A 53989-nucleotide genomic window follows, 5' to 3' on the forward strand; every position below is an offset into this window, starting at 1 on the left:
GGACGCGGGTCAACTTCCGGAACAGGCGCGCTCAGACCTTCACGTACCGCCAGGGTGCCCCTGGAATAGCCGGTGCGGTCCATGGATTGCGCGAAGATGGTATAGGCCTGCTCGCCTTCGGGTTCGACTATCACGTCGTAAGTCTCGGCCACGGCGATACGGAACTCATCGATGCTGACCGGTTTGACGTACTGCCCATCGGCCGCCACCACCGTCATCTTCAGGCCCGGGATGCGCACGTCGAAGTAGGTCATGGCCGATGCATTGATGAAGCGCAGACGAATCTTCTCGCCTGGCTTGAAGATGCCAGTCCAGTTGCCATCCGGCGCCTGGCCGTTCATCAGGTAGGTATAGGTATAGCCACTGACGTCGGCGAGGTCGGTGGGACTCATCTTCATTTCGGCCCACATCTTGCGATCGGCCACCGCGGCGGACCAGCCCATCTCGCTCACGTCATCGATGAAATCGCCGACGGTGCGCTTGTGACGGTTGTAGTAGTCCGACTGTTTCTTCAGCTTGGCCAAAACCCGAGCTGGGTCTTCGTCGGTCCAGTCGCTCAGCAGTACAACGTAGTCGCGGTCGTAGCTGAAGGACTCAGGCTCCTTCGCATCAATCACAAGGGCACCGTAGACCCCGACTTGCTCCTGCAACCCCGAGTGACTGTGGTACCAGTAGGTACCGTTCTGGTGAACCCGGAATTTGTATTCATACATGCCATCGGGAGCGATGCCATGAAAGCTCAGGCCGGGCACGCCATCCATGTTGGCGGGCAGGATAATCCCGTGCCAATGGATGGAAGTATCCTCCTTCAGCCGGTTGCGTACACGCAGGGTGACGGTATCACCCTCCCGCCAGCGCAGGATGGGGCCAGGGATGGACCCATTAATGGCCATGGCCATTCGCGATGAGCCGGTTATGTTCACCGGCAACTCCGCGATGGAGAGATCGAAATTGGTACCGCTCAGCACATTTGGCTGGCCTGGGCTTGTCACTGCCCAGACCGGCGTACGCCACATGCCCAGTCCACCCAAGATGCCGGTAGCGGCCAGGCCTTTGACGAAGGTTCGCCTCGTGGTTTTGCTTTGCATGCCGTTGTGTCCAGTCAGTCTGATGAGCCGGGGAATATCAAAACCGGCATCGAGTTTGTCGGCGACTTCAGTTTCAGTGGAATTCCCCTGAATACTTGCTCACTGTCGCTAGTGTGCAAATCACTGCGACAGCGAGCAGTATGAAACTGCCATATCTCAACCATCCGGGTGATTACATTTCTGTCAGGTTGAGTCAGCAGTTGGCGTGTTTGGCCTGCTTGCTCTGCTCGACCGGGGTCTCGGCTTTCTCTTGCTGAGCCACCTGGTAGGCTTCCATCGACACTTGGCGGGCCTGCTCCATACGAGCAAAAGTGCGATCAGCGCCGCCTTCGGCCATGGCCAGGCTGGAGACACTGAGAGCGGTCACTACGAAAAGCAATTTGATCGATTTCATCTTGGGTTCCTCGTTGGTTTGGGTAAGCCTCTTGAAAACCGAGGCTGAGCATTTGGCTCAATGTCACCTTAGCCAAGGCGCCCTGTCAGAAACCTGAGCCGAACATTACAGTTCTGTCAGGTAGCTATTTCTTGCTTGTCGGCCCTCCCGCCAGCTAGGTAGTGTCATCTCCGTGACTTTTCCGATGCCTTGCGAGTTTCGTGGAGAGGCATGCTCGGCAGCGATGCCTAAGCTTCCATGGCCGTGCACACGCACGGCCTGAACCGATACCACCTAGAGAGAGAGCCACTATGTCGACAAAATCCAACGCCGCTACCGGCGCCGCCCTGGCCCTGGTTGCGGCCAGCCTCTTTACCACCCTGCCGGCACAAGCGGCGCAAGATGCCAAAACCGCGGAAGTGAAGTGTTTCGGCGTCAACGGTTGCAAGGGTCAAAACGACTGCATGACCGCCAAGAACGCCTGCAAAGGCCAGGGTGAGTGCAAAGGCCAGGGCTTCAAGCTGATGACTCAGGCCAAGTGCGATGAAGCCGGCGGTAAGACCAGCGAATGATGCTACCCGGGGAGTGCCTGCCACTCCCCTGCTGGAGTCCTGAATGAGAATGCGCAATACGCTGGGTTTCGGTGTTGGCCTGCGTAGCGAGTACTACCAGCAGATCCTGGAGCAGCAACCCGCAGTCGACTGGTTCGAGATCATTTCCGAGAACTACATGGTGGAAGGCGGCAAGGCTCTCTACTTTCTCGACGCGATCAAAGAGCAGTATCCCCTGGTGATGCATGGAGTGTCCCTGTCGATCGGCGGCTCTCACGCCCTGGACATCGACTACCTGCGGCAGCTCAAAAAGCTGGCCGATCGGGTCCAGCCACATTGGGTTTCCGATCACCTATGCTGGAGCCGCGGCAGCGCCCATCAACTACATGATCTGCTGCCCATGCCTTTTACCCAAGAGAGCCTGCAGCATGTCGCCGCACGGGTGCGACAGGTGCAGGATGTCCTGGAGCGTCCCTTGGTGCTGGAAAATGTCTCCGCGTACGTGCAATGGAAAACCTCCTGCATGAGCGAGTCACAGTTCCTTGCGGAGCTGAGCCAGTCGACAGGCTGCGAGTTGCTGCTCGATATAAACAACGTCTACGTCAGCTCGCGAAACCAGGCGTTCGATCCATGGCAGTTCATCATGGAGTTGCCGCACGACCGGATTCGCCAAATTCACCTGGCGGGACACAGCGACTATGGACAGTACCTCATCGATACCCATGATCAGCCCATCGCCGATCCGGTCTGGTCGCTCTACAGCAAAGCCTTGTCCTACCTCGGGCCGATCTCCACGCTGATCGAGCGTGACGACCATTTCCCTCCCCTCGCGGAAATCCTGGGCGAGCTAGAGCATGCACGTACGCTCGCAGGTGGCGTCCTAAAAGGGGCCACGTCATGCGGCTGAGTACCCTGCAGGATGCACTGGAAGCCTACCTGGCAGATGAGCACGCCCTCCCCTCTGCCGAGCTACTGGAGCAGGTCCTAGGCAGTCCGGCACTCAACGCAGCTGACGGCCTGCGGGTTTACCACAACGCCTACCGTGCGCGCCTGCTTGCGGTCCTGCGTGAGGACTTCCCGGCTCTGCAGCAGTGGCTAGGCCCAGAGTCGTTCGAGCAACTTGCACTGGCCTATATCGCCGCCTGGCCGCCGCGACATTTCAGCATTCGCTGGCTGGGCGAGAATCTGCCTGAGTTCATTGGCAGTTATGTCGCAGAACCTCAACTATCACCGATGCGCGAACTCGCGAAGCTGGAGTGGGCCTTCACCCTAGCGTTCGATGCATGCGATGCCGACGTGCTGTCAGCGGACTGCATGAGTAGCCTCACGGCCGAAGAGTGGGTCTCGCTCAGGGCGGCCTTGGTACCATCGGTCAACTGGCTGCATCTGCAGTACAACACGCTGGAGATATGGAAGGCCGCCAAAGCCGAAAGCCCTCTTCCCCCAAGTACTCGCATGCCAGTGGATCAGAGTTGCCTCGTATGGCGCCATGATTTGGTATGTCGGTATCGAAGCCTGGAGCCAGATGAGGCGAAGGCGCTGGGGCTGTTTGCTGGTGGCGAGTCATTCGCCGAGCTCTGCGAGTCGCTACTTACATCGCATGGCGAGCAAGCGCCCCTCCAAGCGGCGATATGGTTGAAGCAGTGGGTCAGTGACGGACTGCTGGTTCGACACTAGGTAGGCATGTGAAGACCGTTGCCCGGCAACGGTCTTCGAAGAACGAGACATCGATTCAGGCGGCCCATTCGCCAATCTCTGCCCCAAAACCCAGTTTACGTACCGTTTCACATACTGTTGCTGCGCTTTCTTGGGTGTTCACAGCAACTGTGCCGGCGGCTCGATCAACTACCACGCGCGCCTCCGAATCTAGGAGCTGAATAGACCTAGTGATCTTGCTGACGCAGCTGCCGCAGCCCATTCCCGTTACCTTCAGAACGACCATAAATCACCCCTTCTCTAGATCGGCACGATTGCCGTGCTTAAGAATCAACCTTGACACCCTGGCAAGGTCAATGCCCCCGCCAAATGACTCTGGGCAAAATTTTTGGCAAGTAAGCGAAGCGCGAGCTATGAACTAAGGGCACGCAGTAAATGCTCAGCATCAGCTCGGATTGGGAGAAATCCAGGGAGGGCAAAGGATGTCACTGCTTCAAGAAATTCATGCTTGGTCGCAGTCACTAGCTCCCTGGCAAAGTGACGCGCTCGCCCGGTTGCTCGCGAGACCAGAGCTGGAGGCGGCGGATCAGGCCGACCTACTGGCCTTACTGAAATCGACGCATGGGATTGAAGACGCACACAAGCGCGAGCCCAGCCCCCTTCAGGCCGGACAAATACCCGAGCCGGTGAAGGCGGACACTCTTGTCCTGCTTCACGCAATTAGGGATTTCAGGCATGTGAATGCCATTGCTGAAGGGCAGGTGCTGCCTATCGGTGGTTCGGGGTTGACGGTTATCTATGGCGATAACGGATCGGGAAAATCGGGCTACTCTCGGGTCCTCAAACGGGCCTGCCGTGCGAGGGATCAGATTGAGCCCATCCACCCCAATGCGAATCTACCTGCTGACAAGGCTGCGGTGGCTGAAGCATGGTTTGATATCTCTGTTGATGGAGCCGCACAGGGTGTTCAGTGGGTGCAGGGGCAGACCGCTCCTGCCGTGCTGTCATCACTCGCCATCTTCGATACACGCTGCGCACGTGCATATCTGGATACGGAAGACGACTTTTCATACGTCCCGTACGGCCTCGATGTGTTCGAGGGGCTCGCAAAACTCTACCGGCAGCTGAAAGCAATCATTGACGCAGAAATAGCCCAGGCGGCAGTCGATTTGACGCTGTTTGCGCCGCTTCAAGGCGCAACGCCGGTGGGGCAGTTGATTGCCACCTTGTCTGCGAAGACCAAGGTGGAGCAAATCGATGCACTTGCAACGCTCACGCTAGAGGAGCTAGCTCAACACGAAGCCTGGGGCAAAAGCCTCCTTGAGGCGAATCCGAAGGAAAAGGCCACTCAGCACCGTCAGTTGGCAAAACGGGTGGAGGCAATCGCAACTAGCGTTGCGGACAAAACCAAACTGGTAGATGGCGTCGTTGCGGCTGGCCTGCGGGAGAAAACTGAGGTCTATCACAAAGCTAAATCCGCTGCTGAAATCGCCGCCAAACAGTTTGTAGAACAAGAAACCCTTCTGCCAGGAACTGGCGGCGAGGTGTGGCAGGAGCTTTTCGAAGCAGCCCGCCGGTACGCAGTGGAGTCCCATCCTGGGCAAGTGTTTCCCCATCTCAGCGCAGAGGCCCCCTGCCCGCTCTGCCAGCAGCCCCTTGGAGAGGGGGCTGAGAGGTTGCATCGCTTCGAGCAGTTCGTACTGGCCGAAGCAAAAACTCACGCCCAACAGCGGCGCCGCGACTTGTACGCCGACTTCAGAGCTTTGGAACAGCACGATCTGGGACTAGGGGCAGATGAAGTCACCCTAGGTGAGATAGAGGTTCAGGTGCCTGGCTTGGCTGCCGAGGTGACGGCCTTCGAAACTGTCTTGAAATCCAGGCAAGCAGCTTTGAAGCAGGCTGTTATCGATAATGCATGGAGTGAGATCGGCGAGATCCCACCCAGCCCCGCAGAGCGTCTTCGCACTCTGGTTCAGGCGCTGAATCGAAGCGCAGACTCATTGGAGCAAGCATCCGATGAGAAGGCCCGCGCACTACTACAGATGCAATTTACAGATTTGGATGCCCGAGTGCGCCTGCAGGCAGTTAGAGATGCCGTCGTGGCGGCAGTCAACCAGCTGGTCCTGCAATCTAAGTTGAAGGCTTGCCTAGGAGATCTTAAGACCACAGGAATCTCCACCAAGGCCGGGGAACTCGCGGAAAAAGTTGTCTCTCAAGAGCTGGAAAATACCCTTAACCGCGAGTTCAAAGCTCTGGGGGTGGGTACGCTACGACTTGCCCTCAAAAGTCGGGCCGACAAAGGCAAAGCGCTACACAGGCTGAAGCTCGAAACGACTCATAGCCGAAGCCCGGGTGACATTCTTAGCGAAGGTGAGCAGCGGGCAATTGCCATCGCAGCTTTTCTATCTGAGGTGGAGCTTTCCGGTAGTCGAGGCGCTGTTATCTTTGATGACCCGGTGTCCTCCCTCGATCACCGGCGGCGAGAGCGTGTTGTTCAACGACTTGTCGCCGAGGCGGCCAAACGCCAGGTCATCATTCTTACCCACGACATCTACTTCCTGTACCTGCTTGTCGACGAGGCCGAGAAGCGGGACATCCCCATGCTGGCTCAAAGCCTGAACCGGCGCCCTGAAGGCTTTGGCGTTGCCGAAGCTGATTTACCGTTTGAGGGCAAAAATACAAGCCGGCGTATCGGCGCCCTCCGCGCCCATCAGCAACAAATTGCCAAGCTATATCGAGCAGGTGATGAGCCCGAACATCGTAAACAAACTGTGGAGGCGTATTTTCATCTGCGCATGGCTTGGGAGCGGGCCGTAGAGGAGGTCTTGCTGCGCAAGGTGATCCTGCGATTCCGCAAAGGTGTCGAGACTCAGCGATTGGACGAGGTGGTCGTCGAGGATGACGACTATCGAGAGGTTTTTGCTGGGATGAGCCAGTGTTCAAACTATGCGCATGATAAGGCCCTGGCTGCTGGTGTGGCGGTACCTGATCCTGAAGAGTTGCTCGCGGATATTGAACGCTTGGAATCATGGAGATCTCGGGTAGAGACCCGAGCTGTTGCGATCAAAAAGGCGCGTAAAGCTTAGAGGGGCCGTGATACAGCCCCATCTAGTACGATCGAGACTAATCGATCCGTGTTTGCCGTAGTCGCAGCGCATTGAAGACTACCGACGCCGAACTCACGCTCATCGCCAGGGCGGCTATCAGTGGCGACAGCAGATGACCTGTCAGCGGGTACAGCAGCCCAGCCGCCAGCGGGATGCCCATCGCGTTGTAGAGGAATGCGAAGGCCAGGTTCTGCCGCATGTTCTTCACCGTAGCCACCGACAGCGAGCGTGCGCGCAGGATGCCCATCAGATCGCCCTTGACCAAGGTCACCTGGGCGCTATTCATTGCCACGTCTGTGCCTGTACCCATGGCGATACCCACATCAGACCTGGCCAGAGCCGGCGCATCGTTGATCCCGTCACCTGCCATGGCGACACGCCGACCGTAGCTCTGCAGATCGGCGACCAGCTTCTCCTTGTCTTGCGGCTTGACCTCCCCATGGACTTCCTCGATCCCCAACTGCTTGGCAACGGCCTTTGCTGTCGTCAGACCGTCGCCGGTCGCCATGATGACCTTCACGTCCTCGCTTTGCAGTTTGGAGACGGCCTGCTGGGAGGTCGGCTTGATCGGATCGGATACGGCTAGCAGCCCCGCCAGGCGGCCATCCACTGCCAGATAGATGATGCTGGTACCCTCTAGGCGCAGCTGCTCGGCACGATTGCGTAGCGGGGTAATGTCGACGCCAGCCTCATCCATCAGGGCTGTGTTTCCCAGCTGCAATTGATGACCATCGACCAGCCCTCTCACACCGATGCCTGAGCCTGACTCGAATGTGTCTGGCTTGGCCAAGGTGAGTCCTGTGCTACGGGCATGATCGACGATGGCGTGAGCGAGCGGATGCTCGCTGCCCTGGTCAAGGCTAGCGGCCAAGCGCAACACCTCGTCCGAGTCGAACGATCCGGTTCCCTCAGCACTATGGAAGACCGGTCGACCCTCAGTCAGCGTTCCGGTTTTGTCGACGATGAGCGTGTCGATCTTGCAAAGGTTCTCTATAGCGCTGGCATCGCGAAACAGCACACCGCTGCTGGCAGCCTTTCCAGTCGAGACCATGACCGACATCGGCGTCGCCAGCCCCAATGCGCAGGGGCAGGCGATGATCAGCACGGCCACGGCATTGATCAGGCCGAACACCCAACCTGATTCCGGCCCGAATAGCCCCCAGCCGAAGAAGGTCAGGATCGCAATCAGGATCACCCCGACCACGAAATACCCCGCCACGGCATCAGCCATTCGCTGCATGGGCGCCTTGGAGCGCTGGGCTTTGGCTACCATCTGAACGATCTGCGACAGCATGGTTTCTGCGCCGACTTTCTGCGCCTCCATCACTAGGCTGCCATGGGTGTTCATTGTGGCGCCTATCAGGGAGTCCCCTGCCCGCTTGGTGACGGGTACCGGCTCGCCGGTGAGCATCGACTCGTCGACCGCGCTCTCCCCCTCCAGCACCGTGCCATCCACGGGGACTTTCTCACCCGGCCGGACACGTAGATGGTCACCCTGATGGACATGATTAAGAGGAATATCCTCCTCTTGGCCGTCGGGCCTGATGCGCCGCGCGGTCTTGGGGGCCAGCCCCAGCAGCGATTTGATGGCTGCAGAAGTTTGCGAACGGGCCTTGAGCTCGAGCATCTGGCCCAAGAGCGTGAGCGAGATGATCACCGCAGCAGCCTCGAAGTAGACGCCGATGCGGCCATCCTGAACGAAGGCTGCCGGAAACCATTGCGGTACCAAGGTAGCGAACACACTGTAGAGATAGGCAGCTGCCGTTCCCAAACCAATCAGGGTCCACATGTTGGGGCTGCGGTGACGAATGGATTCGATGCCGCGGGTGAAGAATACCCAGCCACCCCATAGCGTCACGGGCGTTGCCAGAGCAAGCTCGACCCAATTCTGAGTTGTGCCATGGAATAACTGTAAGGAGTGACCAGCCATCGCCAGCACGGTCACGATGATGGTCAGCGGCAGGGTCCACCAGAACCGCCGCGAGAAGTCTTTCAGCTCCGGATTCTCTTCCTCCTCCAGCTCCGGGATGACAGTTTCTAGTGTCATGCCGCAGATCGGACAGTTTCCAGGAGTGGGTTGGCGGATCTCAGGATGCATCGGGCAGGTGTATTCAGTACCCGGGCTTGCCGGCGCCGATGGCTGCGGCGAAGTGGCAGGCTGGTGATGCCCAGCATGCGATTGATGCCCAATGTACTGATGAGGATCTGCTTGGAACTTTTCCAGGCACTTCGCACTGCAGAAGCGATAGGCCTTCCCTTCAATGCTCTTGTGGTAAGGGCTGTCAGGTTTGACCTCCATGCCACACACCGGGTCGCGCAGACTCCCTGGGAGTCCATGGGAGTGATGTGAATGATCCTGGTCTTGAAGGCTGGAGGGGTTGTGCATGCGATCTATGTCCTATTTTCGTCCTTGGAAACGGCGCTGCTGGAACGCGATTGACCGCCATGATTGTGGCCAAACAGGTGCATCAGCGGGCACAGCAGCAGGATTAGGTACGGCAGAGCCTGCGAAAGATGGCCGTAATGCTCTCGCGCCACATAGAAGACGCCGATGACGGCCAGCATGATCAACGCGATGCCGATCTTGCGCTTCCAGAAAGGTGATTCAGCCTCGGTGGAATGATGGGTGTGCTCCACGACAGTAGCCTCGATTCAATGGATGTTGGATCAGCATAGGCGGCTGAGTTTTCACCTGAGTTGACGCTTATCAATAGACTTCAGCGTACGGTCACCTTACCGACCATTCCTGACTGATAGTGCCCAGGGACATTGCATGCGAACTCCAGATCAGTGGTCTCGGAGAAGGTCCAAACTAGCTCCTCGCGTGCACCAGGTCCTACTAGAACACTGTTGGGGTCGTCGTGTTTCATACCGACCATCTTCATGCCACCCATGGCATGGTCCATCTTGGTCATGTCATGCGCAGCCGTCGGGGACAGCGTGCCGTTTTGAAACATCGCGGCCATCTCCTTCTGATGCGCCGCATGGGACGCTGCTTTGCCCAGATTGAATTCGTGCAGCAGAGCTCCCTCGTTCTGCAATACGAAACGCACCGTCTCGCCCGCCTTGATTTCTATTGCCTTGGGCTCGAAGAAGATGTCGCCCATCCGTACTTCGATGGTGCGGTCTACCTCCTTGCTGTCTCCCGGCTGACCGATGCTGTCTTTGTTGTGGCCAGGGCCTGCGAGAGCGTTCGCAGCACTGAGGAGAAAGCCAATGGTAGTCATTAGGGGAAGTGATCTGAGTTTCATGGTGAGCCTCTTTGGTGGGGGGGAGGAACGCCCTGATGCTAGTTAGGCGAAGCTGCCGGCACGCTGACGCGAAAAATACATCTCAGTAAGGTTCGTTAGATCGGTGCTACTCAAGCCCACGGCTAACGGGTAGCACCGCTGCTGATCTAACGTAGGGCAAACTCACCCACCATTCCCGCCTGATAATGTCCAGGTAGTGTGCAGGCAAAGCTCAAGCTCCCAGCCTTAGGAAAGGTCCACACGAACTCTTTGGTTGTGCCGGGCTCGACGAGAATCGCGTTTGGATCGTCATGCTTGGCTTTGATGACTTCCGGATACCCAGGCGGGTTTGCCTCACCGGTGCCATAACGCTCGTGCCAGACAATGCTTTCGGTCATGCCTGTCGGCGTTAACGTGCCGTCTTTGAACAAGGCAGCCATCTTGCGCTGGTGCTCCAGTTGGGTCGCGGCTTGGCCTATGTTGAACTCGTGCATCAATGCGCCTTCGTTCTTCAGAACGAAACGCACGGTTTCACCTGGCTGCACATCGATGGTCTTTTGGCTGTAGCTGATGTCGTCCATCTTCACGAAGATGGTACGTGTAGTCGGCGTCGACTGGGCCAGTTGCCCAACGTCGTCACTGGTCTCGGCTAGCGCCGGAAAAGCGGTGCTGATGAACAGCGCACTGATCAGCAGATTCGGAGTTATGCGTTTCATGGTGAGACCTCGCTTGGGGTGTTGGAAATCTCATGCTATTCCCCGCTTCCTGTCAGACCGCTGACCCCAAAACTACAATTGCGTCACCAGGAAAAAGTACGGCGCCGATGTGGCGCCGCTAGGCCAAAGGAGCAATCACGGAAGGCCTGGAAGATGGGGAAATCTCACTTGTGGCACTCTTTGTCGGCCATCATCAGCTTGTGCTCACGAATCATTTGAGCCAGCACGCCGTCTACCAGCTTGTCGTGCGTTTCCATCCAGGCCAGATGCTCTTCGGCAGATATGCCTGGAGCTGGGTGTTCGTTGTGCAGCTTACTCATGATGTCTTCGAGCATTTTCATGTGCTCCTTCAAGTGCACATGCCGCTCACCGACAGGGGCCTGCTCCGCCTGGATCAGCACGGCTTCGGCTTTGTCGCTCATTTGTTGTATGCGCTCGAAGACACGATCACTGCCCCCCTCGGCCCAAGCCATAGAAGACAGCAGCAGCGAACCAACCAGGAGCAAAGGTTTCAGCGATTTCATAGGGCAGTCTCCATCAGTGAAAGCTGTGGCCGGCACCTCTTGGTCTTGTCTAATGAGGGCCGAGAGCACAACCCAGTGCTCATGTTTGCACCCTAGACCAGCCACCCTGTCAGGGACCTGAAGCCAGAATTACATTTTCGTAAGCTTCTGGTTGGCGGCCCTGTTTGCCTCCAAACTCAGCCCCACACGACTTCAGGAATCTGCTCGCATGAAACTTCTGGTAGCTGAAGATGAACCCAAAACCGGTGCGTATCTGCAGCAAGGCCTCACCGAGGCAGGGTTCAATGTCGACCGGGTCATGACAGGTACCGATGCGCTTCAGCACGCGCTGAGCGAAGCCTATGACCTCCTGATCCTAGACGTGATGATGCCGGGGCTGGATGGATGGGAAGTGCTGCGCATGGTGCGAGCGGCAGGAAAGGATGTTCCAGTCTTGTTCTTGACCGCACGCGATGGGGTGGAAGATCGGGTTAAAGGTCTCGAGCTGGGGGCAGACGACTACCTGATCAAGCCATTCGCGTTTTCAGAACTTCTGGCCAGGGTTCGGACATTGCTGCGCAGAGGCAATGGCTCCCCTACGCAGGCCACCATGAGGATTGCAGACCTGGAAGTCGATCTGATGAAGCGACGCGCTGTCCGCGGAGGAAAGCGAATCGACCTGACGGCGAAGGAGTTTTCATTACTTGAATTGCTGCTGCGACGGCGCGGTGAGGTTCTTCCAAAGTCGCTGATTGCTTCACAGGTCTGGGACATGAACTTCGATAGCGACACCAACGTCATTGAGGTTGCAGTGCGCCGGTTGCGCGCAAAGATCGATGACGATTTCGATCTCAAGCTGATCCATACCGCCCGTGGAATGGGCTACATGATGGATGCTCCGGAGTAAGCATGCGCCATCTTTCGTTAACCGCACGTATGAGCCTGATGTTCATGTCCGCAGTGATCGCTGTTCTGACAGCGGCAGGCTTGAGCTTCAACATGCTTAGCCAGCACCACTTCAAAATGTTGGATAGGCAGGCCTTAGAAGAAAAACTCGAATCGACCAGGCATCTCCTCAACAACGCCCGCAACGGATCGAACCTTACCGAAGAACTACCTCAGTTGCGGGCCTTGCTCGGCGCTCATCAGGAACTGGCGGCAACCATACTTGCCAGCGATGGCACTGTGCTCTTTTCCGATACCAAGGCGTTGGAGATCCCCGACGACTTCAAGCGAACTGAGAGTACAGGGATGTGGGATTGGCAAAACGGGGAGCAGATGTACCGCGGAGTGACCGCCAAGATCACGGTACCCAATCAGCCTCAACCACTCACGGCAGTACTCATTCTCGACGTCACCAATCACGCACATTTCTTCGACACGCTACAACGATGGTTCTGGATTGGATTGACCATCAGCGCCCTGATCAGCGCCGCACTGGGTTGGGTAGTTGCTCGAAGCGGCCTCAGGCCCTTGCGACAAGTCACGAGTCTCGCCACCTCGATGTCCGCACGATCGCTGCAGGAACGAATCCCCCTAGAGCCTGTGCCGTTGGAGCTGCAGCAACTCGTTCAGGCTTTCAATGCCATGCTGGCTCGGTTGGAAGATGCGTTCGTCCGGCTTTCCAATTTCTCAGCGGACATTGCTCACGAGCTGCGTACTCCGGTGAGCAATCTGATGACTCACACTGAGGTTGTTCTGAGCAAAAAACGTGATACCGATGCCTACGAGGAAAACCTGTTTTCCAATCTGGAGGACTTGAAGCGCATGTCTAGGATGATTGATGACATGCTCTTCTTAGCAAAATCAGATAATGGACTGATCCCCCCTGAACGAGCCCCTATCAATCTTGCGGACGTTGTGACCAAGCTGTTCGATTACTACCACCTATTTGCCGAAGATCATGGCATCTTCCTCAAGGCTTCCGGCGGGGGCCGTGTCCTTGGCGACAGGCTGATGCTTGATCGGGCTATCTCCAATCTACTGTCCAATGCTCTGCGCTATACCTCCGCTGGACGAGCCATTTCGGTAACCGTCCACCAGACCGAGAGCTCGGTCACCCTGACTGTGGAGAACCCCGGCGAAACGATCAAGCCAGAACACCTGGCGAAGCTCTTTGATCGCTTTTATCGAATTGATCCCGCCCGGCGGGAAGGCAGCCCAAGCAATGCGGGTCTTGGGCTGGCGATTACCCGATCAATAGTCGAGGCCCACGGAGGACGGATCTGGTGCACCTCTGCCGATGGCATCACTGGCTTTCACATGGAGTTTCCCAGGCTATCTGGGTCATAACTTCACTCGCGATCGCTACCCGATGGACCATTGCATCGAAGCATCAGACAAGCCAAGACGCCCGCCTCATCAGGAGGGCATCTGGTGCCGAGGCAGCCCGACGGAGATTAGCGCCGCCAGCAGCACGAAGCCACTGGACACCCACAGGCAGGCCCCCAGCCCGTACTGCTGGAATACCCAGCCCGAGAGCAGCGTGCCAATCAGGCGACCCAAGGCGTTGGACATGTAGTAGAAGCCCACGTCCAGGGACACCCCGTCCTCCTTGGCATAGCTGACGATCAGGTAGCTGTGCAGCGACGAATTCACCGCGAACAGCACGCCGAACAGCATCAGCCCACCCAGCAATACCGTCTGTGCCGACCAGCCAGTGCTCAGACCCAGTGCGATCAGCGCCGGCAAACCGGCCAGGGCCAGAGCCCAGGAGAAGGCAGCGCGGCCATCCGGCACGTGTCCGCTCTTCTTGCCGGTGATGCTAGGGGCGAAGGACTGCACCATGCCGTAGCCGATGATCCAGGCGGCGAGGAAGCTACCCACCAGCCAGAAGTCCCAACCGAATACGGTACTCAGGTACACCGGCAGCGCCACCACGAACCACACGTCGCGAGCGCCGAAGAGGAACAGCCGCGCGGCCGAGAGGATGTTGATCGCCCGGCTTTTGGAGAGCATATCGCGGAACTTCGGCTTGGCCTTGGCCTTACCCAGATCCTTCTTCAGCAGCACCAGGCTGCCCAGCCAGATCAGAGCCAGCACCGCCGCCATGGCCAACACCGATCCAGTAAAACCGAGCAAGGCTAGCAGCGCTCCGCCGAGAAAGAAGCCCACGCCCTTGAGCGCGTTCTTCGAGCCGGTAAGGATGGCCACCCACTTGTACAACGTGCCCTGCTGATTGTCCGGCACCAGGAGCTTGATCGAACTCTTGGCGGACATCTTGTTGAGATCCTTGGCGATGCCAGACAGCGCCTGGGCGCCCATTACCCAGGGCACTGTCAGCCAGGCGGCCGGTACTGTCAGCATCAGCAAGGCCAGCACCTGCATGCCCAGGCCAATGTTCATGGTGCGGTTGAGGCCTAGACGCGCGCCGAGATAGCCGCCCACCAGGTTGGTGATGACGCCGAAGATCTCGTAGAACAGGAACAGCGCAGCGATCTGCAGCGGCGTGTAGCCCAGGGTGTGGAAGTGCAACACCACCAACATGCGCAACGCGCCGTCGGTGAGAGTGAAAGCCCAGTAGTTGCCGGTAACCAACAGGTACTGACGCACTTCCGCAGACAGGGCTGACAACGCCTTCATGATCGCTGCTTACTCCGCCGCGCCGACCAGTCGAGCCAGCTCCGCCGCTCTGTTGGCGTACCCCCACTCGTTGTCGTACCAGGCGTAGATCTTCACCTGGGTGCCAGCCACCACCAGGGTAGACAGCGCGTCGATGATCGAAGAGCGCGGATCGGTACGGTAATCGATGGACACCAGTGGGCGCTCTTCATAGCCCAGGATGTTCTTCAGCGGACCTTCTGCGGCGGCCTTAAGCAGCGCGTTGACCTCTTCGGCGGTGGTCGCACGTTCTACCTCGAACACACAGTCGGTCAGCGAGGCGTTCGCCAGCGGTACGCGCACGGCGTGGCCGTTCAACTTGCCGCGCAGCTCGGGGAAGATCTCCGCAATGGCCGTGGCCGAACCGGTGGTGGTCGGGATCAGGCTCATGCCGGAGGCGCGAGCGCGGCGCAGATCCTTGTGCGGGGTGTCGAGGATGCTCTGGGTGTTGGTCAGGTCGTGAATGGTAGTAATCGAGCCGTGGCGGATACTCAGGTTCTCGTGAATCACCTTGACCACCGGCGCCAGGCAGTTGGTGGTACAGGACGCGGCAGTGACGATGCGGTGCTGCGCCGGGTCGAACAGGTGCTGGTTGACCCCCATCACCACGTTCAGCGCGCCCTGCTCCTTGACCGGTGCGCAGACCACCACGCGCTTCACGCCTTGATCCAGATAGGCCTGGAGCACGGCGACGGTCTTCATCTTGCCGCTGGCCTCGATCACCAGGTCACAGCCGCTCCAGTCGGTATCGGCGATGGCCTTGTTGGCGCTGACGCGAATGCGTTTGCCGTCGATCACCACGCTCTCACCATCGCTGCCCGCCTCATGCTGCCAGCGGCCATGCACCGAGTCGAAGTTCAGCAGATGAGCATGGGTGGCGGCATCGCCGGCCGGGTCGTTGATCTGCACGAAATCCAGCTCGGGCCAGTTCCAAGCAGCGCGCAGGGCCAGGCGGCCGATGCGGCCGAATCCGTTAATACCGACTTTGATCGTCATGGTGCGGTCTCGCGTAAAAGGTCTTGAATTGAGTCGAACGGGTTAATCAGATGGAGCGCTGGTTGACACGCTTAGATAGCTCTTCCGCCGACTCCTTGCGCTCGGAATAGCGGTCAACCAAGTAGTCGGAGCGGTCACGTAGCAGCAGGGTGAACTTCACCAGCTCCTCCATCACATCCACCACCCGGTCGTAGAACGAGGACCGCTTCATTCGGCCGTCCGCGTCGAACTCCAGGTAAGCCTTGGGCACAGAGGACTGATTGGGGATGGTGAACATCCGCATCCAGCGGCCGAGTACACGCAGCTGGTTGACCACGTTGAATGACTGCGAGCCACCGCATACCTGCATCACCGCCAGGGTCTTGCCCTGGGTCGGGCGAACCGCGCCAATGGCCAGCGGCACCCAATCGATCTGCGCCTTGAACACGGCGGTCATCGAGCCGTGACGCTCCGGGGAACACCACACCTGGCCTTCGGACCACTGCATCAGCTCGCGCAGCTCCTGCACGTTAGGGTGGCTATCTGGAGCATCGTCCGGCAGCGGCAAGCCACGCGGATCGAAGATGCGCGTCTCGGCACCGAAGCGTTGCAGCAAGCGTGCTGCTTCTTCGGTCAGCAGGCGGCTGAAAGAACGCTCGCGGGTAGATCCGTACAGCAACAGGATGCGCGGCGGATGGGCTGAAGCTGACTCGACGCCGAGCTTATCCGGTGTAGGCAGGTCGGCCAGGTCGACATCCAGGTTGGGCAACAGGTCGTCTTGCATGGTTACTCCTACTAAATCAGGTACTAGCCCCCGTCTGGGGGACGTTCAATCGGTGTCAGCAGCAGGTTGCTGCCCGCTCCGGGCGATCACCCATCTGCTGTAGACGCTGAGGGTCTTCACCGAACAAGGCGCGGTTCGCCGCGTGCGTAGCCTGGAGGATCTGCAGGACCCACTCCGGCAGCTCGGGGTGCAGGCGGTAGTACACCCATTGGCCTTGCCGGCGATCTTCAAGCAGGCCACAGGTGCGGAGCTGGGCCAGATGGCGCGAAATCTTCGGCTGGCTCTCATCGAGCGCACAGGTCAGCTCGCACACGCAAAGCTCCCCCTCCTCCACGATCAGCAGCATGGCGCGCACTCGCGTCTCGTCAGCCAGGCATTTGAAAACGGTGACGGGGGTTAGGGACTCAGCCATCGCGACCTCAGCGTTTGGTTTTTACCAAGACGAACATCTTGATGCGTTCATGGATCTCATGAAGGGTGCGGCGGAATGCTTCCGGCTTGGTGCTCGTAACTGGGTCTTCAAAGTTCCACGCGAGAACCTCGCCTGCGCCGGGGAGCACCTGACATTCCAGCGCCGACTTGTCACACAGGGTGATGACGTAGTCGAAACGCTGCCCCTCGAACTCATCGATGGACTTGCTGCGCAAACCTTGGGCAGCCACATCAAGATGCTCCAGCGCCTCAATCGTCCGATGGTCGACCCCGCCAGGCTCGGTGCCAGCACTGAAAGCCTCGAAGTGCTCGGAGTCGGTATGTCGCAGCAAGGCCTCGGCCAGTTGAGACCGGGCGGCATTGGCCACACACACGAACAGCACACTGCTTTTGTTGCTCATCGAGAACACCTAAATATATTCGCTTAAACGAATATATGGATTTCCATATGAACTGTAAAGCGACCACAAGAGAGTTCGACCCTAGGCTTTACATGTGCATAAGCATGCACATATATTGTTCCGCATGAACAGCAGCACAACTCTCCGAACTCAGGCCATCGAAGCGGCCATCGACTCGCTCGACAGCGCGTTCTTCAAGGCTCTCTGCGAGCCGCCGCGAGTGGCGGTGTTGAAGCGCGTCATGCAGCTAGGCCGCGCTGACGTAACCGAGATCGCAGCGGAGCTACCGCAAGAACGCTCCGTGGTTTCTCGTCACCTCCAGGTGCTGCTTGAGGCCGGCATCGTTCGCTCGGCCAAGTTAGGCCGCCAGGTGTTCTACGAGGTCGATGGGCCGGCCATCATCAAGAGGCTGGAAGACATCCTGCAGCACACCAAGGCCATCGCTCCCTTCTGCTGCCCGGGCAGCCAGCCCTGAGTTTTCATTTCCTTAAATACGTGCATGGGTGCGCATAAATGAACGCAAATAGCCGGATTATCGATGTCATCGTCATTGGCGGCGGGCAAGCCGGCTTGGCGGCAGGCTGGCATCTGCGCCAACAGGGACTGGATTTCCTCATCCTGGATGAACAGCAGCGTCCGGGCGGGAACTGGCACAACTACTACGATAGCCTGAAGCTGTTCTCACCGGCGGCTTACTCTTCGCTACCTGGCATGGCATTCCCTGGACCAGCGAAGCACTACCCGTCGCGACACGAAGTGGTGAGCTATCTCGAGCAGTATACCGAGCGCTTCCAGCTGCCGATTCGCCTCAACACGTGGGTGGCTGCAGTGCATCGCGAAGAAACTGTGTTTCGCGTGGACTCGGCTGATGGCCAGCAATTTCTCGCCAAGGCGCTGATACTGGCCTCAGGAGCCTTCAGTCGACCGTACACGCCAGATATCCCGGGGCTCGACAGCTTCGGCGGCACGCGCCTGCATAGTGCGCAATATCGCAACTCTGCCGGATTCGAAGGGCAACGCATCGTGGTTATTGGCGCGGCCAACTCAGCGGTGCAGATTGCTCACGAGCTGGCACAAGTGGCGCAAGTCACCCTGGCCACGCGCGAGGCCATCCGCTTTATGCCCCAACGCATACTCGGTGCCGACTTCCATGATTGGCTGAAGTGGACGGGCTTGGGTAAAACCCGCTGGCTCAGCGACCAGAGCACGCCGGTGCTGGACGATGGAACTTATCGACGGGCATTGAAGGCCGGTCGCTACAGCCAGCGCCCTATGTTCCACCAGGTGACGCCCTCCGGCGTCGTTTGGGCTGATGGGCAAGTAGAGCGCATTGATAGTCTGATATTCGCAACGGGCTTCCGTCCCAATCTGCCCTTCCTCGAAGGCCTGTCGGTGATGGATGATCGAGGCAACGTACTACAACGGCATGGCGTCGCTACTCGTGTTCCCGGCCTGTATTTCGTGGGTCTGCCGAAACAACGCAACTTCGCCTCGGCCACGCTGCGCGGAGTCGGCCCAGACATCGAGCACAACCTCAAGCATCTGCTGCGTTACCTGCAGGCCGCGCCGACAAGCTTGAGCGGTACCGCATTGCAGTCATGACAATTAGAGCCCTTTCCGTGACCCAACCTGAAAGCCGCCAACCAACGATCAATCGAGTCAAACTGGTCTGGGCCCTGGGTATCGCCTAGATACTGGCCTGGAGCACGACGTACTATCTGCCGGCCATACTGGCGACACCAATCTCCAAAGGCATGGGCTGGTCGCTGACCAGTGTCGTGGCAGGGTTGTCCTGGGGGTTGCTGGTCGCTGGCATCTGCTCACCACTGGCAGGCCGCCAGATTGATCGCCACGGGGGGCGGCCCGTCCTGGCCAGCAGTTCGCTGTTGATGGCGTTGGGGCTACTTCTGATGGGAGTGGCCGGCCATCTGCTCGTCTACTACCTGGCTTGGACCTGCATCGGTGCGGCGATGGCAGCGGGCCTGTACGACGCCGCGTTTTCCACCCTGGGCCGCTTGCTCGGGGACGGCGCGCGTACCTCGATGACTGGCCTGACCCTTCTTGGCGGCTTCGCCAGTACGTTGGGCTGGCCCCTGATTGCGGGACTGGAACACGAGCTTGGCTGGCGATATAGCTGCTTCGTGCTAGCAGGAGCTCATCTATTTATCGGGCTGCCAATCTACCTCGTGGTGGTACCCAAAGAAGCTTCAATAGCTGCGCAGAGCAGCCATGCTCAGGCGGCAAATACTCCACCACCATCACCAGAGTACCGACAGCTCTTTCTATTGCTGGCGCTACTCCTGACGCTTCAATCGCTAGTGGTTTCTGCCGTTTCTGTTCACCTGCTTGATGTGCTGAAACTGCTAGGAATCGCTTCTGTCACCGCGCTCGCCATTGGCATGGTGATCGGGCCGGCACAGGTAGTGGGCCGCCTCGCGGAGTTTTCCATAGGCCGCAACCTACATCCGACTTGGCCGGCACGAGGAGCCATTCTGCTGAGTGGTGTTGGCATCGTCATGTTGATGCCTGGTGCGCCATGGCTGGCCTTTGTAGCGATGGCGCTGTATGGAGCTGGCAACGGCATTCTGACCATCGCTCGCGGCACGCTGCCCTTGGTGCTTTTCGGCAAAGAAGGATACGGAGCGCGAATGGGGCTACTGGCCCGCCCCATGCTGATCGCTCAAGCCACCGGCCCGGTCGTGGCCGCAATCGCAGTGGATAGGCTAGGGCCACAAGCCTTGCTGGCGGCAATGGCTGTTCTGGTGGCCACAAGCCTGCTGGCAAGCTTCAGCCTCCCATCGCAATCCGCACCAATCGAGGATTGAAGATCGCCAGTAGCACGTTCTCAGTAAATCGCGAACGGCCACTTTTGACCTAGTCCTATGGAAAGCTCGCCTCGCAACTGATCGTCGTTCGTCCCGACGCTAGGTTGCCCCAGGCAGGTAGTAATATTTCAGGCAATCAATCTGAATTCCAGAAGCGACAAAGGCAACTAGGCGCTCTAGGACGAGCTTTATAGGTCTTTATAGTCAATTATAGAGCGATTATAGAATCCCATTTCTGGACGCAGATTTTGCGCAGTCCGCTTGTGGCTGGGAGTGCTCAGCCGCGGCCTCACGCAGCCAAGAAAGTCAGCGAAGTAGTCACATAGGGATGCGGCTCAACGGATCAAGCACGCTTCGACTGAGCACAGATTGCATCAGCCATCCAGCCAGGCATAGATCCTTGTACTGACTCCAGAGCCTGCCATTCGCTCTCAGGCAACAAGGTGTGAAGCCTTGCCACAGCCTTCGTTGCACTGGGCTCACCCATCCATTGCAGCGCCCGAATTGCATCCCCAGCCAGCGTCGCTCCAAGCGACATTAGCCATGCAGGTGCGCATCTGATTTCAACCTGATACGCGCCAAACCGAAGCGTGCGAGCTTGGCCGTTGGTTAGGAAAATTTCGCGCAAAGGCATCTGAGTCGTCAGACCTAGCGCATTCGCTACATAACCCCCGTGCCGAACAATGACCTCGTTCGTGACAGCAGCTAGCGATTGGATGACCTTGTACGGTCTTGGAGGAAGGAAGCCATGTGGGCCGTATTTTGTGGCTACTGGTACCACATACAATCCGCGCGACACCCTCATCAGGCGTCCACGGTGTACCAAGCGGGACAGACATCGCGATACTGCGGCACGGCTTCCTAAATTCAGAAATAGTTCTGGGGTAAACACTTGGCCTTCTGGAAAGCGCTGACTAGCTTCCAGGATCAACTCGTGGAGTGGTTTCATACAGATTTACCGCTAACGTCTTGAAGCAAGCCTCCCGCGCAGTACCTATTGAGAGCCAAATCTCTCGGCGATGGCCATTCGCACCTCAGGCCGAACACATTGAAGAGCTGTAGACCTGATGCTTCGCCGCGTCCAACGCATGCCGGCATTCTCTCTGAGAATACGTATGGCCTGAAGCTGTCGTGAAGTCGTAACCCAAGACTCGCTCGTCCTGGTCATAGACCCTTACCAGCTCTGTCAGCCTCTCCATCGTCCAATCAGCGGACCCATTCAGGCGTGCAGGCAGTACAACCTGGATCGCTTCGATCAGCGTCCCAGCTGTGCGCCTTTTCAGCATGTCCTCAAGCTCATCCTCTGATGGTATTAGAAGCATCGTTCTCCACGCTGCTGCCTTCTGGCGCCGGTTCACCATCACGTAGAACCAAGGGCGATGCTCCTCGAACTCGACGAATCGCCACATTTGGGTGTCCTCCCCAAGCAGCGGCGGATACGCGATTTCAGCGCGCCTGTACGTGATAAACATCAGCACATCCTCTTTTAAGCTATATATAGCATAGCCCCAGAGACGCTAAAAAGGCTTCATCGTTCCTTTTGCGAGACAGCAAAATGGAACTCAACGAAGCCCTTGGTCTGGTGATCAAGAATCTACGAAATTCGAGGGAACTACCTCAGGAAGGGTTGGGCCCCAGTCAGAGCTACATCAGCGCGATCGAGCGCGGTAAGTGGAAGCCATCCATCGAAAAGGTTGAGCAGATTGCCGAGGTTGTCGGCATCCACCCTCTGACGCTTCTGGTTCTGGCTTATCAAAGGCAAACACCTGGACTAAAGCCTGATGAGCTGCTGAAAAAGATCCAACGAGAAATCACGAGCCTGAAAGGCAGCTTGTCACTTGAGTAGGCATGTGCAGATGAAGTCGAGGCAGGTGGTGATTGAGGACTGGGATGGCGACGGTGCCATCCGCATTCCCGATGAGGTACTTCAGGAGCTGGGTGTCGACGTCGGGGACAGCCTCTACCTCATCGAAGAATATATCGGCTCCACCCGCTGCCTTGTGCTCAGTAAGTCGCCGCAGATTCCCGATCGGATAGATGAGCTTGTGAACACGTGGGACGGCGCAGCCCCGAAGCATCCAGCGAAATAATCTGGTTTCGCGATCCCCAGCCAGCTATCCTATGCGCGCAGCCCAAGAGCTTCCTCTCCCGGGCGTTGTACCGGTGATGAAACTTGGTTCGAGGCGGCCCCTAAGGCCGCCTTTATCATTTCTGGCCGGCTGAAGTCGGAACGAACTCTTTGAATGTGGAGCTGAAGACTGGCCCCATAGCCCCCAATGGCAAGGTCTCCGATTGCTCTTCTATTCTCCCGGCGAGGATCACGTCATCTCGCGAAGGGAAGTGGCGCAACAGAAACTTGGCATCATTCCGCACCTGCTCGGGCAGGCTGCTATCCCGGGACAACTTGACGAGGAAATCCCGAGTTTGTACCACCGCGCGTGAGCGCTCATCTGGCATTGTCATTTCCATTCCCCAGAAAGCCGGATGCGGTCAGTCTCACCTACCCCGGCCATGATCGCCAGCACCTCGTTGACAGGCGAACTCATCCTCGCACGCCAATCAGCTCATCCCAGCAGGTCGTATAGCGTTGGCTCAGCATGTCCCGTCGCATGGCCCACTTTGGCTTCTTCGGCACTCGGCCAAAACGCACAGCGCCCCTCCCTTCCCGCTCGTTGATGCTGTCGATCACTGTCATCAGCTTTTCGGCACCTGGGCGCGGGCTCGGGGTGAATAGATCTGCAGTCACCTCTCCGCGCTGACACAGATCCATCAGCAGGATGGAACACTTCGAGAACGGAAATCCTGGGCGATATATCTGGCCCAAGCCACGCTGGGCCAGCGCGAGAATCTCACGGGTATCGTCAGTGGGCGCCGGCAGCGCCAGGGTGATGGCATTGGCATAACGAGGACATTTGAGGTCCGCCAGCTGGGTCTGCAGGCCAACCTGGATAGTGCTGCACAGCGACTGCTGCTTTCGCAGCTTCTCCGCTGCACGAGTGACATACGAGGTTAGCGCCTCACGGATTGGCGGCAGCTCCGTTTGGCGGGTTCCAAACATCTTGCTCGAGCAGATGGCTTGCTTGGGTGGCGGCCCCTGGTGGAAACCGATGCAACTGACGCCACGCAGCTCACGCGCCGTACGCTCCATGGTCACGCCAAAAGTCTTTCGCAGCGTACCGACATCGAACTGCGCCAAATCCCAGGCAGTAGAAATGTTCAACGCGGCCAGCTTCGCCGCGGAGCGGTGGCCAACGCCCCACACCTCACTCACCGGCGCGAGACGCAGCAGTTTTTCCTGGCGAACCGGATCGGTTAGATCGAGCACACCACCGGTACCCCTCCACTTTTTCGCGGCCCAATTGGCCAGCTTCGCCAACGTCTTGGTAGTGCCGATGCCTACCCCCACAGGCATGCCTATATCGCGCGCCAGGCGCTGGCGAATGCTCCGCCCAAGTCCCTCCAGGTCCTCGACGCCCGTCATGTCTCCCCAGGCCTCGTCGATGGAATACACCTCGATGCCGGGCAGCATGTCAGCCATCACTCGCATGACGCGGTTGCTGATGTCGGCATAGAGCGTGTAGTTGCTGGACCGGACAGCGACACCATGTTCACGTATCAGCTTGCGGACGTCATGAAACGGCGCCCCCATAGGTATGCCCAGAGCCTTGGCCTCCGAAGTACGAGCAATCACGCATCCATCGTTGTTCGACAGCACCACGACGGGCCGGCGCTTGAGCTGCGGTTGGCAGATGCGCTCACAGCTGCAGTAGAAAGAATTGCAATCGACCAACGCGAACACGCGTGCGGAGGTACTCACTCAGCCACCTTGCTGAGTATGAAGCGCACCACTCCCCACACCTCGATAGGCACCTCACCATCTAATTGCACATCTTGAATATGCGACTCGGCAGCCCGCAACCAGCGGCCGCCAAACATATCCTTCACGACCCAGCGCACCTGGTAGCCCTCGCTGCCCAAGTCGACGATCACCAGGCGGTCATCCACATGGCCCGCTGCACGGTTAATGACCAGCCTGTCACCTTGGAAGATGCCGAACCCCACCAGGCTCATATCCAACACTCGCACCGGCCACATGTGAGGGGCGCCGAGATCGGTCAGGAGATCTAGCGAAAGCCCCCTCTCCTTCTCATCGTCTGCGGGCGATTGAAAGCCAGTAATGCGGAGGCCTGCGGCCACATCGGTAAGCAGGCGCTCGCGGATTAGCTCGCTGCGGGCGAGTATCGAGAGAGATGACATCGGAACATCCAACAAATACTGTATATGTAAACAGTATTTGCGAAGGTTCCGGAGTGGTCAATCGGGGAGTGGTTTCCACCGACAGGAGGCACTCAGACGTCGAGCAACTCTTCACGGTAGATGCCTACCTGCTTGGGGGCTTCGATGCCCACGCGAACAGCCCCTTGCCCCCTGGTGTCGATGCGGATCGTTATACCGTCGCGCAGTAGCTGCTTTAACAGCTTGTCGGCGTCGACGCCGGGGTCGATGGTCAAACGGATGTTCTCGCCATCGCGGCGGGTGAGGCTCAGGTAGCCCATGCGAAAGTCCTTTTCGATTGAGAGAATGTGCGTCATGCACGGGCAGTCTAGAACATGGTTAGCAAGGCGTTTGAGCAGCGGCCCACAATGGAGGATCGGCTATGTGCGGTGGTGTAGAGGCCCGCGAGGCAGACAAGGTCTGGAAGATCTACTTCCCGAACCCCAAGGCAGCGATACCGGTGCTGTTCGAGGACAGTAGTCAGCTCGAATGGATTCATTGGGGGCGGCGGCAGGACGAACCGGGGACAGGACCTGAAGGCGGCTGGGCTCGATTCCACACCGTACAGGCCGGCGGCTGGAGGAAGTATCGGCCTCGCCGCGGCTTTGGGATGGTGCAGCGCTTTATGGAGAAGGAAGGAAAGCCAGGAGAGAAGAACCGCCCTTCGCACTGGTTCGACGTCCAAGAAGGCTGCGCCCTAGAGTGCTTGGTGATTGGCGAAGGTGATGAACGCCGTGTTTACGTGGTGACCACGGACCCGCCGGCGGAGTACGCCTGGATCCATGCTCGGTGGCCGCTGGTGACTCCACTGGATGTAGAGTTCCGCCGCCAAGGCCCGCTTGAAGATGACCTGATCGGCGATTCAGTCAGGCCGGCAGACCGTGCTCGATAGCGAGCAACACCTGGCGTGCAGCCCGCCCACCGGCCTCGCTGCTCAGCAGGGAGACGGGCTGCAGGTTTCCTAACGCGATATTGGGTGACGTAAGCCAGCGAGTCGCTGCGGCGTGATCTGCCTCCAGCACGTTGATCAGCACGTCGGCCAGGCCCGCGAGTCGGCAAAACGCATCGCCCTCAGCAGGCGTCATGAGGGAGGCCTCCGGAGCCTTTCCGATCCAGGCTGCTACGGTGCCGGAATCAACACCCAGCACCTCACCCAGACAAGCGGTTAGCTCAGCGGGGAGCCCCGTCATGATCGCTAGGTGCAGGTGGTAATGGCTCTGGGGCAGTCCAACTTGCTCAATAAGCTTCTTCATCATGACAACCCTCTGGTTGAGGTCCGACGGCTCAGTTATCTGCCGTGCCGGGGCCTCCGCTGCCTGCGAATGCCTGATGCGCAGAAACTCGCTAGGGAATGGCCATCTTGGATCATTACCCTGTCGAAGGTGTTGAAGACTCCCTCCGTCTGGAATATGCGGTCAAGGGCAGCGTCCGCCAATTCAACTCGACGGCCAGGCTCATTCCAGTTGTCATAGATAAGCAACCAATTCTGGTCGAATCGGACGTAACCATCTGCTTTCTTCATCTTCTGCGACACGAAGTATGCCATCGCTTCGGCCCAGCTCTCGGCGCCATTGCCGCACCATGGCTCACCGGGTTGATTGTCCCTTATCAGTTGGCGCTGGGCTTTGGCTGTGAGCTTGTCCTCGCCCACGCCTGCCCTGCGCGGAAAGAAGATGGCGATATCGTCACCAGGTGTTCGCCACAGATGCGGTTCTGTCTCGCGCAACCGATCCATGCTGGCGTTGTTACTGGAAACGGCCTCAGTGATTTCGATCCCAATCGTTAAGTTTGCGCACTGAAGTTGAATATCTGGACGGTCCGAGTGAACCACCTTGATCGGCTGCATCTGTTTGGGGCAGTCAGTCCGAAGCATCCAGATGATTGAGTAGATCTCGGTATGGTCCGTAGACCTTCCTTCAGAGCGAAGCGGAACGTCAGTCACTATCCTACCCAGTTGGCGCTTGCGCTTGCGTCGGTCGGGGGCAAGCTCAAGTAGAAGATAGGGTTTGTGGAGCACTGGACTTCTCATTAGCTGGGCTACGTTCAGCCTCTTGGCGCTGTTAGTTTTTTGCGAATTCCCGCCACAGACAGTAGCTGGATAACCCAATGAGTAGCTAAGGCAGTTTCTCTGGGTAGATGAGCGATCCAGCGGTCAAGGTTTGCGGGAGCCCCAGCTGCCCAGGAAACATTCCAACACTTTCGACATAGCGCAGCGCGGATTGCCCATCGGTCCAACCGACATACTGCATCAGCGCCTTGAGGTCCCAGCCGCTACGAGTAGCCCAGGTGGCAAAGCCACGGCGCAGCGAATGACTGCTGTAGAGCTCAGCAGGCAGTCCTGCCGCCTCCAGTACGGCGCGGAGGATCGGAATGACACTGTTCGAATGTAGGCCTTCTTCGCCTAGGTGTCCCCAGCGGTCGATGCTGCGAAAAACCGGTCCCCGCGCAATGCCGGCCAGGCTGATCCAGTCGACGTAGGCCTGTACGGGGCAAAACCTAGCCAGCGCCGGCGCACTGAAAGTCTGGCCGAGACTATCCCGGTCCCCTTTGCTCCAGGGCAGGAATAACTGCATCCCCTCCCCGGGCCGCACCTGGATGTGCTCGACCTGCAGGCGACACAACTCGTCACTGCGAAACGCGCGCCAGAAGCCGATCAGGATCAACGCGCGGTCACGCCAACAGCGCAGCATCCGCGGCCAGTCGTCCTCGACACGGGCCTGATCGCCAGTCCGCTCCAACCACAACACGCACTGCTCGAGCTGGCGGAGCTGCAAGGGTTCGGCCTGCTTCTCCTGACGCGGATGCAGCGTACGGATGCCTTTGAGGACCTGACGGACCAGTGGGGTCTTGGTTGGATCCGGAAAACCCTGGCTGACATGCCACTGCGCCAGGGCTGCCAGGCGCAGCTTGAGCGTGTTGCTGGACAGCGTGGCGGCGTGGTCGACCAGGTAGCGCACGATGGCATCGCTGGTCGCCGGCAAGAAGCCGCCCCAAGTCACCTCGAAGTGCTCAAGCGCCTGCTGGTAGCTGCGCCGCGTGTTGGCGCGGGTGCCGGCCTGCAGGTACCGCTCAATCTCCTGGCTCATCTGAGCGCATCCCCTTGGTGTACCGGTGAGCGACTACCAAACGACGAAAATGGCGCTTCACCTTGGATAATTCGTGATTACCCAATTCTAGATTATTGGCAGAAAAGAAGGGAAATTCTTGATAAAGTGCTATGTATCTACATGGTATGTACCACAGAACGAAATTGTCAGGAGGCTCCGTCATGGCCCGTGGTGGAATCAACAAAGCTGTTGTGCAGAAAGCGCGGAATGACCTCCTCGCCCGCGGTGCCCACCCCAGTATTGATGCGGTGCGCATCGAGTTAGGAAACACGGGCTCCAAGACCACTATCCACCGTTATCTGAAGGAGCTGGAGGCTGAGAGCAAGCCTGCTTTGTCGGAAGATAGGCTGAGCGGACCGCTGACGAATTTGATGGGCCAACTGCTGGATCAACTGAAACAAGAGGCACAGCAGTCGGTGGCCGAGGCCCACGAAACGCTGCAGCGCGAACGCTCGGCAGTACAACAGCAATCGGCCGTACTCGAAGGCAGAATGCGCGAGCTCGAATCACAGAGTTCGAGCCTGGCACTACAGCTGCAAACAGCTCAGGATTTGATTCACCAAGAGCAACTACAACGGCAAGCAGTCGAAATCGATAATGCTCGCATGGTGCAATCCCTGCGGGACCTGGAGGTACGAGTAAAGGAGCGCGATGAGCGAATCCAATCGCTCGAAGACATGCATCAGCACGCTCGTAACGGTATGGAGCATTACCGTCAAGCCAGTAAAGAGCAGCGTGAGCAAGAGCAGCGCCGTCATGAAACTCAGGCCACTCAGCTTCAGGCTGAGATACGTCAGCTGCAGCAAACGCTTATGGTCAAGCAGGACGAGCTAACGCAGCTGAATCGCGACAACGCACGACTGGTCACTGAGGCACGGCAGCATCTGAAAGATCAGCATGCACTGGAGCAGCTTCTCACGCAGAGGGATAAGGCTTTAGAGAGCGCTCACACCTCGCTGGCCAGCGTAAAGCGCACGAATGAAACGCTGGATAGACAATGTCAGGCTCTGCAAGGAGAAGTGACTCAACTCGATGAAGCCTACACAGCGCAAACACAACGAGCACAGAACCTGCAGGAACAGTTAGCAGAAGCTGCCGGCCAATTGAAGGCACTCAAAGATGTATCGCCGCCGGCTCCTGAACCGGCGCCCTAGGAGACCTAGTACCGCGGCTGCCTGAAAAATCATCCCGCGCGTCTCACATCGGCCCGCATGGCCTGGCGCAGCGCCTCCTATTCACATTCGCTCATCTTGAACGAGTGAAAGCTCATCCTCTTTGCGTGGTGCAACGCTACCTGTAGCGGCCTGCATTTAAAAACGTCCCGACCTGCAATCAATACGATTTTCGACCGGAATTAACTGCGACTGACCGGCCCGGCAAACCAGCATTAACTGCGAATGAGCCTGCATTGATCCGCGCCGACCTGCATTCCATCGTCGCCAGCCTGCATTATTTGCAAATGACAGGACTCAGATAGGCAAGCCCGCTGCCAGCATCTTGTCACGTAACTCAACCGCCCGCGCCGGGTCTAGCGCATTACTGAACAGAGCCTTGATTTCGGTGGGTTTGGCATCGAATTGCTCCACTAGATCCTTGATGCGGTAGCCGTGACGAGTGAGGGTTGGCTCCAGATCATCCAGTTGGCGCGACAGCACCGATTGCACGAGTTCCGCCGAAACGGGTTTCTCGCCGGTCAGGTAGCCGGCTTCCAGTGCCAGGCTGAGGTGCAGTTGGATTTGCAGTGGCGTGCGCAGTTAAGTGGCGAGTAGGTCGATCGCGTCTTCGGTCAGAATCGACTCGGGTTCGACCTTCCCCGCAGTGCAGGTTTCCAGCAGCCACTGAATGTATTCCCGCTGACTGCCAGCAATGCCATCGAGCGAGAAGATGTCGGTGCGGTAGCCGATTTCCTCCATCGTCGGTCGGCGCAGGTCGTTACGCAGCTTGGGATGCCCGGCCAACACGATCGACAGCCGCCCGTCACCGTCCTCCACCAGCTCCATCAGACGCTTAAGACCGGTCAGGGTATGGCCGTTGAGGTCATGGGCCTCATCGACGAACAGGGCGACCGGGCGCTTGTTCTTCCTCACCAACTCGCGTAGGTCACGCTCACGCTTTTCGCCCTGGGTGGGGATGCGTACCTGCTTCTCGGTGGAGAGGTCATAGAAGAGCGCTGCGATGAAAGTGGCCAGCTTGATGCTGTGCTTTTCAATGGCGAGAGACTTGGAGACCGTGATCTTCTTTTCCTCTTCCATCGCTTGTTGAAGCCGGCGCAGCATTACGGTCTTGCCGCTGCCGATGACGCCGCACAGTGCAATCAGCCGTCCTTCGAAGATCGCCCCCTTGATGTCCTTGATCAACTGCTGATGGTGGGCGGTTTCAAAATAGCCGGCCTGGTTCAGTGGCAACGCCAGTCCGTAGTGCTGCATTACTTCAGCCCGCATGTTCTTCTCCTGTTTTCTTATGGCGGAAGTAGCCCCGCACGCGCTCCAAGACAATGCGGCGTGTCAGGGTTTCGCTCAGCACCTGATGGATGAAGGCTTGATCGTCGGGAGAGAGCTTAGCCAACGGCTGCGCTAGGTCATCGGCAATGGCGAGCTTGGCGGCGATGGCATTGGGAAACCGGTATTCGTGCGCCTCGGCATCGAAGGGTTGGCGTGGCAGTGCCGTCGGAATAATAGAGGGTGTGAGTCGCACATCGTCGCCAGCCAATGCGGCGATAGGCAGGCCAAGCTGGCCGGCTAGCAAGCGGATGCGATCAGAGCGCTCATCCGCCTTGCCGCGTTTGAAGGCGCGGTAACGATGTAGGGGAATTGGCCCGGAGACGGGGTAGTAAGGTCCGAAGCGCTCCCCCTCGAACTCGGCATAGAGTTCGTCATCGAACAAGCCCCAGAGCAACACCACGGTTTCGCCCGCCATGTCGGGCTCCACCTCGTAGGCCGTGCCGTCGATGGTGACGCGGGCATCGACGCCGACCTTGCGTCGTTCCGGCTCGCGGGCAAAGCGGCAAAACTGTTCCCAGGTGCACATTTCGCGCAGGCCCTCGACGGGCAGGTTGGCCAGCCAGTCCTCAATCCGCGAATGCGGTTCGGAGCGATGATCCTGCACGTTGTAGGTGCGCACCAGATAACGCAGCAGCCACTCATTGGCCTGCGCTTCGGTTTCCGGTTTGTGGAAGTGATACAGCGTCTCGTGGGCTTCCTTCACCGTGCGGAAGGGGCGCTCCACTTTGCCTTTCGAGCGAGCCGTGGTGCGGGTGCCATCCTTGCCGGCCGGGATGTGTGTCTGCCATTCGATGTCCAGCGCCTGCATGACGTTCTGGAATACTCGGCGTTTGGCCACCGGGCCGTTGTCCAGGTAGATCATCTTCGGGCGGCCTTGGAAGGGAAAAGTCGGGTCCGCCTTCAGCGTCATGGCGTTGAACAGGAAGCGCAGCGCTGACTCCGCGTCCTCGCCATATACACAGTGGTACTCCTGATAGGCCACTCCGCTGCGGTCATCCACCACGCTGAACAGCATCAGCGTCGGCATGCCCCTAGCCGGATCGATCCAGTCCGGCTTATCGATGTGCTTGAGGTCGGAGGGCGACAGGTCGAACTGCCAGCAGTCATTGCTGTGCGCAGCCTGAAAGCGGGTGGCCGGTGGTTGCCGCAACAGCCGCGACTGGTCCAGGTGCCAGCGGCTTAGGTACTCGTTCACCGTGCTGCGGGTCAGAACCCCTTTGGGCGCCTTGACCAAGCCTTGCTCGGTTTCCACCCCATAGCCCTCCAGCAGCTCGATGGCACGGCGGGTAGATAGGTGCCGCCCTTGTTTGTTGGTGGTGCGCAGTTTCAGCGCGGCAATTAGCTCGCAGTAGCGCTCCAGCTCGGCCTGCTGCAATACCCGCGGCTTACCATGGTCGGCGCGGTGAGCCGCGTGGGGTTTATGGATGAGGTTCAGCGCCCGGTATACGGTGCTTGGGGACACGCCGTACAACTCGGCTATCGCGGCCACCTGAGTAATCCGTTCCGGGCTTTTCTTGGGCAGACGGTCGAGCCGCTGCCGCAACTGCATCAGCGAATCGGTCGGGATGGCTTTACGCCGCCCGCTGGGCATCACGCTCGGCCTCGGTGAGATAGTTGTAGAGCGTCGAGCGGCCGATGCCCATCATCCGACAGATTTCCGCCACGGTATGTTTCCGCTCATGGTAGAGGCGCAGGGCAAGCTCCTGCTTGGCCGGGTCGAGCCGTTTCTTGCGTCCGCCCTTGCGGCCTCGCGCCCGTGCAGCGGATAAGCCGGCTTGGGTGCGCTCGCGGATTAGGTTGCGTTCGAACTCGGCCAAGGCACCGAACAGGTGAAACACCAGGCGGCCACCAATCGAGGCGGTGTCGATGTTTTCCTGCAAGCTGCGCAAGCCGACGCCGGCGGCGTCCAATTGCTCAACCAGCCGGATCAGATCCTTCAGCGAGCGGCCGAGGCGATCCAGGCGCCAAATCACCACGGTGTCGTCACGGCGTAGCGTGGCCAGCAAAGCGGTCAAGCCAACCCGCTCAGCCTTGGCACCGCTGGCGGTATCCTCGAACACCCGCTCGCAGCCGATCTTCGCCAGAGCATCGCGTTGCAGATCGAGGAGTTGGTCGTCGGTCGAGACGCGGGCATATCCAATCAACATGGCGTTGTCCAACTATTCAGCGATAGTTCAGTGTAGTCGGATACTGAAAGATGGAGACTGTAGTTGGATGCCAACGATGCGGGTTTGCGTGGGAATTGCCTGCTCAGAGCGTGGAGTCCAACAAACGAAGGTTTATTGGACTGTCCGTACCATTGATGTTCACTTGTAGAAAGTGAGCCCATCGCGATGGAATACAGGATCGGTTGGTCAGGCTTTCAATGCCAGGATTCGGCGCGCACCGTTCAATACGATGAGGCCAACGACCGTACCAATCACCAAGTCTGGGTAGGGAGAGCCCGTCCACGCAACCAGCGCGCCGGCGACGATAACGCCAATGTTCGCGAGCACATCGTTGGCCGAAAAAATCCAGCTCGCTTTCATGTGTGCACCGCCTTCGCGATGGCCATAGATCATCAAGAGACAGCTGGCGTTTGCGACGAGTGCAACTAAGCCAATCCCCATCATCAGCATCGACTCAGGTTCGCTGCCATAGTGGAAGCGTCTAGCCACCTCCACGAGTACGCCCAGTGCCAACAGGATCTGAAAGAAACCCGCCAGGTGCGCAGCGCGAACTTGCAGCTGTGCACTGCGGCCGACGGCAAAGAGAGCCAAGCCATAGACGGCAGCATCCGCAAACATGTCCAGCGAGTCGGCAATAAGGCCCGTCGACTGAGCGATCAACCCTGCGCCCATCTCGATAACAAACATGGCAGCGTTGATGCCGAGCAAAATTTTCAGGGTGCTCGCCTCTTTCGACGCCGCTAATTCCTCATCAGCGCGATTGGTCGAGGCTGCTTCCTGACTAGCTGGTTGAGTCCCCAGTAGCGCTGCCCCTAGACCCAGGGACTCCAGCTTGGTAGTGATTGGGTCAACCGCCCCGTCATGGAAAGCGAGTACCTGCCTGCTGCTCAGATCAAAGGACAACGAACGAAGCTCAGGCAAGCTATTCAGCGCGAGCCGAATCATTCGCTCTTCCGAAGGGCAATCCATCTTGGGTACAGAAAAATGGCTGACCCAGGCTCCTTCGGTCGAGGGCGCGCTCGCTGCTTCAGCAGGCGCTGACACTGAACCGCAGCCACAGGATTTTTCACACGAGCTCATGATCCGCCTCTCCTATCAGGTTCAATTCTGGCAATTGAAAACCATATAGCAGGTATAGGGTCAAGCCTGGATATACTGGCTGTTTATCGAGGAGCAGCCTATGCGCATTGGTCAACTTGCACAGCTGACGGGAGCGGACATTCAGACCATTCGTTTCTATGAGCGCCAGGGCCTGCTTGCATCGCCCAATCGCCAGGCAAATGGCTACCGAGCCTACGAAGCGGATCATGTGGAGAAACTGCTGTTCATCCGCCGTTGCCGGTCCTTTGGCATGTCGTTGGACGAAATTGGTGTTTTGCAGAGCGTTCAAGCACAGCCGCAGCAACCGTGCGCGGCGGTCAATACGCTGCTTGATAGCCATATCGCCCAGGTCAGGGCCCAGATCGCATCCTTGCAAGCCCTGGAAAACCAGTTGGTGACGTTACGCAGCTGCTGCGATGACGAACGACAAAGCCTGGACTGCGGAATACTTTCGGGTCTAGTGGAGGGAGGCAAACGGCTTCCATAAGGCGCGCTAGAAAAGTGCCATTCGCTTCTGCTCAAAGCGTAGAGCTTGACCCTATAGCGGCTACAGGGTGTTCACTTGCACGATCGGCCCAGAATCATGGCCTTCCAACTGCTGCGCAAGTGAGTTCCAGATGAATACCGCCCTCCGCAATGCCATCGATGAAGCCTTTTTCCAGGCAAGGACAGCACTCCGTGAAAAGGCGCCAACCGAGGCATTCCCCTGGCTCGAGCGCGCCCACATCTTGAGCCAGCACATGCCCGTCCTGCATGCGCGGAGCCATTGGTTGATGCTAAGGGCTGGCTGGCAGTTGCGCGACTACCGGGAAATGTTCGGCCAAGCACCACGGATCATCGCTGCCGTGTTGTTCTCGAAGATCTGGGTACCGCTCGGCAATACCGGACGCGCGAGGATCAGTGCATTCGCGCCGATGCCCGTCTCACCCGGATTGCAGCGACTGTTTCAGGGAGCGAAACAATGAAATCGCCACTTGGAATGGCGCACCGTATCACTCCCGGGCTCTGGTGGACGCTATCGCTAGCCGTTGCCCTGGCCGACCAGGCGATCAAATATGTAATTGAGGGTTCGCTCTCGGTCGGCGCCGTGGTTCCTCTGACCCCAGTCTTCAATCTGGTCCATTTCTGGAATACCGGCGCAGCGTTCAGCTTCCTAGCTGACGCGGGCGGTTGGCAGCGCTACTTCTTCATTCTCCTCGCACTGGTTGTTTCGATTGGGCTCGCGTTGCTCTTGCGTAAGCCCAGGGCCAAGCTCGAAGCGCTGGGCTATAGCCTCATACTGGGAGGGGCAGTGGGGAATCTGATCGATCGCAGCTTCCGAGGCCATGTGATCGACTATCTGGATTTTTTCTGGCAATCCTGGCATTGGCCTGCATTCAACTTGGCGGACATCGGCATCGTGGGCGGTGCCGCCATGTTGCTCCTGAGCAGTGTGCTGAGTCCAAGCGCGGAACTGGACCGGGGCAGATAATGCGAAGCTCGGATGCCGCAGAAGTGGCTCGCTGGTCAGGCCATGCCTGGGTCGGCCCCGGTATCGGCGTCTTTCTCGGCCATGCCGCCCACCAGGATTGGCACCATCATCAAGCACATCAAATTGCAGTGGGGCTCGACGCCGCGATAACGGTTGAAACGCCGTTGGGTGGGCAATCTGGGGCTGCCATCTTGATTCCGGCAGGCTTGAAGCACCGGCTCAGTGCTGGGCAGGTCCTGTCGATCTACCTGGATGTGCTGTCCGATGAGGCGCGTGCCTTGCGGGTGAGCGGAGCCGTGAGGCTGATGGAGATCGTAGCGGCCGATATTGCTGCGATGGTCGAGGCACTGAGGGCGTCGGGGCATTCGCCTGTCCAGTTGCAGGCGCAGGTACGTCGGCTGTTGCGGCTTGCCGATCCACCAATCCCTGATCCGCGCTTGACCAAGGTCACCGCAGCGCTGCGCGAAGGCCAAATGGGGCGTGAGGCAATGGCCGCGTTGGTGCATTTGTCACCCACGCGTTTTTCCCATTGGTTCGTGGAGCAAACCGGCCTGCCGTTGCGCAGCTATGTCAAATGGCTGCGCCTCACCCAAGCCCTGCAACACCTGGCCAAAGGGGGACGGCTGACCGAAGCCGCGCATGCGGCGGGTTTTTCCGACTCGGCGCATTTCTCCCGGACATTCAGGGCGCTGCTGGGCATCGATCCGTCCTCCGCCCTGGCTGCGGTCGATCTCCAGAAGTCATAGCTCTTTCGTTCAAGTCGAACGTCGTCCTCTGCACCTACCGTGAAGGCTCTCTACATAGGAGCTGAGCGATGTCCACTTCTCTTCGATTCGCCCTACGCTGGTTGAGCTATCCGCTCGTGTTTGGTGGCAGCGCCGCCTTCATGGTCTGGGCCTTGTACGCCGGGGTGCCGTACTGGCCCAGCACACCCTTGGTAGCCGCAGTCGGTCTATTGGCCGTCGCGGGGCTGGAGCGTATCCAGCCTTTCCGGGAGGGCTGGCTGGAGGATCACCAGGACACCCTGACCGACCTGGTGCATATGCTGGTGAATCTTTCCGTCATCCAGTTCACCGCCGAAATCCTGGCCAGGCTGGGCGATGCAGTGCCGGCTACAGTTCGTCTCTTCCCAGTCGAGAGTCCACTTTGGGTTCAGCTGCTGCTGGTCGCCGTCGTGCTCGATCTGAGCCTGTATGCCATGCACCGCATCAGCCACCACGTACCCTGGCTGTGGCGTTTTCACATGATTCACCACAGCGCCGAGCGCTTGTACTGGATGAATGGGGAGCGCCGGCATCCCCTACATGCGATGCTCATGGCTGGCCCGGGATTGGTGCTGCTGTTTGCATCCGGCGCGCCTTCGGCAGTGGTTGCCACCTGGTTCGGCATTCTGACCGTTCACTTGGGCTTTCAGCACTCGAACCTGGATTACCGGCTGGGTTGGCTGCGCCATGTCATCGGGGTGGCTGAAATTCATCGTTGGCACCACAAGCGCGACTTCGAAGATGCCCAGGTGAACTTCGGCGAATTTCTGATGGTGTGGGATCGGCTATTCGGGACGTTCTACGACAGTACAGGAAAGCAGGGCGACGCCAATGTCGGCTTGCGTGAGAGGGACTATCCCAAGGGTTACCTTGGTCAGTTGACCGAACCCTTTGGGCGAGACCGAGCCCGCACATAGCGTAGTGGGCCTCAAAGCTGTAGGCCCCATGTGTTTGCCTGGAATGATCTGGCTCGTGGGCGGAAGAGACTAGATGTTCCCGCATGCCAAGCAGACATGCGCTCTAACGAGGCAATCGATTCACTACCTATAAGCCCCGTCATTTGCAATTAATGCTGGTTGGTAGCCATGGAATGCAGGTCAGCGCGGATAAATGCAGGTTCATTCGCAGCTAATACTGGTTTGCCGGGCCGGTCAGTCGCAGTTAATTCCGGTCGAAAATCGTATTGATTGCAGGTCGGGACGTTTTCGTTTGCAAGCCGTTACAGCTACCGACAGACAGCGATGTCGTGACTAAGCTGAAGTGCGGGCATTCCCCTTACTCAAGAAGGGACCTTACGATGAGCCAGCCAGCTGAAGGTACACACAAGGCCAGCGATGCGGAGCATTTCGCCTTGGGCTTTCCATATCGGCAGTCGGTAAGGATCCGGAGAGATCTAAAGCACTTTGATCTCTGGCTACAGGAAAACTACAAATTCACGATAGATAGACCAATCCCATTATCCATTATCTACAAGGATTTCTTTCTCAGCCACATAGAGCTCTATCCATGCAGAACAATGCCAGGTCGATTAATTTCTGCAGACTTGCAGTGTGAGCTGAGCAGATCTGGAATACTTAATGCCGAGGAACTCAGCTGCCAAAAAGTAGCATCGATAGTATTGTCAGTCATTCGATGGCAACACCATCGCTTCAGAAAAATAAATTTCCACAGTTTAATGAGTGACTTGATTCAATTTTACCGCCAGCTTCAATGGGTGACGCGCGATCAGGAACTCACTTACAAATCATCGCTGAAATCTAATAGAGCTTTAACTATTTTCCGGCGCCATCTAGCCAAAGGCCCAAGACCTGAGCGCGATCTAGCGATGATTTTGCTGTCCTGGGGATATGGATTCAGCCCATCAGAGCTAATACAACTGTCGCTCGATGACATCGAAGTCGATAAAAGACCTTTAGAATGGAGATGCCGCCGTTCTGAAGTGCCAGTAGCATTAGATCACATGACAGCAACCAGTATTTTCTGCCTCATGTGCGAAAGCCTTGATTTGATGGAATTCGAAATTCCCTGGCTCATCAATCGCCATGATGGATCAACTTGGCGCGCCCTCACCGAAATAGAGGTCGAGGTCATATTGGAGCGACATTATCGTTACGTCGGCGCTCTTTATGGATTTGAATATTACTTTGATCCAACCGGATATCCAACACCAGACCTCCTACCCCAGGAGGAGAAGCAATATACTAAAGCGCTAAAAAGGTTTACCAAGTATCTATATGCTAAACCTTGCTGCACTACCGAGGATCAAGATAATTGGGATGACGCCATACGAAACAGTTCTTCACAACGCCCCCCTAACGAAATTGGGCCCATTGATGAGCAACTTGATTGGGATGAAATCATTAGGAACTCAAGCCATGATTGAACTAAAAATTTTTGACAAGTTTTGACCGTGGAAAGAATTTCCATCTGTAAGTGGTAGCTCTGTATGTCCTTCACCTCTACCAACCTTCCATGACTGTGCCGATATGAATGTTAATATTGGCGCTCCCGTGTTCTGCTCGACAGCAATAACAGCCCAACACACGGGGTGAAAAAAACGCCGATAAGGCACTTCAACTACTTTCCGCGAAGGACAATCTGTTACCACTGCCATTCCTGCCGCTATTTGCTGATGAAGAAGAGTCAGAATTTCGCATGCAAGAATATGCTGGAGCAGCCAGCGTTGGGCCATGGGAGTAGTCATCTGACGGAATGTCTTATGCTCTTTCTTCTCCGCTATCCATGAAGTAATTCGCCTTTTACTGCCCCGGGCAGAGGAAAGTAACTCGCATGGCACCTTTGTATTGCGCCAGTAACATAGCCAATCGAGGTATGCGAGCACACCGTAGCAAGTTGAGGGAAGCAAAACCCCTTCAATATCACGCCACAATAGACCTAGTAGCCGCTGCGTTAGATTGAATTTAATCCGGTACCGTTTCCTGAAATTCCTGAATATTGATTTAGAAATACTCATCAGGTCATTGACAAGTATATCGAGCGACTCCTCAGTCTGCTCTAAAGGCGTAAATGAGGGGCGTAAAGTGGGAAATCCAAGCAACTCAGATTGCGATGGAGGAGCACACGCCAACTCTTGCAATTCATGAAATAAAGCAGTCTCTACTTTCGCAAACTGCTGAGCCGACTGCGAAAGCTGCAATACATTATCGCAATGAAGATCTGCGGGGCCAACGATGTCAAAGGAAATTCGCTTATTTTTAGTAGTCGCTAGCATCTGGTGGACGCTTCGCAATCGCTCCATGCCTGGTGCACTAATAAATCGTAAAGACTGAGAGTTGCGTTCAATTCCGAGCTTATGACCGCAGTGCCAACAGCCATAGAGCTGTTTGAATAACTCGGCATGAAGCTCATAACTCATTATTGCTGAGCAATGCATGCATTGACTGATCAAGCCAATGCCATGTACAGGGCACGATTCGATTAGCTCATATTGGAATAGCGTGTAATGCCTGCCTTGTGATAAACAAATTGGGCAAAACCGCAACGCTGGAGCTACATATCGATCAGAGTCGATATAGGTGGGATTCAAAAATAGGAAGCTTGCTTGCTGAGGGCTTAAATGTAATAACTCTTGCAAGCCAATCATCCCTACCGACTCAAGATACGCAAGGTTCTTAATGCGCTTGCATTTAGTGGGCTGTGAATCGGAGCATTCCTTGACGATCTTGATTAGCGAGTCACCTTTGACAACGTTGTATAATCCAAACCTGGATAGAATGGAATACATAGATTCATAAGGGATATATCTTGGCCGTAACCCACAGTACTTGGGTCTTGTGTGAAACAACTCAGCCTGCAGGGTGATAATCACTTCTAGCGGAGTGCATGTGCGGTTTTTGAGTTGGCCATGGCTGCCTGAAACCAAGACTCCTTGATTAGCTTCATGCATGCATCCTTAGAGAGGGAGAAGCTTGAGCTGTCGCTGTCAGAATTTTCCGTTAGGAACATTTCAATGGTTTTCGTGAAATATTTCATGGGGACCTCCATTTCAGCTTTAATATTCAAAGCGCTATATGACTCTTTAAATCCATTCCAGAGCATCTCCCCATAACTCTGAAGCCGAACTCCTGCATCAAAAGCCTCAGGCAAGAAAAATCGCGTATATGACCAGCCGCTTTCTTCCGGATAAGTAGCGCTATCATAATATCCGAGGCATTCTATAAAGTCCTCTTTATCACGAATGCCGCGAAATGGGTGCTCATAAAGCATAAATCTATTAACTATGGCCTCCCCTTCTTCGCCGGTTTTTAATAAGGCTTCCTTCTGATCTTGCAATTCATGCTGGCCAACCAATATAGGCAGCAACGTAACGCCACGCAACATTAAGTCATTGTAGACGTCCTTGATCCAATCGTAATGAAGAGGCTCTAAACGTGATGCCTCATCAATGAACAATATAAATACTTTGTGCGGGTCATTCAACGCAGCATCGGCAATGAAATTTACCAATCGTGAATGCTTAATACTAGTACTACAGCGATCAGCTGACTTTGCATGCCCAACAACCTCCAGCAAGGAGACATAAAAATTTCCCTTATGCGGGGAAATATCTCGTTTTGCATTGTAAATTTTCACTGGGATATTGGGGTGATCGATGTTTAAGCATTGCCTGCAGTACATCATAGCGCTGGTTTTGCCGTATCGAACGCGTCCGTAAATAACCAACCCAGAATCACGCCTCCTGATTACTTTAAGCACCATGGCGTAAGTTTCGCCAATAGAATGCGTAGGCATCAAATAGGTTCGATTGCTAACTGGATGTTCACCTATGCTGACGGGCCGCATATTTTTGATATCCATGTTTTTACCCTCTCAGAGTGTGAAAACCTTGGTCAATCTAACGCGCTCTACGTCTGATTTATCTGTATCCTCGGATTTGACTCCATTGTCGGAAAGGATGTCGTCACTATGGATTCGCCCAGTCTCTCTATACAGATAGGTAGCGTCACTCCGTGAAATGCTACCCTCCGCCGTTTTGTAACGATGGAAGGCCTCGCTGGGCGTTTCCTCTCTCGCAAACTGGAATTGACCTCTCTTTGTCGCCCTCCATAGCTCACTACGTACCTTCAAGCTATGCGGTTGGAGGTACCAAGGATGAGGAGGACTCAAAACACCAACGAATGCACCATCTTCATCCAAGAGTCTGACAAATGACACATCTTCTCTCGAATACTCAATGAACATAGTCCGGCCAGCCGAGTCGCTCCTTAGAATGTTAGGGTTTTTATACTTTAAGTATGCAAAGTTCACATACGCGCCGCCATACTTTGAAGAAGTCCGCACAACTACTGACTCTCTAGACATTGTGAATAATATCGAATCTCTAAATGTCTCAGCCAATTCATTGGGAGGAAGGAGCGCTTGCCCTCGCCGCATACAAAATAACTCTAACGGCGAATGCGATTGCAATGATGAATGGGGGCGACCATTGTAGTCCGAGATGACTGTATCGATACTGCTTCTGAGTTCATCTAACGTTAAAAGCATCTTTAACGGATTCTTTGACTTGGGAGATAGCCGCTCGATGATTTTGTCGCGGCTATCGCTGCCAGTAGTACCAACTATTCGATGTGAGTAGTGCTGTACAATAAACAAGAAGAATCGCTCGATAATGGCTCTATCGTTAGGCGTATGAGGCCTGCCGAACTCAGCAACACACCCTATTCGATCATGAAGAATTCGTACTACATTTGTAGCTTTGTGGGCCCATGCATTATCAAGCTTAAGCGTCGACCAAGTTTCCCATGCATGGCCATGTTCACTCGGAAATCCACCAGAAACTGAGTACCGAATACTTTGATTGACCTGGGGCAGTCGCTGGTGGGGCGACAAGCTATTGAAAATTGCCTTCAATAAGTCGACTTGATCGTATGTACGCCCAAGAGCTATAGAGTAGCCCAACACACAGCGTGAAAAAGCCTCAATTAGCAAAATTAGCCAAACCCGTAAAATCTCATATCTCACGGGCTGCCCATAGCCATCTAATTCTTGTATGACCAACCGGAAGTCAAGCATGTGCCCGTCTGCCTCAACCTGTTGCATAACATCGGTTGGCGGTACATTGTCATTGTGGTCGGAATCATTGCGTTCTTTTTCATTGTGCGCCTTTATCTCTTTATGCTTAGCCTTTATATGCTCCCTCAAGGCAGAGCGGGCGAGTGTCTTTCGACTAAATGGATACTGATCGTTGCTGATCGACAATGATTTGCAATGCTCGAGAAATGCGTTATGTAGGACATCAAAGCTAACGCCTCCCTGACGACGCGACTTATAAGAACGGGCAACCCCTTCCAGCCATTCTCTTATCTTGGGATGTTCAGATAGCAGCTTATCAAATGCCCCGGCATCACCCTGAAAGCCACCATCCGTTGAGTTGCGTAGCTCTTTCTCTCTTTTATATTTTTGATCGCCATTTCGCCTATACGGAATAGCTCCTTTGTAACCAAGAGCGACTCCCTCCTCATCCATTGCAAGGCAATTATTTATAGAGCGGTACAACGTGCTTCGGGGGACACCATATACATCTTCTATCTCGGTTAAAGTTGCACGACAATTCAAGTATGCCTGAATTGCTTTAATTCTGTTTTCCGCTTCCTCCCGTATGCTCTCAGGAATAAGATCAATATCTATGCTCTTCCACCCATCACAAGAATTCCCAGCGGCGAGAAATTCCCTGCGGGAAAATCGAGGTGATTCACCCATGCCGCCCCCGAATAATATGTACTTTTGTTGCCCCTCCTATTCTTTTGCACTGCAAGTCCGACAGCTCCACTTTGCCCCGCCTGACAAGCTCAAACAACATTGCCGCTGCGCTCTCTGGATATTTTTCCTGTAGGTCTCTCACCGCATTACTTATTGTTCCTTTGCTGCGATCAATCGCATGCAATGTAAAATCGAGATTTCTATCTGTGAATGTATCTCTATGCTTATTGATATAGGACAGCATGCTGAGCAAATTCTCAACGTGCACCTGCTGTTCGATCTTGCACTTTAAATCCAAGACTTCGACCTTAATTCCTCCGTCATTGCAGTACTCAATAATTTCATTTTTAGTGCCTTCGGTGACTTCCCGCTTGGAAAAAACCAAATGCAAAACACCTTGCATTTCATATTGAAGCGCAACGGATATTTTTTTATTACTAAGATTTAAACTCACCTGATTTGCGAGCACATCAGTGATGTAAGGGTTGAACTCAGTTTCGGCCCAGCGCCAAAAACTAGGCCGGCAGTAAAGTCGCACTTGGCCATTGTTCTTGGGGCTATATGCCAAAAATTCGGGCGCCCCGGCCGGCCTGCCCATTGATTGCAGTGTGATATAGGCTGACACTTGCATGGCCTCTTCGCGTGTACGCGAGAATGCTCACAAAATCAGAAGGTTAAAAGAGTTTCAAATTTGTAGAGCAAGCGCGAGAGTTTCAAATTCCTAGGAATTATGGTGCCAGTTTCTAAGCATGACGGATTATTTAGATATAGAGAAATATTGACTAATAATCAGGCGAAATAAAAAAGCCGCTCAATGTCTGTCAAATACAGATTTTTTGCGGCTTATGAAAAGTTTCGGATTCAATTTGTCGCAGTATTACGGAGTCGCAAGAAGCTCGCTCTGCCCGGCTGATAACTGGTCCCCTATCTCGGCTTTGAAATCTGGAATGCACACACCTGCAACAGGTTCGCCAGTCGCCGATCTTTCGTTGGGCTCGGCGCTGCAGTGGTTTGGCCGAGTGATGCTCTTATTGGCCGTGGGACTGGCGATGTTCACCGATCTGTATCACCAGGTCAGTGGCATCACGCTGATTGCGCTACTGGGCATGCTCGGGCTGCTATCGCCGGTGTCGGTACGTCTAATTCTGACCCTGTACCTGATGAGCCCGAGCAAGAAAGATCCAACCGGCCCTAGGCCATCGAACCGGTCTCCAGTTCGGCCGGCTCCGTCACTACCTTGGCCTGCGGCTTCTCATGCTGGGGCTTGTACAGATGCTCGAAGCAGAAATTGGTCGCCTCGACATAGCCTTCCGCCGCGCCGCAGTCGAAGCGTCTGCCCTTGAACTTGTAGGCCAGCACGCAGCCTTGCTGGGCCTGCTTGAGCAAGGCGTCGGTGATCTGGATCTCGCCGCCCTTGCCCGGCTCGGTCTGCTCGATGAGCTTGAAGATGTCGGGCGTGAGGATGTAGCGGCCGATGATCGCCAGGTTCGATGGCGCGTCTTCCGGGCGAGGTTTCTCCACCATGCGATCGACCCGGAAGATGTCGTCGCGAATGGCCTCGCCGGATATCACCCCGTATTTCGACACCTCTTCGGGCGGCACTTCCTGGATGGCCACGATGCTGCAGCGGAACTGGTTGTACAGCTTGACCATCTGCGTCAGCACGCCATCGCCGCCGGGGTTCAGGCACAGGTCATCGGCCAGCACCACGGCGAAGGCCTCGTCGCCGATCAGCGGACGGCCGGTGAGAATCGCGTGACCGAGGCCCTTCATCTCGACCTGGCGCGTATAGGAAAAGGTGCATTGATCGATCAGGCGGCGAATGCCACGCAAGGCATTTTCCTTGCTGGTATTGCTGATCTCGTGCTCCAGCTCGTAGCTGATGTCGAAGTGATCCTCCAGCGAACGCTTGCCGCGTCCCGTGACCATGGCGATCTGCGTCAGGCCGGCCTGGTAGGCTTCCTCGACGCCGTACTGGATCAGCGGCGTATCCACCACCGGCAGCATTTCCTTGGGCATGGACTTGGTGGCGGGAAGGAAGCGGGTTCCGTAGCCCGCGGCGGGAAACAGGCATTTCTTGATCATCGTGGTCTCACCGATTGACGTGTCAGCATTGATCAGCTGACTGGCCCGGTTCCGCTCTAGTTCAAGGTTTTTCCTCAGTCTTCCTGCGGGATGATGGATATCTTGCCGTTGCGTTCGATGATGGCGAACTTGATCTGCTCTACCCGCTCGATGCCGCTTTCGCGTGCCGATTCCATGATGTCGTCGAGCTTCAGGCGCGACTTTTCCAGGCGCTTTTCCAGCGGCACACCGTTCTCCACCACGATGGTCGGCGTGCCGTCGAGCAGCGCGGCGAAACGCTGCGAATGACGCTTGAGCAGCGAGGCCCCCACATCGAGAACGATCAAGGTGATGATCACCAGCAAGGCGTTGGTCAGCGAAAAGTCCTCGCCGAGCAAGGCCTGCTGGGTGGCCTCGCCGATGATCAGCAGCAGCACGAAGTCGAAGGTGGTCAGCTGGGCCAGCGAGCGGCGCCCGGCCAGCTTGAACAGCACGACCAAAGCGAGATAGATGGCGGCGGCGCGAAGTACGGCGTCCATGGGCGAGCCTCAGGGCAGGATCAGTTGTTGCAACGCGACGCGCTGCGCGCCGGTGCCGATGCTGGCGTCGTAGCGCCCGATGCCCTCGGCGCGCATATCCAGGCGCAGGCGCACCCTGCCCTGGCCATCCGCAGCTGCCAGCAGGCGATGGCCGGAGCCGTCGAACGTCGCGCTGCGCAGCGGTTGCGGCTCGATGGTCTCGATGCTGACGCCATCGAACAGCTCGCCGCTCAGGTCGATTTCCACCTGCCGCTCCCCTGCCCCCTGCACTTCGATCAGCAGCTCCGAATGCGCCCCGTTGCGGGCGACACGCTGGTATTCCACCTGCAGTCGCCCGTCGGCGCTGCTGGCCTTGGCCGAGCTCAGCGGGCCCTTGCCGAATATCCCGGCCAGGGCCAGCAGGACAACTACGAGCAGGCAACACCAGCCAACCCGTTCCACGCGCCAGGCCCTGAGCTGCAGTGGCATGTCTTCACGCACCGGCTCGGTTCTGCTGCGGGCTTCATCTGCATTCATCGATTCGCTCTCCGCTCGATCAGCTGCGAGTGATGGTCAGTACCACCGCGGCGATACGCTCGACCGCCTCGTAACCGGGTTCCAGCAGCTGCTCACTGAACAGGTCCGGATCCATTTCGCGGTAGCTCCAGACGAAGTCCTGCCCGGCCAGGTAGGCCTTGCAGTGCTCCAGTAGCGGATCGCGCCCGGCGACCATGGCCACGCCGGTGTACAGCAACAGGCTGCCGCCCGGTGCCAGGCGTGGCAGCGCTGCGTCGATCAGGGTAAAGGCCAGTTCCGCGCCCAGCGCACCGCCGCCGTGGCGATACGGACGCTGCTGCGGATCGAGCATGTAGGGCGGATTGCTCAGGATCAGGTCGAACTGGCCGCTGACTGCGTCGAGCAGATCGCTGCGCAGTACGCGCAGATTGCCGATGCCGGCCAGGCGCGCGTTGACCTCGGTGTACTCCAGCGCCAGCGGATTGATATCGAGGGCGAAGACCTCCGCCGCGCTGTCGGCCTGAGCCACCAGCAGTGCGCCCGGGCCAGCCCCGCAGCCGATATCGGCGACCCGGTGCAAGGGATTGGCAGGCTGCTGGCGCAGGTGCTGTTCGATGGCCTGGGCGTAGCGATAGGTGTCCGGGCCGAAGAACACCGCATCGTCCTCCTGGGTCGGGTAGCGCGAATGCACGTAGAGTTCGTCGCCCAGGCTGGACCAGCGCACGGTGCTGAGCCAGCCGCTGTGCGGCGTCTCCAGCAAGGCGTTGGCACTGTCCAGCAGACCGAACAACTCGTCGCCGATGGTCTCGCGCTGGAACGGCCGGCTCCAGCCGAACACACCGGCTAGGTCATTCGCCCAGGCATTCTCTGGGCGTGCGTTGACCCGGCTGTGGGTCAGTGGCGTTACCGTGGTGAAGTGATAGGCGCGGGCATGCAGGGCCTGGCCGAGGCGCAGCAAATGGCGATTGACCCGGCCCATCAGCGGTGGCTCGCCGCGAACAGGCGGGTCGCCAACAGGCCGGCCGGCGTGTGATGCAGGGCCGGCGACATCAGCTCGATCAGTCGCGCGCTGCGTTGCGCGGTGGACAGCTGCTCCAGCTCCGCCAGCAGGGCACGGGTCTCGCTGGCGAAGTCGCCCTCGCCGGTTTCCTGTGGCGCCTCCTGGCGCTGGGTGATGGACGCGCCCTCCTCACCCAGCCATTCGCCGGCGATCCAGTCGTGTAGCAGTTGCCGCTCGTAGGGATTGAACACGCCGAACATGGCCGCCTTCTGGCCGTCGATCAGCTGCCAGAAGTGGCTGTCCTGCGGATCCTGATGGCGGCGTATCCAGCCTCGCGCCTGCAGCGCGGCGAGAAAGTCGCCCATGCGACCCGGCGCGCCGAGCCACTGGTTGACCGTGCGACCGTCGATGCGGCAGTGATCGGAGTGCACTCGTCCGGCGACCTGGCGCTTGCGCTCGAACATGGCCAGCAACTCGTGCTCGAGGTCGAATTCGTCGATCACCGCATTGCTGCCACGACCCAGCTCGTTGAGCCGGTAGCCGAGGCTGACGCGGTGCAGGAACTCGTCGCGATCACCGACCACCGGCAGGTTGTCGAGCAGCGCCTGCACGGCGCGCTGGGCGTGGCCGCTGGCGGCGTTGTCGATGGTCACGTGCAGCTGGAAATAATAAGGATCGATGCCCAGCTCGCCGAGCTCGTAGGTGCAGATCAGCAGGTGCAGCGGCAACTGTTCGTAGCCCAGGTTGTAGCCGATCAGCTCCGGCAGGTAGCGCTCGGCCAGGTAGCCGAGGGCCAGCTGCTGCACGCCCTGGATATAGTGGGCATCGCTCAATCCGCTCAGCTCGTCGCAACCGTGCTCGGCCAGCAGGCGGCGGTACAGCAGCACATGGTTCTGCGCCGGCTGACCGCTGCCCAGTTCCTCGACATAGGTTTGCACCAGCGGCTGGAAGCGCAGCTCGTGCCAGTGTGGCAGCACGCCGTACAGCCAGGCGCCGTCCACCAGTTTGGTCGGCGCCACGCCACGCAGAAAATACAGGGCGTGGGCGCGGCCGCTGAAGTAGCGGCGCGGCTCGCCGCGCTTGCGCGCCTGCAGGTACTCGGCGTAGGCCTCGGTGGTGCGTTTGGCGCCCGCCCTCACCCACTCCAGCAGGCGCTGCGGATCTGCCGGCAGGTCGCAGGGCAGGCGCTCGGCCATGGCCAGCTGGGTATCGAGAAAATCCCCGGCCCGGGCCAGGCTGGCGGCATCCGCCGGCCCGCGCAGCAGCGCTTCGTAGGTGTCGCGCACCGGGTGGCAATCCACCGCGCTCAGCGGGCAAGTCGGGGTCGGTGCAATGGTACTCATGGTCATGGCAGGGTTCTCGCACGATGCCTGGTATCAGTGGGAGTGCCGGTGCGCCGCAAAGATTCCACCAACAGGATTGGCGGGTTACTTGAACTCGGCGAAGCCGGTGGCCGTCCCTTGGGAAGGACCTAGCCCCGGTAGATCGCCATGCCTGACCACTGCTCCGCCCCCACCTTCGGCATCGAGGAGGAATTTCTCCTGGTCGACCCGCTCAGCCGCGATGTGGTGGCCCAGCCGCCCGCTGGTCTGCTGGAAGCCTGCCGCCGGGCTTTCGGCCCGCGCCTGGCCGAGGAGATGTTCCGCAGCCAGATCGAACTGGTGACGCCGGTGCTGCACGATCTCGCCGGCGCCCGCAGCTGCCTGCTGGAGGGCCGCCAGCGCCTGGCCGATATCGCAGAGGGCTTCGGCCTTGGCCTGTACGGCGCGGCCACCCATCCCTTCGCCGACTGGCGCCAGCAGCTGGCCACCGACACGCCGCACTATGCCCAGCTGTTCGCCGACTACCGTGACGTGGCCCAGCGCAGCCTGCTGTCCGGCCTGCATGTGCATGTCGGCGTACCGACGGAGGTCGATCGGGTGCGGGTGATGAACCGGGTGCTGCCCTGGCTACCGTTACTGCTCGCGCTGAGCGCCTCGTCGCCGTTCTGGCATGGTCGGCGTAGCGGCCTGCTCAGCTACCGCCGCGCCCTGTGCGGGGAATGGCCACGCATGGGCATTCCCGAGGCGCTGCCCGACGAGCCGGCGTTGCAGGCCTACATCGACCTGCTGCTGGCCTCCGAATCCATCCGCAAGCGTGGCGATGTGTGGTGGTTCATCCGTCCCTCGGCGCGCTTCCCCACCCTGGAGCTGCGCATTGCCGACGCCTGTCCGCGGGTGGCGGACGTGCTGTGCATCGCCGGGCTGTTCCGCGGCCTGGTGGCCTGGGCCATCGAGGCCAAGGATCCGGCGGACATGGGCCTGCAGCGCCTGGTGCTGGAAGAAAACTACTGGCGTGCCCGACGCCTGGGCGGTGCGGCGCATTTTCTCGATGTGGACGGTCGCAGCGCGCTGCGGGCGCTGGACTGGCTGGCGCAGCTGCGCGAGCGGATCGGCCCCTGGGTCGAGGCGTTCGGCGATGGCGAAGTGTTCGAGCAGGCCAGGCGCATCCTGCGTCATGGCAGCAGTGCGCAGCGCCAGCTGGCACTCTATGAAGGCGTGCGCAGTACCGGCATCGGGCAACGCCAGGCGCTGGCTGCGGTGGTCGATCAGGTGGTGGATGAAACCCGGGCCCGCTCCGTACGGAGCGAGCCCGAATTGGCCTAGGCGGCCTGGCTGCTGAGGGACTGCTTGAGGCTGCGCTTGCGCTCCTCCATCAGCTTGCCCAGCTCCTCCAGTTTCTGCGCCCCGAGCAGCTCCTCGGCCTTGGGGAACATCTCCTGCTCTTCTTCTTCGATGTGGTGCTCCAGCAGCTCCTTGAGCACCTTTGCGCGGCCGGCGAAGTTGATGGTCGCCGGGTCGGTCTTGACCAGATCCGGCAGCACCAGGGAGTCCACGGTGCGGTGTTCCTCCTTGGCCTCGGCAGACATCACCCCCTCCTCGCGGCCACCGGCCTTCTCGTAGGCGGGATAGAAGATCTGTTCCTCGATATCGGTGTGCACCGCCAGTTCGATGTGCAGCTTGTGCAGCAGATCCTGCCGGGTCTTGACCCCGCGTTCGGTGGTGGCGACGAGTTTTTCCAGCAGTTGCTTGACCACCTGATGGTCCTGTTTGAGCAGCTCTACGGCGTTCATGTCATTCTCCAGGCTATGGACGGTTGACCGCTGGTGCGGACGTAGAGGTGACCCTGCGGGTACGCCTGAAGTTCGAGTAATCGCCACCGCCCGTCCAGCAGGCTGAACTCCCGAGCGTGGCACTTCCTCGATAAAGGACTTGCCACCGAGGAGAATCCCCATGCGAGCGCTTACCTATCACGGCAGCCACGACGTTCGCGTCGAGACGGTTGCCGACCCGGTCATTCAGGCCGATGACGACATCATCCTGCGGATAACCGCCACCGCCATCTGCGGCTCGGACCTGCACCTGTACCGCGGCAAGATTCCCCAAGTGAAGGATGGCGATATCTTCGGCCACGAGTTCATGGGCGAAGTGGTCGAAGCCGGCAGCGCGGTGACGCGGGTGAGCAAGGGCGACCGCGTGGTGGTGCCCTTCGTCATCGCCTGCGGCAGCTGCTTCTTCTGCGCCATGAACCTGCATGCGGCCTGCGAAACCACCAACCCCGGGCACGGCGCCATCCTCAACAAGAAGCAGATACCCTCCGGCGCCGCGCTGTTCGGCTACAGCCATCTGTACGGCGGCTTGCCCGGCGGTCAGGCCGAGTACGTGCGTGTGCCCAAGGCCAATGTCGGGCCGATGAAGATTCCGGGCACGCTGGTCGACGAACAGGTGCTGTTTCTCACCGACATCCTGCCCACCGGCTACCAGGCCGTGCTCAACGCCGGTATCGGCCCGGGCAGCAGCGTGGCCATCTACGGCGCCGGGCCGGTCGGCCTGATGTCGGCGGCCTGCGCGCGCCTGGCCGGCGCCGAGCAGATCTTCATGATCGACGAGCATCCTTATCGCCTGGAGTTCGCCCGCCAGACCTATGGAATCATTCCGATCAACTTCGACGAGATCGACGATCCGGCCGCCGCCATCATCGAACAGACGGCGGGCCATCGCGGCGTGGACGCGGTCATCGATGCCGTGGGCTTCGAGGCCAAGGGGAGCACGACCGAAACCATCCTCACCACCCTCAAGCTGGAGGCCAGCAGTGGCAAGGTGCTGCGCCAGTGCATCGCCGCCGTGCGCCGTGGCGGTACGGTGAGCGTGCCGGGCGTATATGCCGGCTTCATCCATGGCTTCCTGTTCGGCGACGCGTTCGACAAGGGCCTCACCTTCAAGATGGGCCAGACCCATGTGCAGGCCGTGCTGCCGATGCTGCTGGAGCATGTGGAGCGCGGCGAGCTGAAGCCCGAGGTGATCATCAGCCACCGCATGAACCTGGAACAGGCCGCCGAGGGCTACCGGCTGTTCGACAAGAAGGAAGACGACTGCCGCAAGGTGGTGCTGCGCCCCTGAGCGGCGCCATTCATCCCATTTGCTGAACTTCGCCGAGTTTCGCCGCTTCTACTCCAGGCAACTCACATCAGGAGAGTCATTCATGCGCCATCTAAAACAACTCACCCTTGGCCTGTTCGCCGCCGTCGCCCTGAGCACCGGCGCCGCCGTGCAGGCCAACGAAGCGCCCGCCGACCAGGAGCAGGTCAGCCCACGCAATTTCGTCGAGGAAGCTTCCGCCAAGGGCATCGCCGAGATCGAGACCGGCAAGCTGGCCCTGGAAAAAGGCACCACCGCCGACGTCAAGGAGTTCGCCCAGAGCATGGTCGAGGACCACACCGCGGCCAACAAGGAGCTCAGCGCACTGGCCACCAAGAAGCAGCTGGAGGTGTCCACCGATGCCGAGCTGATCAACCAGGCCAAGGCGCTGATCCTCAAGCTGCGCGGTGAGGCCTCGTTCGACAAGGCCTACATGAACAACCAGGTGATGGCGCACAAGGAGACCATCGAGCTGTTCCAGAAGGCCAGTAATGCCGAGGATGCGGAAATCGCCGCCTTCGCCAAGCAGACCCTGCCCAAGCTGGAACACCATCTGAAGATGGCCGAGCAGATCAACGCCCAGCTGCCCGAGTAACCATGGCTCGAGCCCGGGAGAGTTCCCGGGCTCGAGCTTGCTCAGCCCTTGCTGTGCTCCGGTGAAGACGGTGGATGGGCCAGGCCACGCGGCCCCAGCACGCCCCAGACCACCAGGCCGATTACCGGAAACAGGGCGATCCCGAGGGACCACAGCGCCTTGCTTTGCACCCCCTTGTCGCTGCGATAGACGCTGAGGATGGCCCAGACATCGAGCAGCAGAATGATCGCCGCCAGGGCAATGAACAGCAGTGTGAATTCGCCAAACATGATGTTTCTCCTGCGGGTGGTGTTTCTGTTGTGTCCACAGCCACGCCCCACGGTTCAGGCGAAATCGATCGAACGCCCGGCGCCCTGCGCGCCTCGAATATTGCGAGCCCCACCACGAGGTAAGCGTCATGCCCTCCTCCGCCCTCCGCCACGCCGAGCGTTCCAGCGAGGAACTGATCGACCTGTTGCGGCGTAGCGCCGAGCCGCTGCCGGATATCGAAGCCCCCGAATTCGCCACGGCCTTCTCCCGTTATGGCGACGCCCGGGTGGTGCTGATCGGCGAGGCCAGCCATGGCACCTCGGAGTTCTACCGCGCCCGCGCCGCCATCACCCGGCGCCTGATCGAACAGCACGGCTTCAACATCGTCGCCATCGAAGGCGACTGGCCGGACGCGGCGCGCATCGACCGGCATGTGCGGCATGTCGAAGCCAGCGCCGATGAAGAGACCGCCTTCGGCCGTTTCCCCAGCTGGATGTGGCGCAACCGCGAAACCCTGGAGTTCGTCCGCTGGCTGCGCGGCCACAACGTCGACCGGGAATCGGCCGAGCGCGTCGAGTTCCGTGGCCTGGACATCTACAGCCTGCGCGCCTCGATGACCGCCGTGCTGCACTACCTGGACCAGAACGACCCGGCGCGCGCCGCCGAGGCGCGCCAGCGCTACGCCTGCCTGACACCCTGGCAGGACGACCCGGCTGCCTATGGCCAGCGCGTCGAATGGGGCGATGGCGACTCCTGCGAGGCGGCGGTGATCGAGCAGCTCGGCGAGCTGTTGTGGGCGCGCCTGGAGAGTCTGGAGCGTGACGAGGGGCTGTTCGACGCGGCGCAGAACGCCCGCGTGGTGCGCGCCGCCGAGCAGTACTACCGGCTGATGTACCGCGCCTCGGTGTCGTCCTGGAACCTGCGCGACAACCATATGTTCGACACCCTCAAGCAGGTGCTCAAGCACCGCGGCCGCCAGGCCAAGGCGGTGGTCTGGGCGCACAACTCCCACGTCGGCGATGCCGCCGCCACGGCCATGGGCTGGCAGGGTGAGTTCAACCTCGGCCAGCTGTGCCGCATCGGCTGGGGCGACGACGCGGTGCTGATCGGCATGGGCACCGACCACGGCGAAGTGGCCGCCGCCGACGACTGGGGTGGCGAGCTGAAGATCAAGTCGGTGCTGCCGTCGCGCGCCGACAGCTGGGAGCACCTGTTCCAGCGTGTCGGCCTGGCCGCTTCGCTGACCGATTGGCGCGGCGCCGGCAAGAGCGCCTTGCGCCACGCCCTCGACGAGCCACTGCTGCAGCGCGCCATCGGCGTGATCTACCGGCCGCAGAGCGAACGCCAGAGCCACTACTACGAGAGCGTGCTGGGCGAGCAGTTCGACGCCTACCTGTGGTTCGCCCGTACCTCGCCGATCACCCCGCTGGACGACCCCGCCGGTCTCCAGGGGGCCGCCGCCGACACCTTTCCCTTTGGAGTCTGAGATGGCGCAGTCCGCGGAATTCAGTGACCGCCACCAGGCCGGTCTGGCCCTGGCCGGCGCGTTGCGCGAGTTGCAGCTGCACGAGCCGGTGGTGCTGGCCCTGCCCCGTGGCGGCGTGCCGGTCGGCCACCCGATCGCCCGCGAGCTCGGCGCACCCCTGGATATTCTGTTGGTGCGCAAGATCGGTGCGCCCGGCCAGCCGGAATTCGCCCTGGGCGCGGTGGTGGATGGCGTGGAACCGCAATGGCTGGTGGACGAAGAGATGCTGCGCCTGTTCGACCCCGCGCCCGGCTGGTTCGCCCGGCAGGTGACCGAGCAGCTGCGCGAGATCGAGCGGCGCCGCTCCCTGTACTGCGGTCCGCGCCTGCCGATCCCGCTGGAGAACCGCGAAGTGATCTTGGTAGACGACGGCCTGGCCACCGGCAGCACCGCACGGGTGGCCATACAGGGCCTGCACAAGCTGCGCCCACGCCGGGTGGTTCTGGCCGTGCCGGTGGGACCGCGCGAGACGGTGGAAAAGTTGCGGCCGCTGGTGGACGAGCTGATCTGCCTGGTCACCCCCGAGCCGTTTCGCGCGGTCGGCGACCACTATCTCGACTTCCGCCAGGTCTCCGATCTAGAGGTCATGGAGCTGCTGTCGCCGGGAGCGCGGATATGAATGCCCCCTCTCCATTCGACGGGCGCCTGCTGCTGATCGGCTTCGGCTGCATCGGCCAGGGCGTTCTGCCGCTGTTGCTGCGGCACATCGACCTGCAA

At 58.4% G+C, this 53989-nt stretch carries 61 protein-coding genes and 1 pseudogene (2 of these 62 only partly in view); 25 read left to right on the forward strand and 37 right to left on the reverse strand.

From position 1 onward, the window contains the following. Both FFS62_RS12430 and FFS62_RS12435 read right to left on the reverse strand, forming a co-directional pair. A protein-coding gene (locus FFS62_RS12430; protein ID WP_137973123.1) for a copper resistance system multicopper oxidase crosses the window boundary here: on the reverse strand, positions 1 to 1088 show its 5' portion. It extends 763 nt beyond the left edge of the window; 1088 of the gene's 1851 nt are visible here — the first part of the coding sequence; the start codon lies at positions 1086 to 1088; the stop codon falls past the left edge of the window. Between the two features lie 193 nt (positions 1089 to 1281). Continuing rightward, positions 1282 to 1482, reverse strand: coding sequence for a co-regulatory protein PtrA N-terminal domain-containing protein (locus tag FFS62_RS12435; RefSeq protein ID WP_137973124.1), 201 nt, complete (start codon positions 1480 to 1482; stop codon positions 1282 to 1284). A gap of 290 nt (positions 1483 to 1772) precedes the next feature. Here FFS62_RS12435 and FFS62_RS12440 point away from each other — a divergent pair, with 290 nt between their 5' ends. Genes FFS62_RS12440 through FFS62_RS12450 form a run of 3 tightly spaced genes read left to right on the forward strand, consistent with a single transcriptional unit; the run spans position 1773 to position 3689 of the window. Then, complete coding sequence (locus tag FFS62_RS12440; RefSeq protein WP_137973125.1) at positions 1773 to 2033, forward strand: hypothetical protein; 261 nt, start codon at positions 1773 to 1775, stop codon at positions 2031 to 2033. A gap of 43 nt (positions 2034 to 2076) precedes the next feature. Further along, a complete protein-coding gene (locus FFS62_RS12445; protein ID WP_137973126.1) occupies positions 2077 to 2919 on the forward strand; it encodes a DUF692 domain-containing protein in 843 nt (280 codons plus the stop codon). Beyond that, positions 2910 to 3689 (forward strand): DNA-binding domain-containing protein, encoded by a 780-nt coding sequence (locus tag FFS62_RS12450; protein WP_137973127.1) that lies wholly within the window; start codon positions 2910 to 2912, stop codon positions 3687 to 3689. The genes FFS62_RS12445 and FFS62_RS12450 overlap by 10 nt, the downstream gene beginning before the upstream one ends. Before the next feature lie 55 nt (positions 3690 to 3744). Here the strand turns inward: FFS62_RS12450 and FFS62_RS12455 are convergent, their stop codons facing one another. Beyond that, entirely contained in the window at positions 3745 to 3954 is a 210-nt protein-coding gene (locus FFS62_RS12455; RefSeq protein WP_137973128.1) for a heavy-metal-associated domain-containing protein, read from the reverse strand. A gap of 196 nt (positions 3955 to 4150) precedes the next feature. Between FFS62_RS12455 and FFS62_RS12460 the strand changes: the two genes are divergently transcribed. Then, a complete protein-coding gene (locus FFS62_RS12460) occupies positions 4151 to 6754 on the forward strand; it encodes an AAA family ATPase (protein WP_137973129.1) in 2604 nt (867 codons plus the stop codon). 37 nt (positions 6755 to 6791) lie between these two features. On the opposite strand, the gene FFS62_RS12465 is transcribed toward FFS62_RS12460, so the two are convergent. The 5 genes from FFS62_RS12465 to FFS62_RS12485 all read right to left on the reverse strand — a co-directional run bounded on the left by FFS62_RS12465 (position 6792) and on the right by FFS62_RS12485 (position 11245). Further along, positions 6792 to 9161, reverse strand: a complete 2370-nt coding sequence (locus FFS62_RS12465; RefSeq protein ID WP_137973130.1) for a heavy metal translocating P-type ATPase — start codon at positions 9159 to 9161, stop codon at positions 6792 to 6794. Between the two features lie 5 nt (positions 9162 to 9166). Next, positions 9167 to 9412: a DUF2933 domain-containing protein gene (locus FFS62_RS12470; protein ID WP_137973131.1), complete on the reverse strand. Its 246-nt coding sequence runs from the start codon at positions 9410 to 9412 to the stop codon at positions 9167 to 9169. A gap of 80 nt (positions 9413 to 9492) precedes the next feature. Beyond that, positions 9493 to 10026, reverse strand: a complete 534-nt coding sequence (locus FFS62_RS12475; RefSeq protein WP_137973132.1) for a plastocyanin/azurin family copper-binding protein — start codon at positions 10024 to 10026, stop codon at positions 9493 to 9495. A 146-nt stretch (positions 10027 to 10172) separates the two neighbouring features. After that, positions 10173 to 10721 (reverse strand): plastocyanin/azurin family copper-binding protein, encoded by a 549-nt coding sequence (locus tag FFS62_RS12480; RefSeq protein ID WP_137973133.1) that lies wholly within the window; start codon positions 10719 to 10721, stop codon positions 10173 to 10175. A 164-nt stretch (positions 10722 to 10885) separates the two neighbouring features. Next, the gene (locus FFS62_RS12485) at positions 10886 to 11245 is read right to left on the reverse strand and encodes a co-regulatory protein PtrA N-terminal domain-containing protein (RefSeq protein WP_137973134.1); all 360 of its coding nucleotides are present in this window, start codon (positions 11243 to 11245) and stop codon (positions 10886 to 10888) included. A 208-nt stretch (positions 11246 to 11453) separates the two neighbouring features. On the opposite strand from FFS62_RS12485, the gene FFS62_RS12490 reads away from it, so the two are divergent. Both FFS62_RS12490 and FFS62_RS12495 read left to right on the forward strand, forming a co-directional pair. Next, entirely contained in the window at positions 11454 to 12131 is a 678-nt protein-coding gene (locus FFS62_RS12490; protein ID WP_137973135.1) for a heavy metal response regulator transcription factor, read from the forward strand. Positions 12132 to 12133: 2 nt separating this feature from the next. Beyond that, a complete protein-coding gene (locus tag FFS62_RS12495) occupies positions 12134 to 13516 on the forward strand; it encodes a heavy metal sensor histidine kinase (protein WP_137973136.1) in 1383 nt (460 codons plus the stop codon). Between the two features lie 69 nt (positions 13517 to 13585). Here FFS62_RS12495 and arsJ read toward each other — a convergent pair whose 3' ends face one another. The 5 genes from arsJ to FFS62_RS12520 are packed head-to-tail and all read right to left on the reverse strand — an operon-like array spanning position 13586 to position 17416. Next, on the reverse strand, positions 13586 to 14806 hold the full coding sequence (gene arsJ / locus FFS62_RS12500; RefSeq protein WP_137973137.1) for an organoarsenical effux MFS transporter ArsJ: 1221 nt from the start codon (positions 14804 to 14806) through the stop codon (positions 13586 to 13588). A 9-nt stretch (positions 14807 to 14815) separates the two neighbouring features. Next, complete coding sequence (locus tag FFS62_RS12505) at positions 14816 to 15820, reverse strand: ArsJ-associated glyceraldehyde-3-phosphate dehydrogenase (RefSeq protein ID WP_137973138.1); 1005 nt, start codon at positions 15818 to 15820, stop codon at positions 14816 to 14818. Between the two features lie 46 nt (positions 15821 to 15866). Beyond that, positions 15867 to 16583 (reverse strand): arsenical resistance protein ArsH, encoded by a 717-nt coding sequence (arsH, locus tag FFS62_RS12510; protein ID WP_137973139.1) that lies wholly within the window; start codon positions 16581 to 16583, stop codon positions 15867 to 15869. A gap of 55 nt (positions 16584 to 16638) precedes the next feature. Beyond that, the gene (locus FFS62_RS12515; protein WP_137973140.1) at positions 16639 to 16995 is read right to left on the reverse strand and encodes a metalloregulator ArsR/SmtB family transcription factor; all 357 of its coding nucleotides are present in this window, start codon (positions 16993 to 16995) and stop codon (positions 16639 to 16641) included. 7 nt (positions 16996 to 17002) lie between these two features. After that, entirely contained in the window at positions 17003 to 17416 is a 414-nt protein-coding gene (locus FFS62_RS12520) for an arsenate reductase ArsC (protein ID WP_137973141.1), read from the reverse strand. Between the two features lie 124 nt (positions 17417 to 17540). Between FFS62_RS12520 and FFS62_RS12525 the strand changes: the two genes are divergently transcribed. The 3 genes from FFS62_RS12525 to FFS62_RS12535 all read left to right on the forward strand — a co-directional run bounded on the left by FFS62_RS12525 (position 17541) and on the right by FFS62_RS12535 (position 20241). Beyond that, entirely contained in the window at positions 17541 to 17891 is a 351-nt protein-coding gene (locus FFS62_RS12525; protein ID WP_137973142.1) for a helix-turn-helix transcriptional regulator, read from the forward strand. Positions 17892 to 17929: 38 nt separating this feature from the next. Beyond that, complete coding sequence (locus FFS62_RS12530; protein ID WP_137973143.1) at positions 17930 to 19018, forward strand: NAD(P)/FAD-dependent oxidoreductase; 1089 nt, start codon at positions 17930 to 17932, stop codon at positions 19016 to 19018. A 152-nt stretch (positions 19019 to 19170) separates the two neighbouring features. Then, positions 19171 to 20241: an MFS transporter gene (locus FFS62_RS12535; protein WP_371920124.1), complete on the forward strand. Its 1071-nt coding sequence runs from the start codon at positions 19171 to 19173 to the stop codon at positions 20239 to 20241. 343 nt (positions 20242 to 20584) lie between these two features. Here the strand turns inward: FFS62_RS12535 and FFS62_RS23425 are convergent, their stop codons facing one another. Together FFS62_RS23425 and FFS62_RS23175 are read right to left on the reverse strand one after the other, a co-directional pair. After that, the gene (locus tag FFS62_RS23425; RefSeq protein WP_137973144.1) at positions 20585 to 21190 is read right to left on the reverse strand and encodes a DUF6088 family protein; all 606 of its coding nucleotides are present in this window, start codon (positions 21188 to 21190) and stop codon (positions 20585 to 20587) included. 85 nt (positions 21191 to 21275) lie between these two features. Next, positions 21276 to 21713 (reverse strand): hypothetical protein, encoded by a 438-nt coding sequence (locus tag FFS62_RS23175; RefSeq protein ID WP_171016321.1) that lies wholly within the window; start codon positions 21711 to 21713, stop codon positions 21276 to 21278. Between the two features lie 83 nt (positions 21714 to 21796). On the opposite strand from FFS62_RS23175, the gene FFS62_RS12550 reads away from it, so the two are divergent. Together FFS62_RS12550 and FFS62_RS12555 are read left to right on the forward strand one after the other, a co-directional pair. Beyond that, positions 21797 to 22087 carry a helix-turn-helix domain-containing protein gene (locus tag FFS62_RS12550; protein WP_137973145.1) on the forward strand — a complete coding sequence of 97 codons (291 nt, stop codon included), beginning with the start codon at positions 21797 to 21799 and terminating at the stop codon, positions 22085 to 22087. Between the two features lie 10 nt (positions 22088 to 22097). Next, the gene (locus FFS62_RS12555; protein ID WP_137973146.1) at positions 22098 to 22331 is read left to right on the forward strand and encodes an AbrB/MazE/SpoVT family DNA-binding domain-containing protein; all 234 of its coding nucleotides are present in this window, start codon (positions 22098 to 22100) and stop codon (positions 22329 to 22331) included. Positions 22332 to 22446: 115 nt separating this feature from the next. On the opposite strand, the gene FFS62_RS23430 is transcribed toward FFS62_RS12555, so the two are convergent. The 4 genes from FFS62_RS23430 to FFS62_RS12575 form a co-directional block, all read right to left on the reverse strand. Then, entirely contained in the window at positions 22447 to 22710 is a 264-nt protein-coding gene (locus FFS62_RS23430) for a BPSL0761 family protein (RefSeq protein ID WP_137973147.1), read from the reverse strand. A 73-nt stretch (positions 22711 to 22783) separates the two neighbouring features. Beyond that, complete coding sequence (locus FFS62_RS12565) at positions 22784 to 24058, reverse strand: Y-family DNA polymerase (RefSeq protein ID WP_137973148.1); 1275 nt, start codon at positions 24056 to 24058, stop codon at positions 22784 to 22786. Further along, a complete protein-coding gene (locus FFS62_RS12570) occupies positions 24055 to 24498 on the reverse strand; it encodes a LexA family transcriptional regulator (RefSeq protein ID WP_137973149.1) in 444 nt (147 codons plus the stop codon). The genes FFS62_RS12565 and FFS62_RS12570 overlap by 4 nt, the downstream gene beginning before the upstream one ends. Positions 24499 to 24590: 92 nt before the next feature. Continuing rightward, the gene (locus FFS62_RS12575; RefSeq protein ID WP_171016322.1) at positions 24591 to 24797 is read right to left on the reverse strand and encodes a carbon storage regulator; all 207 of its coding nucleotides are present in this window, start codon (positions 24795 to 24797) and stop codon (positions 24591 to 24593) included. Positions 24798 to 24898: 101 nt separating this feature from the next. Here FFS62_RS12575 and FFS62_RS23240 point away from each other — a divergent pair, with 101 nt between their 5' ends. Then, complete coding sequence (locus FFS62_RS23240) at positions 24899 to 25408, forward strand: hypothetical protein (RefSeq protein ID WP_178084354.1); 510 nt, start codon at positions 24899 to 24901, stop codon at positions 25406 to 25408. Here the strand turns inward: FFS62_RS23240 and FFS62_RS12585 are convergent. The 3 genes from FFS62_RS12585 to FFS62_RS12595 all read right to left on the reverse strand — a co-directional run bounded on the left by FFS62_RS12585 (position 25383) and on the right by FFS62_RS12595 (position 27602). Further along, positions 25383 to 25772 carry an antitoxin Xre/MbcA/ParS toxin-binding domain-containing protein gene (locus FFS62_RS12585; protein ID WP_137973151.1) on the reverse strand — a complete coding sequence of 130 codons (390 nt, stop codon included), beginning with the start codon at positions 25770 to 25772 and terminating at the stop codon, positions 25383 to 25385. The genes FFS62_RS23240 and FFS62_RS12585 overlap by 26 nt on opposite strands. A 32-nt stretch (positions 25773 to 25804) precedes the next feature. Then, positions 25805 to 26533: a hypothetical protein gene (locus tag FFS62_RS12590; protein WP_137973152.1), complete on the reverse strand. Its 729-nt coding sequence runs from the start codon at positions 26531 to 26533 to the stop codon at positions 25805 to 25807. 97 nt (positions 26534 to 26630) lie between these two features. After that, the gene (locus tag FFS62_RS12595) at positions 26631 to 27602 is read right to left on the reverse strand and encodes a site-specific integrase (RefSeq protein ID WP_137973153.1); all 972 of its coding nucleotides are present in this window, start codon (positions 27600 to 27602) and stop codon (positions 26631 to 26633) included. A gap of 182 nt (positions 27603 to 27784) precedes the next feature. Here FFS62_RS12595 and FFS62_RS12600 point away from each other — a divergent pair, with 182 nt between their 5' ends. Beyond that, a complete protein-coding gene (locus FFS62_RS12600) occupies positions 27785 to 28777 on the forward strand; it encodes a DNA-binding protein (RefSeq protein WP_137973154.1) in 993 nt (330 codons plus the stop codon). A gap of 315 nt (positions 28778 to 29092) precedes the next feature. Here FFS62_RS12600 and FFS62_RS12605 read toward each other — a convergent pair. From FFS62_RS12605 to FFS62_RS12620, 4 genes and pseudogenes are all read right to left on the reverse strand, one after another. Then, positions 29093 to 30064 (reverse strand): annotated as a pseudogene (locus FFS62_RS12605) (ExeA family protein). Then, positions 30054 to 31691, reverse strand: coding sequence for a DDE-type integrase/transposase/recombinase (locus FFS62_RS12610; protein WP_200876640.1), 1638 nt, complete (start codon positions 31689 to 31691; stop codon positions 30054 to 30056). Before FFS62_RS12610 ends, FFS62_RS12605 begins: the two are co-directional and overlap by 11 nt. Positions 31692 to 31695: 4 nt before the next feature. After that, complete coding sequence (locus FFS62_RS12615; protein ID WP_033902375.1) at positions 31696 to 32271, reverse strand: recombinase family protein; 576 nt, start codon at positions 32269 to 32271, stop codon at positions 31696 to 31698. Between the two features lie 207 nt (positions 32272 to 32478). Beyond that, positions 32479 to 33372 (reverse strand): cation transporter, encoded by an 894-nt coding sequence (locus tag FFS62_RS12620; protein ID WP_033902376.1) that lies wholly within the window; start codon positions 33370 to 33372, stop codon positions 32479 to 32481. Positions 33373 to 33472: 100 nt separating this feature from the next. Between FFS62_RS12620 and cadR the strand changes: the two genes are divergently transcribed. The 6 genes from cadR (at position 33473) to FFS62_RS12650 (ending at position 38011) form a co-directional block, all read left to right on the forward strand. Continuing rightward, positions 33473 to 33880 (forward strand): Cd(II)/Pb(II)-responsive transcriptional regulator, encoded by a 408-nt coding sequence (cadR, locus tag FFS62_RS12625; RefSeq protein WP_024015046.1) that lies wholly within the window; start codon positions 33473 to 33475, stop codon positions 33878 to 33880. Positions 33881 to 34010: 130 nt separating this feature from the next. Continuing rightward, positions 34011 to 34358 (forward strand): DUF3703 domain-containing protein, encoded by a 348-nt coding sequence (locus FFS62_RS12630; protein ID WP_024015047.1) that lies wholly within the window; start codon positions 34011 to 34013, stop codon positions 34356 to 34358. Next, entirely contained in the window at positions 34355 to 34864 is a 510-nt protein-coding gene (lspA, locus tag FFS62_RS12635) for a signal peptidase II (RefSeq protein WP_003452327.1), read from the forward strand. The genes FFS62_RS12630 and lspA overlap by 4 nt, the downstream gene beginning before the upstream one ends. Beyond that, positions 34864 to 35610, forward strand: a complete 747-nt coding sequence (locus tag FFS62_RS12640) for an AraC family transcriptional regulator (RefSeq protein WP_036992934.1) — start codon at positions 34864 to 34866, stop codon at positions 35608 to 35610. Before lspA ends, FFS62_RS12640 begins: the two co-directional genes overlap by 1 nt. A gap of 68 nt (positions 35611 to 35678) precedes the next feature. Then, on the forward strand, positions 35679 to 36545 hold the full coding sequence (locus FFS62_RS12645; RefSeq protein WP_036992931.1) for a sterol desaturase family protein: 867 nt from the start codon (positions 35679 to 35681) through the stop codon (positions 36543 to 36545). Between the two features lie 380 nt (positions 36546 to 36925). Further along, positions 36926 to 38011: a hypothetical protein gene (locus tag FFS62_RS12650; RefSeq protein WP_137973155.1), complete on the forward strand. Its 1086-nt coding sequence runs from the start codon at positions 36926 to 36928 to the stop codon at positions 38009 to 38011. Here FFS62_RS12650 and FFS62_RS12655 read toward each other — a convergent pair. From FFS62_RS12655 to FFS62_RS12695, 9 genes are all read right to left on the reverse strand, one after another. Beyond that, on the reverse strand, positions 37997 to 39535 hold the full coding sequence (locus FFS62_RS12655; protein ID WP_137973156.1) for a TniQ family protein: 1539 nt from the start codon (positions 39533 to 39535) through the stop codon (positions 37997 to 37999). The genes FFS62_RS12650 and FFS62_RS12655 overlap by 15 nt on opposite strands. Continuing rightward, entirely contained in the window at positions 39460 to 40446 is a 987-nt protein-coding gene (locus FFS62_RS12660) for an ATP-binding protein (protein WP_137973157.1), read from the reverse strand. The genes FFS62_RS12655 and FFS62_RS12660 overlap by 76 nt, the downstream gene beginning before the upstream one ends. Before the next feature lie 12 nt (positions 40447 to 40458). After that, positions 40459 to 42348 carry an integrase gene (locus tag FFS62_RS12665; RefSeq protein WP_137973158.1) on the reverse strand — a complete coding sequence of 630 codons (1890 nt, stop codon included), beginning with the start codon at positions 42346 to 42348 and terminating at the stop codon, positions 40459 to 40461. After that, positions 42341 to 42979, reverse strand: coding sequence for a hypothetical protein (locus FFS62_RS12670; RefSeq protein ID WP_137973159.1), 639 nt, complete (start codon positions 42977 to 42979; stop codon positions 42341 to 42343). Before FFS62_RS12670 ends, FFS62_RS12665 begins: the two co-directional genes overlap by 8 nt. A 560-nt stretch (positions 42980 to 43539) precedes the next feature. After that, positions 43540 to 44433 (reverse strand): UTP--glucose-1-phosphate uridylyltransferase GalU, encoded by an 894-nt coding sequence (galU, locus tag FFS62_RS12675; RefSeq protein ID WP_137973160.1) that lies wholly within the window; start codon positions 44431 to 44433, stop codon positions 43540 to 43542. Positions 44434 to 44507: 74 nt separating this feature from the next. Further along, positions 44508 to 44951 (reverse strand): DUF421 domain-containing protein, encoded by a 444-nt coding sequence (locus FFS62_RS12680; protein WP_137973161.1) that lies wholly within the window; start codon positions 44949 to 44951, stop codon positions 44508 to 44510. Between the two features lie 9 nt (positions 44952 to 44960). Beyond that, the gene (locus tag FFS62_RS12685; protein ID WP_137973162.1) at positions 44961 to 45467 is read right to left on the reverse strand and encodes a hypothetical protein; all 507 of its coding nucleotides are present in this window, start codon (positions 45465 to 45467) and stop codon (positions 44961 to 44963) included. A gap of 19 nt (positions 45468 to 45486) precedes the next feature. Then, positions 45487 to 46425: a class I SAM-dependent methyltransferase gene (locus FFS62_RS12690; protein WP_137973163.1), complete on the reverse strand. Its 939-nt coding sequence runs from the start codon at positions 46423 to 46425 to the stop codon at positions 45487 to 45489. Continuing rightward, a complete protein-coding gene (locus FFS62_RS12695; RefSeq protein ID WP_256662222.1) occupies positions 46425 to 47789 on the reverse strand; it encodes an iron-containing redox enzyme family protein in 1365 nt (454 codons plus the stop codon). Before FFS62_RS12695 ends, FFS62_RS12690 begins: the two co-directional genes overlap by 1 nt. A gap of 147 nt (positions 47790 to 47936) precedes the next feature. Between FFS62_RS12695 and FFS62_RS12700 the strand changes: the two genes are divergently transcribed. Beyond that, positions 47937 to 49091, forward strand: a complete 1155-nt coding sequence (locus FFS62_RS12700) for a carboxylate-amine ligase (RefSeq protein ID WP_137973165.1) — start codon at positions 47937 to 47939, stop codon at positions 49089 to 49091. Here FFS62_RS12700 and FFS62_RS12705 read toward each other — a convergent pair. Further along, positions 49088 to 49558 carry a hemerythrin domain-containing protein gene (locus tag FFS62_RS12705; protein WP_137973166.1) on the reverse strand — a complete coding sequence of 157 codons (471 nt, stop codon included), beginning with the start codon at positions 49556 to 49558 and terminating at the stop codon, positions 49088 to 49090. The two genes, FFS62_RS12700 and FFS62_RS12705, sit on opposite strands and share 4 nt — an antisense overlap. A gap of 160 nt (positions 49559 to 49718) precedes the next feature. Here FFS62_RS12705 and FFS62_RS12710 point away from each other — a divergent pair, with 160 nt between their 5' ends. Both FFS62_RS12710 and FFS62_RS12715 read left to right on the forward strand, forming a co-directional pair. Continuing rightward, positions 49719 to 50885, forward strand: a complete 1167-nt coding sequence (locus tag FFS62_RS12710) for a zinc-dependent alcohol dehydrogenase (RefSeq protein ID WP_137973167.1) — start codon at positions 49719 to 49721, stop codon at positions 50883 to 50885. An 82-nt stretch (positions 50886 to 50967) separates the two neighbouring features. Next, positions 50968 to 51498, forward strand: a complete 531-nt coding sequence (locus tag FFS62_RS12715; protein WP_137973168.1) for a DUF4142 domain-containing protein — start codon at positions 50968 to 50970, stop codon at positions 51496 to 51498. 41 nt (positions 51499 to 51539) lie between these two features. On the opposite strand, the gene FFS62_RS12720 is transcribed toward FFS62_RS12715, so the two are convergent. Then, positions 51540 to 51767, reverse strand: coding sequence for a PLD nuclease N-terminal domain-containing protein (locus FFS62_RS12720; RefSeq protein ID WP_137973169.1), 228 nt, complete (start codon positions 51765 to 51767; stop codon positions 51540 to 51542). Positions 51768 to 51895: 128 nt separating this feature from the next. On the opposite strand from FFS62_RS12720, the gene FFS62_RS12725 reads away from it, so the two are divergent. The 3 genes in view from FFS62_RS12725 to FFS62_RS12735 are tightly spaced (at most 1 nt apart) and all read left to right on the forward strand, a layout consistent with a single transcriptional unit that may run on beyond the window. Continuing rightward, on the forward strand, positions 51896 to 53233 hold the full coding sequence (locus FFS62_RS12725) for an erythromycin esterase family protein (RefSeq protein WP_137973170.1): 1338 nt from the start codon (positions 51896 to 51898) through the stop codon (positions 53231 to 53233). 1 nt (position 53234) lies between these two features. After that, a complete protein-coding gene (locus FFS62_RS12730; RefSeq protein ID WP_137973171.1) occupies positions 53235 to 53891 on the forward strand; it encodes a phosphoribosyltransferase in 657 nt (218 codons plus the stop codon). Then, positions 53888 to 53989, forward strand: partial view of a homospermidine synthase gene (locus tag FFS62_RS12735; protein WP_137973172.1) — the start only. Its footprint extends 1305 nt past the window's final position; 102 of the gene's 1407 nt are visible here — the first part of the coding sequence; it begins with the start codon at positions 53888 to 53890; its stop codon lies off the right edge, out of view. The genes FFS62_RS12730 and FFS62_RS12735 overlap by 4 nt, the downstream gene beginning before the upstream one ends.

Origin of the sequence: Pseudomonas sp. F(2018), assembly GCF_005508865.1 — a bacterium.
Taxonomy (GTDB): Bacteria; Pseudomonadota; Gammaproteobacteria; order Pseudomonadales; family Pseudomonadaceae; genus Aquipseudomonas.

What these genes read in the sequence shown, in the direction of transcription:
- FFS62_RS12645 (WP_036992931.1), top strand. Translation starts at nt 35,679, where the DNA reads ATGTCCACTTCTCTTCGATTCGCCCTACGCTGGTTGAGCTATCCGCTC.
- FFS62_RS12575 (WP_171016322.1), bottom strand. Translation starts at nt 24,797, where the DNA reads ATGGGCTACCTGAGCCTCACCCGCCGCGATGGCGAGAACATCCGTTTG.
- FFS62_RS12705 (WP_137973166.1), bottom strand. Translation starts at nt 49,558, where the DNA reads ATGAACGCCGTAGAGCTGCTCAAACAGGACCATCAGGTGGTCAAGCAA.
- FFS62_RS12720 (WP_137973169.1), bottom strand. Translation starts at nt 51,767, where the DNA reads ATGTTTGGCGAATTCACACTGCTGTTCATTGCCCTGGCGGCGATCATT.
- arsH (WP_137973139.1), bottom strand. Translation starts at nt 16,583, where the DNA reads ATGCAAGACGACCTGTTGCCCAACCTGGATGTCGACCTGGCCGACCTG.
- FFS62_RS12685 (WP_137973162.1), bottom strand. Translation starts at nt 45,467, where the DNA reads ATGAATGCAGATGAAGCCCGCAGCAGAACCGAGCCGGTGCGTGAAGAC.
- FFS62_RS12595 (WP_137973153.1), bottom strand. Translation starts at nt 27,602, where the DNA reads ATGAGCCAGGAGATTGAGCGGTACCTGCAGGCCGGCACCCGCGCCAAC.
- FFS62_RS12480 (WP_137973133.1), bottom strand. Translation starts at nt 10,721, where the DNA reads ATGAAACGCATAACTCCGAATCTGCTGATCAGTGCGCTGTTCATCAGC.
- FFS62_RS12535 (WP_371920124.1), top strand. Translation starts at nt 19,171, where the DNA reads ATGGGCTGGTCGCTGACCAGTGTCGTGGCAGGGTTGTCCTGGGGGTTG.
- galU (WP_137973160.1), bottom strand. Translation starts at nt 44,433, where the DNA reads ATGATCAAGAAATGCCTGTTTCCCGCCGCGGGCTACGGAACCCGCTTC.
- FFS62_RS12660 (WP_137973157.1), bottom strand. Translation starts at nt 40,446, where the DNA reads ATGGATATCAAAAATATGCGGCCCGTCAGCATAGGTGAACATCCAGTT.
- FFS62_RS12530 (WP_137973143.1), top strand. Translation starts at nt 17,930, where the DNA reads ATGAACGCAAATAGCCGGATTATCGATGTCATCGTCATTGGCGGCGGG.
- FFS62_RS12490 (WP_137973135.1), top strand. Translation starts at nt 11,454, where the DNA reads ATGAAACTTCTGGTAGCTGAAGATGAACCCAAAACCGGTGCGTATCTG.
- FFS62_RS12505 (WP_137973138.1), bottom strand. Translation starts at nt 15,820, where the DNA reads ATGACGATCAAAGTCGGTATTAACGGATTCGGCCGCATCGGCCGCCTG.
- lspA (WP_003452327.1), top strand. Translation starts at nt 34,355, where the DNA reads ATGAAATCGCCACTTGGAATGGCGCACCGTATCACTCCCGGGCTCTGG.
- FFS62_RS12485 (WP_137973134.1), bottom strand. Translation starts at nt 11,245, where the DNA reads ATGAAATCGCTGAAACCTTTGCTCCTGGTTGGTTCGCTGCTGCTGTCT.
- FFS62_RS12515 (WP_137973140.1), bottom strand. Translation starts at nt 16,995, where the DNA reads ATGGCTGAGTCCCTAACCCCCGTCACCGTTTTCAAATGCCTGGCTGAC.
- FFS62_RS12725 (WP_137973170.1), top strand. Translation starts at nt 51,896, where the DNA reads ATGCCCTCCTCCGCCCTCCGCCACGCCGAGCGTTCCAGCGAGGAACTG.
- FFS62_RS12475 (WP_137973132.1), bottom strand. Translation starts at nt 10,026, where the DNA reads ATGAAACTCAGATCACTTCCCCTAATGACTACCATTGGCTTTCTCCTC.
- FFS62_RS12445 (WP_137973126.1), top strand. Translation starts at nt 2,077, where the DNA reads ATGAGAATGCGCAATACGCTGGGTTTCGGTGTTGGCCTGCGTAGCGAG.
- FFS62_RS12715 (WP_137973168.1), top strand. Translation starts at nt 50,968, where the DNA reads ATGCGCCATCTAAAACAACTCACCCTTGGCCTGTTCGCCGCCGTCGCC.
- FFS62_RS12525 (WP_137973142.1), top strand. Translation starts at nt 17,541, where the DNA reads ATGAACAGCAGCACAACTCTCCGAACTCAGGCCATCGAAGCGGCCATC.
- FFS62_RS12450 (WP_137973127.1), top strand. Translation starts at nt 2,910, where the DNA reads ATGCGGCTGAGTACCCTGCAGGATGCACTGGAAGCCTACCTGGCAGAT.
- FFS62_RS12585 (WP_137973151.1), bottom strand. Translation starts at nt 25,772, where the DNA reads ATGATGAAGAAGCTTATTGAGCAAGTTGGACTGCCCCAGAGCCATTAC.
- cadR (WP_024015046.1), top strand. Translation starts at nt 33,473, where the DNA reads ATGCGCATTGGTCAACTTGCACAGCTGACGGGAGCGGACATTCAGACC.
- FFS62_RS12460 (WP_137973129.1), top strand. Translation starts at nt 4,151, where the DNA reads ATGTCACTGCTTCAAGAAATTCATGCTTGGTCGCAGTCACTAGCTCCC.
- arsJ (WP_137973137.1), bottom strand. Translation starts at nt 14,806, where the DNA reads ATGAAGGCGTTGTCAGCCCTGTCTGCGGAAGTGCGTCAGTACCTGTTG.
- FFS62_RS12695 (WP_256662222.1), bottom strand. Translation starts at nt 47,789, where the DNA reads ATGAGTACCATTGCACCGACCCCGACTTGCCCGCTGAGCGCGGTGGAT.
- FFS62_RS12455 (WP_137973128.1), bottom strand. Translation starts at nt 3,954, where the DNA reads ATGGTCGTTCTGAAGGTAACGGGAATGGGCTGCGGCAGCTGCGTCAGC.
- FFS62_RS12570 (WP_137973149.1), bottom strand. Translation starts at nt 24,498, where the DNA reads ATGTCATCTCTCTCGATACTCGCCCGCAGCGAGCTAATCCGCGAGCGC.
- FFS62_RS12555 (WP_137973146.1), top strand. Translation starts at nt 22,098, where the DNA reads ATGAAGTCGAGGCAGGTGGTGATTGAGGACTGGGATGGCGACGGTGCC.
- FFS62_RS12600 (WP_137973154.1), top strand. Translation starts at nt 27,785, where the DNA reads ATGGCCCGTGGTGGAATCAACAAAGCTGTTGTGCAGAAAGCGCGGAAT.
- FFS62_RS12710 (WP_137973167.1), top strand. Translation starts at nt 49,719, where the DNA reads ATGCGAGCGCTTACCTATCACGGCAGCCACGACGTTCGCGTCGAGACG.
- FFS62_RS12655 (WP_137973156.1), bottom strand. Translation starts at nt 39,535, where the DNA reads ATGCATGAAGCTAATCAAGGAGTCTTGGTTTCAGGCAGCCATGGCCAA.
- FFS62_RS23175 (WP_171016321.1), bottom strand. Translation starts at nt 21,713, where the DNA reads ATGTTTATCACGTACAGGCGCGCTGAAATCGCGTATCCGCCGCTGCTT.
- FFS62_RS12620 (WP_033902376.1), bottom strand. Translation starts at nt 33,372, where the DNA reads ATGAGCTCGTGTGAAAAATCCTGTGGCTGCGGTTCAGTGTCAGCGCCT.
- FFS62_RS12495 (WP_137973136.1), top strand. Translation starts at nt 12,134, where the DNA reads ATGCGCCATCTTTCGTTAACCGCACGTATGAGCCTGATGTTCATGTCC.
- FFS62_RS12520 (WP_137973141.1), bottom strand. Translation starts at nt 17,416, where the DNA reads ATGAGCAACAAAAGCAGTGTGCTGTTCGTGTGTGTGGCCAATGCCGCC.
- FFS62_RS12630 (WP_024015047.1), top strand. Translation starts at nt 34,011, where the DNA reads ATGAATACCGCCCTCCGCAATGCCATCGATGAAGCCTTTTTCCAGGCA.
- FFS62_RS12665 (WP_137973158.1), bottom strand. Translation starts at nt 42,348, where the DNA reads ATGGGTGAATCACCTCGATTTTCCCGCAGGGAATTTCTCGCCGCTGGG.
- FFS62_RS12650 (WP_137973155.1), top strand. Translation starts at nt 36,926, where the DNA reads ATGAGCCAGCCAGCTGAAGGTACACACAAGGCCAGCGATGCGGAGCAT.
- FFS62_RS23425 (WP_137973144.1), bottom strand. Translation starts at nt 21,190, where the DNA reads ATGAAACCACTCCACGAGTTGATCCTGGAAGCTAGTCAGCGCTTTCCA.
- FFS62_RS12465 (WP_137973130.1), bottom strand. Translation starts at nt 9,161, where the DNA reads ATGCACAACCCCTCCAGCCTTCAAGACCAGGATCATTCACATCACTCC.
- FFS62_RS12435 (WP_137973124.1), bottom strand. Translation starts at nt 1,482, where the DNA reads ATGAAATCGATCAAATTGCTTTTCGTAGTGACCGCTCTCAGTGTCTCC.
- FFS62_RS23430 (WP_137973147.1), bottom strand. Translation starts at nt 22,710, where the DNA reads ATGGAAATGACAATGCCAGATGAGCGCTCACGCGCGGTGGTACAAACT.
- FFS62_RS12670 (WP_137973159.1), bottom strand. Translation starts at nt 42,979, where the DNA reads ATGCAAGTGTCAGCCTATATCACACTGCAATCAATGGGCAGGCCGGCC.
- FFS62_RS12730 (WP_137973171.1), top strand. Translation starts at nt 53,235, where the DNA reads ATGGCGCAGTCCGCGGAATTCAGTGACCGCCACCAGGCCGGTCTGGCC.
- FFS62_RS12700 (WP_137973165.1), top strand. Translation starts at nt 47,937, where the DNA reads ATGCCTGACCACTGCTCCGCCCCCACCTTCGGCATCGAGGAGGAATTT.
- FFS62_RS12680 (WP_137973161.1), bottom strand. Translation starts at nt 44,951, where the DNA reads ATGGACGCCGTACTTCGCGCCGCCGCCATCTATCTCGCTTTGGTCGTG.
- FFS62_RS12640 (WP_036992934.1), top strand. Translation starts at nt 34,864, where the DNA reads ATGCGAAGCTCGGATGCCGCAGAAGTGGCTCGCTGGTCAGGCCATGCC.
- FFS62_RS12550 (WP_137973145.1), top strand. Translation starts at nt 21,797, where the DNA reads ATGGAACTCAACGAAGCCCTTGGTCTGGTGATCAAGAATCTACGAAAT.
- FFS62_RS23240 (WP_178084354.1), top strand. Translation starts at nt 24,899, where the DNA reads ATGTGCGGTGGTGTAGAGGCCCGCGAGGCAGACAAGGTCTGGAAGATC.
- FFS62_RS12615 (WP_033902375.1), bottom strand. Translation starts at nt 32,271, where the DNA reads ATGTTGATTGGATATGCCCGCGTCTCGACCGACGACCAACTCCTCGAT.
- FFS62_RS12440 (WP_137973125.1), top strand. Translation starts at nt 1,773, where the DNA reads ATGTCGACAAAATCCAACGCCGCTACCGGCGCCGCCCTGGCCCTGGTT.
- FFS62_RS12690 (WP_137973163.1), bottom strand. Translation starts at nt 46,425, where the DNA reads ATGGGCCGGGTCAATCGCCATTTGCTGCGCCTCGGCCAGGCCCTGCAT.